The sequence below is a fragment of the Kosakonia sp. MUSA4 genome (genome assembly GCF_013085925.1).
Taxonomy (GTDB): domain Bacteria; phylum Pseudomonadota; class Gammaproteobacteria; order Enterobacterales; family Enterobacteriaceae; genus Kosakonia; species Kosakonia sacchari_B.
Genome location: NZ_CP025697.1, coordinates 5401223 through 5458893 on the forward strand (window position 1 = coordinate 5401223; position 57671 = coordinate 5458893).

Consider the following 57671-nt stretch of genomic DNA (forward strand, 5'->3'; position numbering starts at 1 on the left):
CGGCAGAAACTGGTCGAGCAGCCCGCCGCCCATATTGCCCACCACGCCGAAGCTATACATCACCGTCGCCATCGTCGCTGCCAGTACAGCGTGAACGGCAAACAACAGCGGCGAGATAAACAGGAAGGTAAATTCCAGCGGTTCGGTAATGCCCACCAGCACGGCCGTCAGCGTTGCGGGGATCAGCAGACCTGCCACTTTGACGCGGTTTTCCGGCGCGGCGGTATACCACATCGCCAGCGCGATGCCGATGGAGCCAAACACTTTCGAGTTACCGTGCAGCGCAAAGCCGCCTTCCGGGAACAGGACTTTCAGCGGTTCGGTGCTCTGGCTGAATGCCTGTAGATGTTGCGCCCAGTACATCTGAATACCGCCTTCCACCGCCGCCGGGCCGAAGATAAAAGGACCGTAGACAAAGTGGTGCAGCCCGGTCGGGATCAGGATGCGTTCCAGAAATGTGTAAATCCACACGCCCAGCGCCCCGGCAGAGCGCAGAAAAGCCTGCAGCGACTCAATGCCAAGCTGCACTTTCGGCCAGCCCAACAGCGTCAGCCAGGCGCAAGGGATCATCACCAGGAAGGCGATAATCACCACAAACGAAGTGCCCTGGAAGATGCCGAGAAACACGGGCAGCGGTTTGTCGAAAAAGCGGTTATGGATGGCGGTGACAATGCCGGAAATCGCAATCGCCCCGATAATGCTGGTGTCGAGGGTTTTGATCCCGGCAATCAGCGCTAAACCGCTGCCCGTCGTGGGTTCAATGCTGAAATCGACGCCGAAAAAGTGACCCCAGGTCATCCCCATGGCGTTAATGAAATAATTCCAGGTCAGAAAACTGATCAGCACCGCTAGGCAGGCTCGCCCTTGCGCCTGTTTTGCCAGGCCAATCGGTAAACCGACGGCGAAAATGAGCGGCATATTGCGAAACACCGCCCAGCCGCCCTCTTCGATGATATGGACACATTGCGCAAACAGATTGTCGGGTGCGGTTAATGTTGCGCCGACAAACAGGGGGTTACTTAGCATGATGGCGATACCCACCACCATACCGGCGAACGGGAAAAGCAGCACCGGTGTGAACATGGCACCGCCGAAACGTTGTATTTGACTGAGCATCGTAGAATCCTCATGTAACAACTTGTAGGGGGTAGAGGCCTTGTTGGTTTTTTGTGGGCCTGTGAGCAGCATAAGAAGCCGCCGCCGCGCCAACATGGCGCGCCGCTGCGATTCGTGATCGCTTTCATGGTTTTATTTCACGCGATCAGGTCTACTTTTTAGGCAAAACATGGACATGTTCAGAGGCAATGTTCCCGCTGACGGGGGCAGAGAGGTCTACAGGTGATCTACAAATCTATTGCCGAGCGATTACGCCTGCGGCTCAATTCATCGGATTACAATATCGGCAGCCCGTTACCGGGCGAAAAGGCGCTGGCGCTGGAGTTTGGTGTGGCGCGAATGACGATTCGCAAGGCGGTTGATCTGCTGGTGGGCTGGGGATTAGTGGTACGCCGCCACGGCAGCGGAACATTTGTCGCACGCAAAGATGTTCATCATGAAACGACCAATCTGACCGGGCTGGTAGAAGTGCTGCGCCGACAGGGCAAAGAGGTGCAGAGCCAGGTTTTGCAGTTCGAAGTGATGCCCGCGCCACCTGCGATAGCCAGCCAGTTGCGCATACAAATTAACGAACGGATCTACTTCTCGCGGAGGGTTCGCTACGTGGAGGGAAAACCGCTGATGCTGGAAGACAGCTATATGCCGGTGAAGCTGTTCCGTTCGCTGTCGCTGGGGCATCTGGAGGGGTCGAAATTCGATTATATCGAGAAGGAGTGCGGCATCACCATCAGCGGTAACTACGAAAGCCTGACGCCGGTGCTGGCCGATAAACAGGTGGCCAGCTTACTGAATGTGGCGGAACAAACGCCGCTGCTGCGTATTACTTCACTCTCCTACAGCGACAGCGGCGAATTTCTTAACTACTCAGTGATGTTCCGCAACGCCAGCGAATATCAGGTGGATTACCACCTGCGCCGTATTCATGCCGACACGCTATTAACCCATCCCCCAGAACAGTACAGCCAGAAGCTGTGGGGTGATAATACGTAAAAACATCACCAGCGGATAAACCGTCGCATACGAGAGTGCCGCCGCGCCGCTGGTGGCATGCAGGCCGTTGGCAAACGCCAGCGCTGGCGGATCGGTCATCGACCCGGCCAGCATGCCGCAGAGAGTCAGATAGTTCATCTTCGCCACCATTCGCGCCAGCAAACCGACGGTGATCAGCGGAATGGCGGTGATAAAGATGCCATAACACATCCATTTCACACCATCGCCATGGGTCAGCGTAGCGATAAAGTCACCGCCGGATTTCAGCCCCACCACCGAGAGAAACAGCACAATTCCCAGCTCGCGCAGCGCCAGGTTCGCGCTGGGCGGCATAAACCAGTACAGCTTGCCGATCGTACCAATTCGCCCAAGAATCAGCGCCATAATCAGCGGCCCGCCCGCGAGACCCAGCTTCAGCGCCGCCGGAAACCCCGGTATATACAACGGCACCGATCCCAGCAGAACGCCAAGGCCAATGCCAATAAACACCGGCAGCATTTGTACCTGCTGCAACTTGTGCTGCGCATTGCCGACCTCGTTAGTCACTGCTTCGATTGCCGCCGGACGCCCGACAAGATTAAGGATATCGCCGAATTGCAGGCTGGCGTCGCTGCTGGCTACCAGCTCCACGCCAGCGCGATTCAGGCGGGAAATCACCACGTCGTAGCGCTCCTTGAAGTGCAGATCGCGGATTTTTTTCCCCAGCACTTTTTCGTTGGTCACCACCACACGTTCGACGCGCAAATCCGTGCCGCGCGTCGACAAAGAGGTATCCACTTCTTTGCCTATCACCAACTGCGCGTTATGCAGATCCTTCGGAAGCCCTACCAGATGCAACAAATCCCCGGACTGAATCAGCGTGCCCGGCGAGGGCACCATCAGTAAATCATTCCGTTTGAGACGTGAGCAGATGATTTTGTCGCTGTTAAGAATGGGAACGTCCTGAATCGCCATATTATTGAGATTCGGGTTTTCCACGCGGATATTGATGGTGCGGATCAGTGAAGTGCCATGGCTGAGCGTTGCGTCGTGCTGTCGCGCCTCTTCATCGACATTAACGCGAAACAACACGCGCAGCAGCCACATACTGAGCAAAATGCCGCAAATACCAAACGGATACGCCATGGCATAGCTCATCCCCATCTGGTCGAGCAGCGGGCCAGGAATGCCTAAGTCACGCAGGATTTGCTGCCCCGCGCCAAGCGCTGGCGTATTAGTGACCGCGCCGGAAAAAATCCCCAGCAGCACCGGCAGCGGAATGGCAAAAAGTTTATACAGAATGGTAGTGACAAGACCGCCGAGAACCACGATTAAAACAGCGAACAGATTCAGGCGCAGGCCAGAAACGCGCAAAGAAGCGAAGAACCCCGGCCCCACCTGGATACCGATGGTATAAACAAACAGGATCAGGCCAAATTCCTGCACAAAAAGCAGTATCTGACCGCTTATAGCGATACCCAGCTTATCTATAAGGTGGCCGACAATTATCCCGCCAAACAGCACACCGCCAATACCGAAACCCACCCCGCGGATCTTCACATTGCCGATCCACAATCCGACAACGGCCACCAGCGCCAGTACGCTTACCGTTAAGGCAATATCACTCATGATCTTTTCCCTGTACATGATGACTGCAAGGAATTTGGCAGAACCCGTAATAGCTTTATAGGTTACACCCTACACAGTGTATGGAATTTCTTTGCCTCAGAATGTGGCGAAGGTTGCACCAGCAGAAAACCATTGCCCTCAACACAAGCCCCCCTTTTACCGACACCGGCGGGAAAAACCGTGCGCCTGCTAAGCATTCCGGGAATGTCAGACACAACAATAGGTTATGGCATGGTTAATGCAAAAGCTCATTTTTGTTAAAAACAGGGGGCGCGGCATGACGAATACAACACTGACTCAGGTAGTGGCTACCAGCCAGAAAAAGTGGACCCAGTTAGCGCTGGGCTTGCTGTGTATGATCTCCATCTCCAGCCCGCAATATGTCTGGGCGCTGTTTACGCGCCCCTTTATGGCAAAGCTGAACGTTCCGCTGGCGGAAATTCAGCTCACCTTTTCCCTGTTGATCATTTTGCAAACCTTCTTCTCGCCTTTTCAGGGGCGATTGATCGATAAGTTTGGCCCACGCAGGTTAATTGCCATGGGTACCGTGCTGAGCGGCGTAAGCTGGATGCTGACCTCAACCATCAGCAGCCTGAGCGAACTTTATCTCTATTACGGCGTGCTGGGCGGCCTTGGCACCGGGATTGTGTATATCGGCGTGGTGGGTCTGATGGTGCGCTGGTTCCCGGAAAAACGCGGATTTGCCACAGGGATGGTGGCGGCGGGCTATGGCATGGGCGCGATTCTGACCACCTTTCCGGTCACACAATCGCTGGCCGCGAAGGGGCTGGAAAACACGCTCTGGCAGTTCGGGCTGGTAATGGCGGTCATTGGTTTTATCGCCAGCCAGGGGCTACGTGCGCCACAGACGCTCAACACGCAGGAGATCAACAGCAACCTGGCGATGAGTGATAAGAGTTTTTCTCCTGGCGAGATGCTACGCAAGCCGCTGTTCTGGCTAATGTTTGTGATGATGACCATGATGTCCACATCCGGCCTGATGGTCACTTCACAGATGGCGATTTTCGCCGAAGATTTCGGTATTACCGCAGTGACCGTAATGGGCATGGCGGCACTGCCGCTGGCGATGACCATCGACCGCTTTATGAACGGGCTGACGCGCCCGGTGTGCGGTTATATTTCTGACCGCATCGGTCGCGAAAATATGATGTTTATCGCTTTTGGCCTGGAAGGCTGCGCGATGGCGCTGTGGTTGTTGTGTAAAGACGATCCGTTGCTGTTTGTTCTGCTCTCCGGGGTGGTTTTTTTCGGCTGGGGCGAGATTTTTTCACTTTTCCCCGCCACGCTCACCGACACCTTCGGCACGCAGCATGCGACGGCGAACTACGGCTGGCTCTATATTTCGCAGGGGATTGGTTCCATCTTTGGCGGGCCGCTGGCAGCGCTGATGTATCAGCAAACGGGAAGCTGGAATCTGGTGTTTGGCTGCGCCATCACGCTTGATATTCTCTGCGCGCTGCTGGCCTTTTTCGTGCTCAAACCCTGGCGGCAGCGTTTTTTGCAGCGCGTTCATGCATAAACAATAAAGGCTCCGCATGCGGAGCCTTTTGTTCTGCAACCGTTAGCTATTTAACGCCGGGCGATTGCTGATGGCAATGCGTTGCGGCGCCGCGCTTTCCGGCACATTGCGCAGTAGATCGATATGCAACAAACCGTTGGCAAAGGTCGCGCCGGAGACTTCCATAAAGTCGGCCAGCGTAAAGCTCAGGCTGAACGGCTGTATCACCAGCCCCTGATGCAACCATTTCGGCTCGTTGGCCGGTTTTTCCGGCGTGCCTTTAATGGTCAGACGGCTATTTTCCAGCTGAATATCCAGCTCTTCCTGGCGGAAACCGGCCAGCGCAAGGGTGATGCGGTAGTGGTTATCGTCGCCTTTCTCAATGTTGTAAGGAGGGAAAGAGTGCTGTTCAGTGGTGTTTTGCAGGGCGTTAGCCAGTTTGTCGAAGCCAATCCACTGACGAAAAATCGGGGATAAATCATAGTTACGCATGAGTGTTTCTCCTTCTAAGAAGCGAGTGAATACCTGCGAGCGCAATGGCTCACATATGCCCCCTGTCGGCGAGCATGTCGGGACCGGGCCGCCAGCGGCGACCCGAACAAATTAGTTAATTTCGATACGACGCGGTTTTTTCTCTTCCGGGATCACGCGTTCCAGATCGATATAGAGCAGGCCGTTCACCAGGTTGGCGCCATTGATGTGAATATTTTCCGCCAGCTGGAATTTGCGTTCGAAGTTGCGCTCGGCAATGCCCTGATAGAGGTAAGTACGCTCTTTTTGCTCGTCACTGTGGGAGCCTTTCACCACCAGCAGGTTGTCCTGCGCGGTGATTTCCAGTTCGCTCTCAGCGAAACCGGCCACAGCAATGGCGATGCGGTAGTGGTTTTCATCCACTAATTCAACGTTGTACGGAGGATAACCGCCATTGCTCTGGTTCTGGTTGTTTTCCAACAGATTAAACAGGCGGTCAAAACCAATAGCCGAACGATAAAGCGGGGAGAGATCGAAATTACGCATACTTAAAAGCTCCTGAAATCAGCGAGATTTTTCCATGCCTTCCAAAAGGGACAGGCCGTTACTGTAACCCAACACCCTTCCGGCGTGTTTTTTGGTTACATTCCTAAAATAGGGCTGACGGGTCTGATTTCAAGGGTGGAATACCGACTTTTTTTTGCACTTTCTGGCGCAATGCATAGACTGGGATCACAGCACAAAAGGACAAAGTGCGAATACCGCCACAGAGCGGAACCCGAATGCTATCTCTTTCCCAAAAGGGAGGCTATAACCGCCTGAGTAGCATTCAAACTACAAACAACGATGATTAATCGATGATGAAAACAACGCTTATAGTTTCTGCTTTGCTCTACGGAATGATGTTGTCAGGTTGCTCAAGCGTCATGTCGCATACGGGCGGCAAAGAAGGGGTTTATCCTGGAACGCGCGCCAGTTCGGCCATGCTTTCCGATGATGACACAGGCATTGGCACCAAGTCGCTGGTGGTGCTGGATATGCCTTTTACCGCCGTCATGGATACCTTACTGCTGCCGTGGGATCTCTTCCGCAAGGATGATTCGATCAAATCGCGGGTTGAAAAGAGCGAACAGGCAAATCTGGCGACCAACTCGGTGATCCCGCCAGCGCCCATGCCTGCTCCCTGATTTACAGTCTGGTTTCCGTCATCCACAACTGGCGGAAACCCTCCACCTCTTCCATCCAGGCGATCAGCTTCCCGTCCGGGGAAAACACCACGGCATCGGCAGAAGGCGGATTTGCGTGATCGGATGTCAAAAAGGTGATGTCGCCGCGCCCGGCATCGCATAGCGCAATGCGATTTTCCAGTACAAATCCCAGCGCACTGCCTGAGGGATGCCAGTTAAACGCCGACTGGATACCGCCGGCGGTAAAGGTTAACTGGCGCGGTTCACCGCCGTCCGGGCTTATCAGCCACAACTGCACAATACCGTGCTCATCACGCATCAAAAACGCAATCTGCGTGGCCTGCGGATTACTGCGCACCCAGTGGCGCGGCACGTTCACTAAGCCAGGATAACGGCGTTGGTGCGTGAATGTCAGACGTTTTTGCACCACGTCTTTTGGCGGCGCGGGCAGGGTTTGTTCGCTGCCCGCCAGCGGCGCATCACCTGCGGTTTTCCAGCCTTGTTCATCGCCGGGCAGCGCAACGATAAACAACTCCGGCACTTTTTCACCACCAGCCGAAAGCGTATCGCCGATAAACGCCAGCCTGTCGTTGCCGACCCATCCCTCTTCGTAAGCACGATTGATATCGTCGCTGCCCGGCACGGGCGTGGATGTTGTGCGGCTGATCAGTACGCACCAGTGGCTGCCGCCATATTCACGCGGATGCGTGCAGGGCGGCGTTACCGGGCCAAACGGCACCGCAACGCCGACATTACGTAGATCTTTTGCCGGAGAAAGCGCATGCATAACGTGGTCGTTATAGGTAAAGCTGACGTTTTCACCGTTCGGGCTGAACACATGCACGTGCGTGCCGCCGCGCAGCGCGCCCGGCGTGTAAGGCGCGGTGATATCCAGCGCATCCAGATTCCGCGTCACACCCTTTTCCGTAATCACGCCCCGGCGATGGTGAAAATCATACTGCCAGTTGTCGTCAGGGTTTTCCGGGCCGTGGATAAAGACATATTTTTCCGCCTGCGGGCTGACCGTCACCACGCCGACATGCGCGCCGTCCGTTGCGGTATACAGCGCTTCAACCTCACCGCTGTGCACATTGACACGCTCAATGGTTTTCCCGGTAAACGATGCGCCGGAAGGGCGAACGTCGAAAACCAGCCACTGGCTGTCCGGTGTCCAGCTATGAATATTGGTCAGTTGATGGTGACGCGCAGCGAAGGTGAGTTGTTTCATTAGCGGATAAACCCGGAAGCGGAGTAAGCGCTTCAGAGTAATGGATCCGTGCGGAAATGACTACGATTCAGGAAGGTATACAGGCAAGAGCAATGCGCTCCTGCCTGCGAGAATCGCTTAGTTCAGGGCAAATTTCTCGATGGCGTAAGCAACGCCGTCTTCAAGGTTGGATTTGGTGACAAAGTTGGCGATTTCTTTCACCGACGGAATGGCGTTATCCATCGCCACACCCACTCCGGCATATTCGATCATTGCGATGTCGTTTTCCTGATCGCCAATCGCCATGATCTCGTCCTGCTTGATATTCAGCGCTTCGGCAAGGGATTTCACACCGGTGCCTTTATTGACGCGTTTATCCAGAATTTCGAGGAAGTACGGCGCACTTTTCAGCACGGTATACTTCTCTTTCACTTCCTGCGGGATACGGGCAATAGCCTGATCGAGGATCACCGGGTCATCAATCATCATCACTTTAAGAAACTGCGTTGCGGGATCCATCTTTTCCGCCTCGCAGAACACCAGCGGGATCGTTGCTACGTAAGATTCGTGCACCGTGTAGTAGCTGATGTCCCGGTTTGCGGTGTAAAGCGTATTGCGATCAAGGGCGTGGAAATGGGAACCGACTTCGCGGGAGAGTTGCTCCAGGTAGCGGTAATCATCATAGCTCAACGTCGTTTGCGCCACCGTGCTGCCGTCGCTGGCGTTCTGTACCAGTGCGCCGTTGTAGGTGATGCAATAATCACCTTCCCGCTCCATATGCAGCTCTTTCATATAGCTGTGAACGCCTGCATACGGTCGGCCCGTGGTCAGCACCACGTTAATACCGCGCTCGCGCGCAGCGGCGATAGCATTTTTAACAGCGGGAGAGATGGTGTGATCCGGCAGCAGCAGCGTGCCGTCCATATCGATTGCAATAAGTTTTATAGCCATGAGATCCCCAGATGAGATTTTTCAGGACCCATGCTAACGCGATTCCGCTCAAAAAACAGCAGCGCGACGGGATGAAAAGGGGGATAGGAAGGGGAACCGGGATTCCCCTTTTGCGCCATAAAACGGAGGATACAGCCTCCAGGCCTGATAAGCGCAGCGCCAGCAGGCGCTTTTCTCCGGGTGGATTTGCGTTTACCCGGCCTACAGTTCGGCCTGCGAGCCGTTAAATATCGATATTCGCCGCTTTCAGGGCGTTCTCTTCGATAAACGCGCGACGCGGCTCAACGGCATCGCCCATCAGCGTGGTGAACAACTGGTCAGCCGCAATAGCATCTTTCACGGTGACGCGCAGCATGCGACGACTTTCCGGATCCATAGTGGTTTCCCACAGCTGATCCGGGTTCATTTCGCCCAGACCTTTATAACGCTGAATAGCGAGACCACGACGGGACTCTTTCACTAACCAGTCCAGTGCCTGCTCAAAGCTGGCGACCGGCTGACGGCGCTCGCCGCGTTCGATAAAGGCGTCATCTTCAATCAGGCCGCGCAGTTTTTCACCCAGCGTGCACAGACGACGATATTCGCCCCCGGTAATAAACTCGTGATCCAGCGGATAGTCGGTATCGACGCCGTGCGTACGCACGCGAATGATCGGCTCGAAGTGACTCAGCGCGCTGTTTTCACGTACATCAAACTTCCACTGGCTGCCGTGCTGTTCGTTCTCATTCAGCTCGGTAACCAGCGCGTTCACCCAACGGGTCACTTTCTGTTCGTCGGAAAGATCGGCTTCCGTCAGCGTCGGCTGATACACCAGCTCTTTCAGCAGCGTACGCGGGAAGCGGCGCTCCATACGACCGATCATTTTCTGTACCGTATTATACTCGGCAACCAGTTTTTCCAGCGGCTCCCCCGCCAGAGCTGGCGCGCTGGCGTTGGCGTGCAGCGTTGCGCCGTCCAGCGCGATGGCGATTTGATACTGATCCATCGCATCGTCATCTTTAATGTATTGTTCCTGCTTGCCTTTCTTCACTTTGTACAACGGCGGCTGGGCGATGTAGACGTGACCACGTTCAACAATTTCCGGCATCTGACGGTAGAAGAAGGTCAACAGCAGCGTACGGATGTGCGAGCCATCGACGTCCGCATCGGTCATGATGATGATGCTGTGATAGCGCAGTTTGTCCGGGTTGTACTCGTCGCGGCCGATACCGCAGCCCAGCGCGGTGATAAGCGTCGCCACTTCCTGCGAAGAGAGCATCTTGTCGAAGCGAGCTTTCTCAACGTTGAGGATCTTACCTTTCAGCGGCAGAATCGCCTGGTTCTTACGGTTACGGCCCTGTTTCGCAGAACCGCCCGCCGAGTCCCCTTCCACTAAGTAGAGTTCGGACAGCGCCGGGTCACGCTCCTGGCAATCCGCCAGTTTGCCCGGCAGACCGGCCAGATCCAGCGCGCCTTTACGGCGGGTCATTTCACGGGCTTTACGCGCAGCTTCACGGGCGCGCGCCGCATCAATAATCTTGCCGACCACGATTTTCGCGTCGGACGGGTTTTCCAGCAGGTATTCAGCCAGCAGTTCGTTCATCTGCTGTTCAACCGCCGTTTTCACCTCAGAGGAGACCAGTTTATCTTTGGTCTGCGAGGAGAATTTCGGGTCCGGCACTTTTACCGAAACCACAGCAATCAGGCCTTCGCGGGCGTCGTCGCCGGTGGCGCTAACTTTGGCTTTCTTGCTGTAGCCCTCTTTATCCATGTAGGCATTCAGCGTACGGGTCATCGCCGCGCGGAAACCTGCAAGGTGAGTACCGCCGTCGCGCTGCGGAATGTTGTTGGTAAAGCAGTAGATGTTTTCCTGGAAGCCGTCGTTCCACTGCAACGCTACTTCCACACCGATACCGTCTTTTTCCGTGGAGAAGTAGAATATATTCGGGTGGATCGGCGTTTTATTCTTGTTGAGATACTCAACAAACGCCTTGATGCCGCCTTCGTAGTGGAAATGGTCTTCTTTGCCGTCGCGCTTGTCGCGCAGACGAATAGAAACGCCAGAGTTGAGGAAGGACAACTCACGCAGGCGTTTCGCCAGAATTTCATATTCGAATTCGGTGACGTTGGTGAAGGTTTCATAGCTTGGCCAGAAACGCACCATCGTACCGGTCGATTCGGTTTCACCAGTGACCGCCAGCGGAGCCTGCGGCACGCCGTGCTCATAAATCTGACGGTGGACTTTGTTGTCACGCTGGATAACCAACTCCAGTTTCTGCGACAGGGCGTTAACCACGGAAACACCTACGCCGTGCAGACCGCCGGAAACTTTATAGGAGTTATCATCGAACTTACCGCCTGCGTGCAGAACGGTCATGATCACTTCCGCTGCGGAAACGCCCTCTTCCGGGTGAATACCGGTCGGGATACCACGGCCGTCATCCTGTACAGAGACAGAGTTATCGCTGTGGATGGTGACGACAATGTCTTTACAGTACCCTGCGAGCGCCTCGTCGATAGCGTTATCTACCACCTCGAATACCATATGGTGCAGACCGGTGCCGTCATCCGTATCGCCGATATACATACCCGGGCGCTTACGCACCGCATCCAGCCCTTTCAGGACTTTGATACTGGAGGAGTCATAAGAATTCGACATCAACGTTTCTCGCTCATTTTATCTTGGGTTAATCCGTTATTTTACCCTTTTCCACGGTGAACATCTTCGAATTTTTGTCCGACATGTCCATTACGTGCTCGGCGCTGATCGCGCTGACAAAAACCTGTGACTGCGTGGCTTTTAACCGGCTGGCTAACAGGCCACGCTTCTCGTCATCAAGTTCGGAGGCAAAATCATCTATCAGGTATAAACAGCGTCGTCCGCTTTCACGCGTTAAAAACTCGCCCTGCGCCAGACGCAGCGCACACATCAGGAGTTTTAACTGCCCGCGCGAAAGCGTATCTTCAACCGGCGCACCGTCCGCCCTGATGCGGAAATCCGCTTTATGCGGACCGTGAGCGGTGTAAGTCAGCATGCGGTCGCGCTCAAAATTGCGCTCCAGCACCTCACTGTAATCGGTCTCCTTTTCCCACCCGCGCTGAAATGAAAAAGTGAGGGAGAACTCCGGTAAAAACTGGCGGCAGGTATCTGCCATATCTTCCGCAATGGCGGCGCTGTATTCGGCGCGCCAGCGGCTTAGCTGCTCCGCCAGCGGGATCAGCTCTTTGTCCCACGGACGAAGCTGCGCATAGTGGCTCACCTGGCGCAATGCGGCGTTGCGCTGCTTCAGCAGGCGCTTGAGATTGCTCCAGGCGGTAAAAAACCCGCTCTCATTGTGAAAACAACCCCAGTCAAGGAACGCTCTTCGATATTTGGGGCCGCCGTTGAGCAAAGTAAACCCCTCAGGGGTGATGAGCTGCATCGGCATCAGCAGAGCCAGTTCAGCCACTTTGTGACCGTCGGTGCCGTCAATGCGCACCTTGCTGTCGCCGAGCTTATCTTTGGTCAAACCAATCGAAGTTTCGCGCTCTTCGCCCTGCAATCGTCCATGTAAAACAAAGGATTCCTGCTCATGACGAATCACGCGACCAATTTGCAAACTGCGAAACGCCCGGCCATGACCGAGCGTGTAAATGGCTTCCAGCACGCTGGTTTTACCGCTGCCGTTGGCGCCGACGAGGAAATTAAAGCCGGGAGATAACGCGAGATCTGCATTCTCGATGTTACGGAAATCTTTGATCAGTAATCGGGTTAGCGACATGATTTACTCATCACCAGGGCGTTATCGTCGCAGTTAGTCTGGTTACGGCCAGCGCACAGCAACCGGAGCGTACTGAAGTACGTGAGGATTGCGAGCACTGCCCGGAGCCAGAATAACAAGTAAGATAGCCCGATACTTTTCTACAAACGCATTGGCATGACGACGTAAGCTGCGCTTTGACTCGCCGCATCTTCAATCTGCACGCTGGAAACGGAATCCGTCAGCAGAATACGCACATTCTCACACTTCAGCGCATTCAGTACGTCCAGCACATAGCTGACGTTAAAGCCGATTTCCATTTCGCTGCCAGCGTAGGTGACGTCAAGAAACTCTTCGGCTTCTTCCTGCTCCGGGTTGTTGGCGGTGATTTTAATCTGGTTCTCACTGACATACAGACGCACACCCCGGAACTTCTCGTTGGAGAGGATCGCCGCGCGGGCAAAGGCCTGCTTGAGCGAATCGCAACCCGCTTCCAGCGTTTTGTCCGGGTTCTTCGGCAATACGCGACGATAATCCGGAAAACGGCCATCAACCAGCTTGGAAGTGAAGATGAAATCACCGACGTGCGCACGAATATTGTTGCTGCCAATTTGCACGCGCAGCGGCGTATCGCCACCATCGAGCATACGCATCAACTCAATCACGCCTTTACGCGGCACGATCACCGAATGGTTCGGCAACGATTCGCCAATAGGCATCGAACAGACCGCCAGACGGTGGCCGTCAGTGGCCACGGTACGCAGCTCTTCGCCTTCGGTTTCAAACAGCATGCCGTTTAAGTAGTAACGCACGTCCTGATGCGCCATGGAGAACTGCGTCGCTTCGATCAGGCGCTTCATTGTGGCCTGCGGCAGCGTGAACTCCACTTCGCTTTGCCAGTCGTCCAGATTCGGGAAGTCCGCAGCGGGCAGCGTGGATAACGAGAAACGGCTGCGCCCGGAACGGATCAGCATACGCTCGCCTTCCAGCTGCACGGCGATTTCCGCACCTTCCGGCAGACCGCGGCAGATGTCGAAGAATTTACGCGCCGGTACCGTGGTTGCGCCCTGTTCATGCGGCTGAACCAGCGCAACGCGCGCCACCATCTCCATTTCAAGATCGGTGCCGGTCAGCGACAGTGCGCCTTCAGTAACCTGAAGCAGCAGATTACCGAGAATGGGCAACGTCGGGCGCCCGCCCAATGGGCCGCTAACCTGTTGCAGCGGCTTTAATAAATGTTCACGTTCAACGGTAAATTTCATAGCGTCACGAAGATAATGTTCTGATTAAATTGGAAAAATCTTCTTTGATATCATGGCTTTCTTCACGCAACTGCTCAATCTTACGGCAGGCATGCAGCACGGTAGTATGGTCGCGACCACCAAAAGCATCACCGATTTCCGGCAGGCTATGGTTAGTCAACTCCTTTGCCAGCGCCATCGCCATCTGGCGCGGACGGGCTACCGAACGGGATCGACGCTTGGAGAGAAGATCCGCAACCTTGATCTTGTAGTACTCGGCCACTGTCTTTTGAATATTGTCGATGGTGACCAGTTTTTCCTGTAGCGCCAGCAGATCGCGCAACGCTTCACGGACAAAATCGATGGTGATCGCGCGGCCGGTGAAGTTGGCATTGGCAATCACGCGGTTCAGCGCCCCTTCCAGCTCACGCACGTTCGAGCGCAGACGCTTGGCAATAAAGAAGGCCACTTCGCCCGGCAGACGAATATCGTTTTCATCTGCTTTTTTCATCAGGATCGCGACGCGAGTTTCCAGTTCCGGCGGCTCGATCGCTACCGTTAAGCCCCAGCCAAAGCGGGATTTTAAACGATCCTCAACGCCATTGATCTCTTTCGGATAGCGATCCGATGTGAGGATGATCTGCTGATTGCCTTCCAGCAGCGCGTTAAAGGTGTGGAAAAACTCTTCCTGGGATCGTTCTTTATTGGCAAAGAATTGAATATCGTCAATCAGCAGGGCATCAACGGAGCGGTAGTAGCGTTTAAACTCTTCGATCGCATTGTTTTGCAGGGCTTTTACCATGTCCTGGACAAAGCGCTCGGAGTGCATATACACCACTTTGGCATTCGGCTTTCGCGCCACAATACCGTTACCCACCGCATGCAACAAGTGCGTTTTACCCAGACCTGTACCGCCATATAAAAACAGCGGGTTATAGGCGCCACCGGGGTTATCCGCAACCTGGCGAGCCGCCGCGCGAGCGAGCTGGTTGGATTTACCTTCGACGAAGTTATCAAAGGTATGTTTCACATTAACGTTGGAACGGTAGGTCGGCTCTGCCGGCGCAGGAACATTGTCCCAGCCTGGACGCGCCGCTGGCGCTGCGCGCTGAACGACAACCTGCGCCGTCTGTGCGGGCGCAGAGATTGTCGCAGGTTCTTTCAGCGACTGGCTGACCGGGCGGGAACCCACCTCAAAACGCAGCTGTGGGGCATCCGGGCCGCAGAACTCATTCAGCAGCCCATTGATATTATTAAGATATTTATCTCTTACCCAATCGAGCACAAAACGGTTTGGCGCGTACAGTGCCAGCGTGTTATCGCTCAGTTCCGCCTGCAATGGGCGTATCCACATACTAAATTCTGTGGCTGGTAACTCATCCTGCAATCGGGCAAGACAGTGCTGCCAAAGCGAAAGTGACACGGCGGACTCCACTCGAACGAAAATCGATAAATAAAAGACAGAAACATTAAAGTTTTTTGACGCACATCGATAAGACCCAACCGGGTGACGTGCGAACCGCTATCTACGGTTTGTGCCCTAAGAACGATCCTGGATCGCGATCGGGACCGCGGATCATAGCGTAAACCGCCGCAGAGATCTTCTGTTTCTCACAGATTCTTTATGATTTATCCACAGGGCAATTTGGAACCGGCTAAGTGTAATCGATCCTCGTAGGCGTGCGGGACGTTTTAGTCCGCATATTGGAAAATTTAATGAGTAATGATGATTTATTGCTTAAACGATCTAATGAAGATCCTGGAGGATCCTTGCGCTTTGCCGTTTGCCCCGTATAATTCTGCCCCCGGCGCGTCTTGCTCGTTTTCAGGCGTCGAATGCAGCTTATTTTTTGCACGATTATGTGCGAAAATACGTGCGCTATAAGGAAAGAGAATTGACTCCGGAGTGTACAATTATTACAATCCGGCCTCTTTAATTACCCATGGCTCGCGCGCCTGTCGTTCGATATCCGTTCAGGCATACGCAAAAGTCAGTGAATTTATTCAAGTTTAGGTAGAAACCGCCATGAAACGCACTTTTCAACCGTCTGTACTGAAGCGCAACCGTTCTCACGGCTTCCGTGCTCGTATGGCTACTAAAAATGGTCGCCAGGTTCTGGCTCGTCGTCGCGCTAAAGGCCGCGCACGTCTGACCGTTTCCAAGTAATAAAGCTAACCCCTGAGTGGTTAAGCTCGCTTTTCCCAGGGAGTTACGTTTGTTAACTCCCACTCATTTCACTTTCGTCTTCCAGCAGCCACAACGGGCTGGCACGCCGCAAATCACCATCCTCGGCCGCCTGAATTCGCTGGGGCATCCCCGTATCGGTCTGACCGTCGCCAAGAAAAATGTTAAACGCGCCCATGAACGCAATCGGATTAAACGTCTGACGCGTGAAAGCTTCCGTTTACGCCAGCATGAATTGCCAGCAATGGATTTCGTGGTGGTGGCGAAGAAGGGGGTTGCCGACCTCGATAACCGTGCTCTCTCGGAAGCGTTGGAAAAATTATGGCGCCGCCATTGTCGCCTGGCTCACGGGTCCTGATAGCCCTGATTAGGGTCTATCAACGCCTGATTAGTCCGCTACTTGGGCCGCACTGCCGTTTCACCCCCACCTGTTCGCAATATGGAATTGAGGCATTGCGCAGGTTTGGTATGTTAAAAGGCAGTTGGTTGACAATGAAACGCGTATTAAAATGCCACCCTTTACACCCGGGTGGCGACGATCCCGTCCCGCCAGGACCTTCTAAAACCAGAGAACACTAACGATGGATTCGCAACGCAATCTTTTTATCATCGCTTTGTTGTTCGTGTCTTTCATGATCTGGCAAACGTGGGAGAAGGATAAAAATCCTCCTCCGGCGCAGCAGCAGACCACGCAGACTACGACCACCGCAGCGGGTAGCGCAGCCGACCAGGGCGTACCAGCCAGTGGCCAGGGGAAACTGATCACGGTGAAAACCGATGTGCTTGAGCTGACCATCAACACCCGTGGTGGTGATGTTGAGCAGGCACTGCTTCCGACGTACCCGAAAGAGTTGGGCTCCAGCGAGCCGTTCCAGTTACTGGAAACTACGCCGCAGTTTATCTATCAGGCGCAAAGCGGCCTGACCGGTCGTGACGGCCCGGATAACCCGGCTAACGGCCCGCGCCCACTGTATAACGTAGAAAAAGATGCGTTTGTGCTGGCTGATGGTCAGAACGAACTGGCGATCCCGCTGACTTACACCGACGCGGCTGGCAATACCTTCACCAAAACCTTCACGCTGAAACGCGGCGAATATGCGGTGAACGTAGGCTACAACGTGCAGAACGCCGGTGATAAACCGTTGGAAGTAGCAACGTTTGGTCAGCTGAAGCAATCCATCAATCTGCCTTCTCACCGCGATACCGGCAGCAGCAACTTTGCGCTGCATACCTTCCGCGGTGCGGCATATTCCACGCCTGACGCGAAGTATGAAAAATACAAATTCGACACCATCGCCGATAACGAAAACCTGAACGTCAGCTCCAATGGCGGCTGGGTTGCGATGCTGCAACAATATTTCGCTACTGCATGGATCCCGCGTAACGAAGGCGCGAATAACTTCTATACCAGCAACCTGGGCAATGGCGTAGCCGCTATTGGTTATAAATCCCAGCCGGTACTGGTGCAGCCGGGTCAGACTACCGCACTGAACAGCACTCTGTGGGTCGGCCCGGAAATTCAGGACAAAATGGCTGCGGCGGCGCCGCACCTGGATCTGACAGTGGATTACGGCTGGTTGTGGTTTATCTCTCAGCCGCTATTCAAACTGCTGAAGTGGATCCACAGCTTCCTGGGTAACTGGGGCTTCTCCATCATCGCAATCACCTTTATCGTTCGTGGCATCATGTACCCGCTGACCAAAGCGCAGTACACCTCCATGGCGAAAATGCGCATGCTGCAACCGAAGATTCAGGCCATGCGCGAGCGTCTGGGTGACGACAAACAGCGTATGAGTCAGGAGATGATGGCGCTGTATAAAGCGGAGAAAGTGAACCCGCTGGGCGGCTGCTTCCCGCTGATTATTCAGATGCCTATCTTCCTGGCGCTGTATTACATGCTGATGGGTTCTGTTGAACTGCGCCATGCGCCGTTCGCACTGTGGATCCATGACCTGTCTGCACAGGACCCGTACTACATCCTGCCGATCCTGATGGGCGTAACGATGTTCTTCATCCAGAAGATGTCGCCGACCACCGTGACCGACCCGATGCAGCAGAAGATCATGACCTTTATGCCGGTCATCTTCACGGTATTCTTCCTGTGGTTCCCGTCAGGTCTGGTGCTGTACTATATCGTCAGCAACCTGGTGACCATCATTCAGCAGCAGCTGATTTACCGTGGTCTGGAGAAGCGCGGTCTGCATAGCCGCCAGAAGAAAAGCTCCTGATACGCTGTAGGCCGGGTAAGCGAAGCGCCACCCGGCAAAAGGAACAACACAAAGGGCGGTCAGTTGACCGCCTTTTTTATTTTGAGATTTCGGAAAACATACCATGAGCCATAACGACACTATCGTCGCACAGGCAACCCCACCGGGACGCGGTGGTGTTGGCATCCTGCGCATTTCGGGCGTAAAAGCGCGAGACGTGGCGCAGGCGGTGCTTGGCAAGCTGCCTAAACCGCGTTATGCCGACTATCTGCCGTTCCAGGATGCCGATGGCAGCGCGCTGGATCAAGGCATTGCTCTGTGGTTCCCGGGCCCGAACTCCTTTACCGGTGAAGATGTACTGGAGCTACAGGGGCACGGCGGCCCGGTTATCCTCGACCTGCTGTTAAAACGCATTCTGACCTTACCAGGGCTGCGCATTGCCCGGCCGGGCGAGTTCTCCGAGCGCGCGTTCCTTAACGATAAGCTCGATCTGGCGCAGGCTGAAGCGATTGCCGATTTAATTGACGCCAGTTCAGAGCAGGCTGCGCGCTCCGCGCTGAACTCGTTGCAGGGCGCTTTCTCCGCCCGTGTTAACCACCTTGTGGAAGCACTTACTCACCTGCGCATCTATGTAGAAGCGGCTATCGACTTCCCGGATGAAGAGATCGACTTTCTTTCAGACGGCAAAATCGAAGCTCAGTTGAACGACGTTATCGCCGATCTGGACGCGGTACGAGCCGAAGCGCGTCAGGGAAGCCTGCTGCGTGAAGGGATGAAAGTGGTCATTGCTGGTCGCCCAAATGCCGGGAAATCGAGCCTGTTGAACGCGCTGGCCGGACGTGAAGCCGCTATTGTGACGGATATTGCAGGCACCACGCGCGACGTATTGCGCGAGCATATACATATCGACGGTATGCCGCTGCACATTATCGATACCGCCGGTTTGCGCGAAGCCAGCGACGAAGTGGAACGTATCGGTATCGAACGCGCCTGGCAGGAGATTGAGCAGGCCGACCGCGTGCTGTTTATGGTTGACGGCACCACCACCGAAGCGGTTGATCCGGCGGAAATCTGGCCGGACTTTATTGCCCGTCTGCCCGCCAGATTACCGATCACCGTGGTACGCAATAAAGCGGATGTTACCGGCGAGCCGCTGGGTATCAGCGATGTGAACAATCACTCACTTGTGCGTCTCTCCGCGCGCACCGGCGAAGGCGTTGACGTGCTGCGTCAGCATCTCAAGCAGAGTATGGGGTTTGACACCAGCATGGAAGGCGGTTTCCTGGCGCGTCGCCGACACTTACAGGCGCTCGAGGCGGCCGCAGAGCATCTGCAACAGGGTAAAGCGCAACTGCTGGGTGCCTGGGCAGGTGAATTGCTGGCTGAAGAGCTGCGCCTCGCGCAGCAGAACCTGAGCGAGATCACCGGCGAGTTTACCTCCGATGATTTGCTGGGCCGCATCTTCTCCAGCTTCTGTATTGGTAAATAATCGTACGGAACGGCCATAAAAATGGCCGTTTCTGCTATAACGATGAATCCTGTAAAGTGCTGGATTGACCAAACAAAGTGTAAATATCCCCGTTAGGACTTTTCAGATGCCAATTTCCGCATTAAAACCTATGGACTATGGGCGATAATATTCACTATCGATTCGATTCATTCAGACCATTATCACGGAGAGAAAAATGGCTACGCATTTTGCACGAGGGATAATTTCCGAAGGGCACCTTGTCTCCACCCGACTACCGGTGTCCTGTCACGATACGGCTCGCCAGCTTCCTGAGCATCGCCGCACACGCTTTCTTGCTTCCCGTGCATTACTCGCTGAAATGATGTTTATGCTGTATGGCGCCAGCGAACTGCCAGAGATAATCATTGAATCCAGCGGTAAGCCGAAGTTTGCCGACGTGAGTCTGCCGCACTTTTCGCTGGCCTATGCCGGGAATATGGTGGGTGTCGCCATTACGACTGAAGGCGAATGCGGTCTGGATATGGAGTTGCAACGCGCTACGCGCAGTTTTCACGGTGTGCACGCGCAGAAGCCCCTTTTCAGCAATAATGAGCTGCTGTGGATCAATAACCAAAACGATCCCAACGAAGCGCAAACCCAACTTGTCACGCTGCGCCAGAGCGCAATGAAATTGATTCATCAAATGCACGACGATCAAGGCCTGCTGCAACTATTGCCAGGCTCAGGACGTCTGCGTCTGACGCCGCTAACGCGGGTTGAAGTGATGTGTGACGCAGAAGATGTGCTGATCTGGTCTGTCGCGGTATCACCTGCCATCGAAAGCCTGAAAATATGGGAATTCGATAGCCGTACAGGCTGGCGTTATCTCTCCGATGTGCAAACGCGCGCCAACGATCCTGCCTCCCGGTTAATGCGTTTCACCAGCTTGCCCGCCGAAAAAGCCCTGATCCTTAATTGATCCCATAATGAGGAGTCATCATGTCCGTTGAACTCAAGGTTGTGACCCTGCTCGGTAGCCTGCGTAAAGGCTCTTTTAATGCCATGGTCGCGCGCACATTGCCTAAGCTTGCGCCAGCGGGCATGGATATCACGCCGCTGCCTTCGATTGCTAATATCCCGCTGTACGATGCCGATATTCAGCAAGAAGAAGGTTTCCCGGAAAGTGTACAGGAGCTTGCCGAACACATCCGTGCGGCTGACGGCGTAGTGATTGTGACGCCGGAGTATAACTACTCGGTGCCGGGAGGCCTGAAGAATGCAATTGACTGGCTGTCTCGCTTGCCAGAGCAGCCGCTGGCGGGTAAGCCGGTGCTGATTCAGACCAGCTCAATGGGCGCGATTGGCGGCGCGCGTTGCCAGTATCATCTGCGTCAGATCCTGGTGTTCCTGGATGCGATGGTCATGAACAAACCGGAATTTATGGGCGGGGTGATTCAAAGCAAGGTGGATCAGCAGACGGGGGAAGTGGTCGATCAAAGCACGCTTGACCATCTGACTGGCCAGCTTACGGCTTTCGGCGAGTATATTCAGCGCGTTAAGCCGTAATGGAAACCCCTCCCGCAGCGCGAGAGGGGAAAAGCATTAATGCGCGTCGATAAAGACGATTTTCAGCAGGAACAGCACCGCAACCACAATCACGCACGGGCTGAGATCGCGCAGGCGGCCAGTACCGATTTTCATCACGCAGTAAGAGATAAAGCCCAGCGCGATACCTTCAGTAATCGAGAAGCTGAACGGCATCATCACCGCAGTGATAAACGCCGGTACGGCTTCTGTCAGATCATGCCACTTCACACGCGCAAGGCTGGACGTCATCAGCACGCCCACATAGATCAGCGCACCCGCAGCAGCATAGCCCGGCACCATACCCGCTAACGGCGACAGGAAAATCACCAGCAGGAACAGCAGGCCAACCACTACCGCCGTCAGACCGGTACGGCCGCCGACAGAAACACCAGAAGAAGACTCGATATACGCGGTAACAGAAGAGGTGCCGATAAAAGCGCCAGTTACCGAAGAGACGCTGTCGACAAACAGCGCCTGCTTCATGCGCGGGAACTTACCACTTTCATCCACCAGCCCGGCTTTATCGGTCACGCCGATCAGCGTACCGGAGGAGTCAAACAGGTTCACCAGCATAAACGAGAAGATCACACCCGCCAGGCCAATATTAAAGGAACCGGCCAGATCCACATTACCGACAACGCTTGTCACGCTCGGCGGCGCAGAAACAATACCGTGATACTGCACATCGCCCAGCAGCCAGCCCAGCAGTGTGGTGACAACAATCGACACCAGCACAGCGGCGTGAATGTTGCGCGACGCCAGAATAACGATGATAAAGAAACCAAGAACGCCCAGCAGAACGCTGTGGGAAGTCAGGTTACCGATACTCACCAGCGTCTCTTTGTTCGGCACGATTACGCCAGCGTTTTTCAGCCCCATCATGCCAATAAATAGCCCGATACCGCTGGTGATACCCACGCGCAGACTGACCGGAATATTGGCGATCATCCAGTAACGAACGCGGAACAATGTCAGCAGCAGCAGACCTACCGCGCCCCAGAAGATTGCGCCCATACCGATCTGCCAGGAAAGCCCCATGGCACCAACCACCACAAACGCAAAGAAGGCGTTCAGACCCATTGCCGGCGCTAGCGCAACCGGCAGGTTAGCTACCAGCCCCATCAGGATGCTGCCGAACGCAGCAATCAGGCAGGTGGTCACAAATACTGCGCTGGTATCCATCCCGGCGACGCCCAGAATCTGGGGGTTAACAAAAACGATATACACCATCGTCAAAAACGTCGTGAAACCGGCGATCACTTCGGTGCGTGCCGATGTGCCGTGCTCGCGTAATTTAAACACGCGGTCAAGCAACCCCTGGCCCGAAGCCTGGGTAGTGTGTTGTTGGCTCATTATCAATTTCCGGAATAGGAGGGAAAATTCGTCGCTATCCTATACCAAAATGAGACAATATTGACGGTTATCACATACTTTTTTTCATTGAATTTGCTTATACGGCAACGATTGCGTTTCGCTATCTGCGTTAAGTAAACGTTAAACTCGCAATACAGGAAATGGCATGTCCCACATTGATGCAATCTTTTTCGACTGTGACGGCACCCTGGTCGATAGTGAAGTTATTTGTTCCCGCGCCTATGTGCATATGTTTCAGGCTTTTGGCATCACGCTGGATCTGGAAGAGGTCTTTAAACGCTTTAAGGGCATGAAGTTATATGAAATTATTGATGTCATCGCCGGGGAGCGCGGTGTAAGCCTGGCGAAAGAGGAGCTTGAGCCCATTTATCGTGCGGAAGTGGCGCGCCTGTTCGACAGCGAACTGGAAGTGATTGCCGGTGCGAACGCATTGCTGGACGCAGTGAGTGTACCGATGTGTGTGGTGTCGAATGGCCCGGTCAGCAAAATGCAACACTCATTGGGCAAATTAGGCATGCTACATCACTTTCCTGAAAAACTGTTTAGCGGTTATGACATCCAACGCTGGAAGCCCGATCCGGCGTTAATGTACCATGCAGCCAGAGCGCTGAATGTTGATCCTGTAAACTGTATTCTGGTGGATGACTCTTCCGCTGGAGCACAATCAGGAATCGCGGCAGGGATGGAAGTGTATTACTTCTGCGCCGATCCGCATAATAAACCCATTGATCACCCTAAAGTGACGACGTTCACTGATTTAGCGCAGCTGCCGGAACTCTGGCGTGCGCGTGGGTGGCATGTTACGCGTTAATCTAAACCAGTAAACAGGATGTTTTTATGGCTCAGACAAACCGTTCTCTCCCGGTATTTAAGTACCACCCTCAGCCCCTGGACACGGGCGTCTTTTCACAAAGAAAAACCGTGACTTGCGCCTGCTGTGAACAGCTAACGGACGTGTATTACACCAACCCGTTTTACACCACAGCGGATGTCGATACCCTTTGCCCGTGGTGCATCGCGGATGGCTCTGCCGCGCAAAAATTTGGCGGTAGCTTTCACGATAAGTCCAGCATCGAAGGTGTCGACAGCCTGTTCGATGACGAGGGTGAATTTACCGGTTTCAAAAATCCGTGGTCGGAAGCAAGCCTGCAGGAACTAACACAGAGAACACCGGGATATTGTGGCTGGCAGCAGGAGTACTGGCTGGCGCACTGTAATGATTTCTGCGCGTTTATCGGCTACGTCGGCTGGCAAGATATTGCCGACAAACTCGATCAGTTCGTGGATATTCAGGCCGATTGCGATGCCTTCGGCATGGATTACGAGAAATTACCGGAACACCTGCTTGACGGCGGCGACTGCCAGGGATATCTCTTTCGCTGCTTGCACTGTGGCAAATTACGGTTATGGGCGGATTTTTCCTGAGCAGTTCCACGGAATAAGGAACAACAGATGTCGGAATTACTCGAACGTTATCAGGGCTGTCTGCTCGGTCTGGCCACCGGTGATGCCGTCGGTACGGCGGTGGAATTCAGCGCAAAAGATTCCTTTCCGCCCATCACTGACATGGTGGGAGGCGGGCCGTTTCATTTGCAAGCGGGGCAATGGACAGACGACACTTCTATGGCGTTATGCCTTGCGGAAAGTCTGATCGCTCGCCAGGGATTTGACGCAAAAGATCAGATGAACCGGTATATGAACTGGTGGCAATGGGGTTATTTAAGCGCCACCGGCCACTGTTTTGATATTGGTACGACGGTCGCAGGCGCATTGCAAAAATATGCGAATGACGGCGATCCGTTTGCCGGTTCCAGCCATCCCAAAACGGCAGGAAACGGTTCGTTAATGCGCCTTGCGCCGGTGGTGCTGTGGTATTTCCCCGATGAGTTACTGGCGCTGGAGTATGCCGAAGCCTCATCGCGAACCACGCATGCAGCACCGGAAGCGCTCGCCTGCTGTCGCCTGTTTGCGCAAATACTGATGAACTCCCTGAGCGGTAAAAGTAAGCGGGAAACGCTGACAGCTATCCCGCAGCTACCGGAACAGGAGAATCTGCGTCGCATAGCTGAAGGGCGCTACCTGAAGAAAACGCGTGCGGAGATCTTCGGTACTGGTTACTGCGTGCAGAGTCTGGAAGCGGCGTTATGGTGCTTTGCGCAGGGTAAAAACTTTAAAGAGACTATCCTGCTGGCCACCAATCTCGGTGACGACGCGGACACCACCGCCGCTATCGCCGGGCAACTGGCTGGCGCATATTACGGTGTTAACGGAATCCCGCAGCAGTGGCAGGAAAAACTGTGGCAGTACGGGGATATTGATACGCTGGCGAGAAAGTTACTGGCGAAATAACCCTGCAACAAAAACCCCCTCACAGCGAGGGGGTTATCGTCATATCACTCTTTAACATCTTTTCCGGCGAGCAGTTTATCCAGCTCATCGCCGCCAACATGACGGAAATCTTGTCCCTTCACGAAGTAGAAGATGTATTCGCAGATATTCTGGCAGCGGTCACCGATACGTTCGATAGAGCGGGCGCAGAACAGGGCGGTCAGAACGCTCGGAATGGTGCGGGAATCTTCCATCATGTAAGTCATTAGCTGACGTACGATGCCTTCGTATTCCTGATCCACTTTTTTATCTTCGCGATAGATTCGCACCGCTTCGTCCAGATCCATGCGCGCGAAAGCATCCAGCACATCATGCAGCATCTGCACGGTATGACGGCCCAATGATTCCAGGCTCACCAGCAGCGGCTGGTGCTGCTGAGAGAACTTCTCCAGCGCGGTACGGCAAATTTTGTCTGCCACATCACCAATACGTTCCAGCTCGGCAATGGTTTTGATGATCGCCATCACCAGACGCAAATCGCTCGCCGTTGGCTGGCGTTTTGCAATGATGCGCACGCAGGCTTCATCGATGGCGACTTCCATCATATTGACCTGTTTGTCGCCTTCAACAACGCGCCTGGCCAGCTCGCTGTCCTGATTGTGCATGGCGGTGATCGCATCAGAAAGCTGCTGCTCCACCATCCCACCCATGGTCATTACCTGAGTGCGGATACTTTCCAGCTCAGCGTTGAACTGCCCGGAAATATGTTTGTTAAGGTTGAGATTGTCCATGGTGCACTCCAAATGCCCGACAGATTTCACGTGGTAATAAGGTCGCTTATACCCTCAGGGTGCAGCAAATCAACCATAGCGCCCGGTAATATAATCTTCCGTTTGCTTCTTCTTCGGCTTCGTGAACAGATCATCTGTGTTGCTGAACTCAATCAACTCACCGAGATACATAAACGCCGTGTGATCGGAACAACGTGCAGCCTGCTGCATGTTGTGCGTCACGATAACCACGGTGTAATCCTGTTTCAGCTCCGTGATCAGCTCTTCGATACGACCGGTAGAGATCGGGTCAAGGGCTGAGCAGGGTTCATCGAGCAGCAGAACTTCCGGGCGAATCGCGATACCACGGGCGATGCACAGACGCTGCTGCTGGCCACCGGAGAGAGAGTACCCGCTCTGGTGCAGTTTATCCTTGGTTTCGTTCCATAATGCGGCCTTGGTCAAAGCCCACTGTACACGCTCGTCCATATCCGGACGCGACAGCTTCTCAAACAGGCGCACGCCAAAGGCGATGTTGTCGTAAATCGACATCGGAAACGGCGTCGGTTTCTGGAATACCATCCCCACTTTCGCGCGCAGCAGCGCGATATCCTGCGTATTGGTAAGAATGTTGTCGCCATCCAGCAGGATTTCGCCTTCGGCGCGCTGCTCAGGGTAAAGCTCAAACATTTTGTTAAACGTACGCAGCAGCGTGGATTTACCGCAGCCTGACGGCCCGATAAACGCCGTCACCTGATTTTTGGCAATATCCAGGCTGATGTTTTTCAGTGCATGGAATTTGCCGTAATAGAAGTTCAAATCACGAACCTGAATTTTGCCCGGCGTCATATCAACCATACTCATTATCTCTTTCCTCAACTCGACGCCGCTTTCGCCGCGTCGCAAAAATTAACCGTGTTTACCCTTGGCAAAAATGACGCGCGCCAGAATATTCAACAGCAGTACGCAGAGCGTGATAATCAGCACCCCAGCCCAGGCCAGTTGCTGCCATTCGGCAAACGGGCTCATGGCGAATTTGAAAATGGTCACCGGCAGGTTAGCGATAGGCTGCATCATATCGGTGCTCCAGAACTGGTTAGAGAGCGCGGTAAACAGCAGCGGCGCCGTTTCCCCTGCGATACGCGCCACGGCCAGCAGCACCCCGGTCATAATCCCGGAAACAGATGCTTTCAGCGTAATAGAAGAAATCATCTTCCACTTCGGTGTACCCAGCGCATAAGCCGCTTCACGCAGGCTGTCCGGCACCAGTTTCAGCATGTTTTCCGTGGTACGAATAACAATTGGCACCTGCAACAGCGCCAGCGCAATCACACCCGCCCAACCGGAGAAGTGCTGCATCTGCGCGACAACAATGGTATAGACGAACAGACCAACCACAATCGACGGTGCGGAAAGCAAAATGTCGTTGATAAAACGGATCACTTCGGCCAGCAGCGATTTCCGGCCATACTCCGCCAGGTAAATCCCCGCCATGATGCCGAGCGGCGTACCGACCACGGTCGACCACAGGATCAACAGGCCACTACCTGCCAGGGCATTCGCCAGACCACCACCTGCCGTGTTGGGCGGCGGCGTCATTTCAGTAAACATCGCCAGCGACATACCGTCAAAGCCGCGTGTTACGGTAGACAGCAGGATCCAGACCAGCCAGAAAAGACCGAACGCCATGGTCGCCATCGACAATGTCAGAGCGATGCGGTTTTTCAGACGGCGCTTAGCCTGCATTTTACGGCGCGATTCAGCCAGCTTTGCGATGCTTTGCATTTCGAGCGTAGCCATCAGCGTGCCCCCTCGTTTTTCGCCAGGCGCATGATCATAAACTTAGAGATAGCCAGGACGATAAAGGTGATCACAAACAGAATCAGACCCAACTCCATCAATGCTGCAACATGCAGACCGGATTCCGCTTCTGCAAATTCGTTCGCCAGCGCAGAGGTGATACTGTTACCCGGCATAAACAGCGAAGCGCTGTCGAGTTGGTAGGTGTTACCGATGATAAAGGTCACCGCCATGGTTTCACCCAGCGCGCGCCCCAGCCCCAACATCACGCCGCCAATCACCCCGTTTTTGGTAAATGGCAGCACAATGCGCCAGATAACTTCCCAGGTGGTGCAGCCAATGCCGTAGGCCGACTCTTTCATCATCACCGGCGTTTGTTCGAATACATCGCGCATTACCGCCGCAATGTAAGGAATAATCATAATGGCGAGAATAACCCCGGCCGCCAGGATCCCAATCCCAAATGCCGGACCAGAGAACAGTGCGCCAACAAACGGGATGTTAGAAAGCACGTTGCCCACCGGTTCCTGAAAGTAAGTTGCGAACAGCGGAGCAAAAATAAACAGCCCCCACATGCCGTACACGATACTTGGAATGGCAGCCAGTAATTCAATGGCGATACCCAGTGGACGCTTCAGCCAGTTCGGCGACAGCTCCGTCAGAAACAGCGCAATACCGAAACTCACCGGAACGGCGATCAGCAGAGCGATGACAGAGGTAACGATCGTTCCGTAAATGGGCACCAGCGCACCGTAAATATCATTGGGCGCATCCCACTCTTTGGTCCACAGGAATGAAAAACCAAACTTCTGAATGCTTGGCCATGAGGAGAAAATCAGCGACACGATGATGCCACTCAACAGCAATAGCACAATCAGCGCAGCCAGTCTTACCAGCGCGCTGAAAATCATGTCACCTTTTTTACCCGGAGGATTAAATGCCGGCTTGGTTGCAGCCATAAATTACTCTTCAGTTTAACGTCTTACGAATTTGCCCGGTGATGCTTACGCGGCCAGGCCTACAGAGGATCTGTAAGGCGGATGGTGTAAGCGCCATCCGCCATGTTCTAAAAAAACCAGCTGTTAGTACAGTGCTTTACCGCTGCTGTCTTTCACATTGGTTTTCCATGCAGCACGAACTTGTTCAACTACGCTATCCGGCAGGGTTGCGTAATCAAGGTCGTTAGCCTGTTTGCCGCCTTTTTTGTAGGCCCAGTCAAAGAATTTCAGGACTTCAGCACCTTGCTCCGGCTTAGCCTGCTCTTTGTGGAGCAGGATAAAGGTGGTTGAGGTGATCGGCCATACGTCAGCACCTTTCTGGTTGGTCAGGTCCTGCGCGAAGGATTTGCTCCAGTCGATATTTTTAGCCGCATTGGAGAAGCTCTGTTCAGTCGGGCTTACAGCTTTACCATCCGCAGACAGTAGCTTGGTGTAGGTCAGGTTGTTCTGCTTAGCGTAAGCATATTCAACATAACCGATTGAACCCGGCAGACGCTGAACAAATGCCGCGATACCGTCGTTACCTTTACCGCCCAGACCGGTCGGCCAGTTAACGGTAGAGCCAGAACCGACTTTCGATTTCCACTCTTCGTTTGCTTTCGCCAGATAGTTGGTGAAGACAAATGAGGTACCGGAACCGTCAGCACGACGAACGACGGCGATGTTCTGCGAAGGCAGTTTCAGGCCTGGGTTGAGTTTAGCGATCGCTGCGTCATCCCATTTTTTGATATTACCCAGGTAGATGTCACCCAGGGTTTTACCGTCCAGCACCAGCTCACCGGATTTGATGCCCGGGACGTTGATAGCCAGCACGATACCGCCGATTACGGTCGGAAACTGGAACAGGCCTTCCTGCGCCAGTTTATCGTCAGACAGAGGGGCATCAGATGCACCGAAATCCACAGTTTTAGCAGTAATTTGTTTTACGCCACCAGAAGAACCAATACCCTGGTAGTTGATCTTGTTACCTGTTTCTTTCTGGTAAGTATCAGCCCACTTGGCATACACCGGCGCCGGAAAAGTTGCGCCCGCACCAGTCAGGCTGGCTGCTGCATTAACAGCAAAAGCACTCAGAGAAAAGGTCGCGGCGACAACAGTTGCGACAGTGGTACGCATAACGTTCATAATGTCTCCTGCAAGGATCGTAAATCGTTGTTTAGTGGCTACGACGAGCAAAATAGGACACTTTGATGACAGTTATATGCAATCATTGTTACTGTTTGATGACAGCGGGAAAATATTGTTATCGCATGAGATAAAACAGATAGAAATCAAATTATTAGTAAAAAACATCACAGTAAGATTTCAGTCATATTTTATTTTTGTGACAATGAAAAAGTAGTTGAAAAGAACGAGAATTCACAAAATAAAGTCAAAAAAAAGAGGTTGCCCGCAGGCAACCTCTTTCGCATTTTATGGCAGTAAATGTTTACTCTACGGTTACTGATTTCGCCAGGTTACGCGGCTGGTCAACGTCGGTGCCTTTAATCAGTGCAACGTGATAGGCCAGCAATTGCAGCGGCACGGTATAGAAAATCGGCGCAATCACCTCTTCGACGTGCGGCATATCAATAATGTGCATATTGTCGTTGCTGGTGAAACCCGCAGCCTGATCGGCGAACACATACAGTACGCCGCCACGGGCGCGCACTTCTTCGATGTTGGATTTCAGTTTTTCCAGCAGTTCGTTGTTAGGCGCAACAACAATCACCGGCATATCCGCATCAATCAGCGCCAGCGGGCCATGCTTCAGCTCGCCTGCCGCATAGGCTTCGGCGTGAATGTAGGAGATCTCTTTCAGTTTCAGCGCGCCTTCCAGCGCGATCGGATACTGATCGCCACGCCCCAGGAACAGCGCATGGTGCTTGTCGGAGAAATCCTCAGCCAGCGCTTCGATGCGTTTATCCTGCGACAACATCTGTTCAATACGGCTCGGCAACGCCTGCAAACCGTGAACGATGTCGTGCTCAATGGACGCATCCAGCCCTTTCAGGCGGCTCAGTTTCGCTACCAGCATCAGCAGAACGGTAAGCTGAGTGGTGAACGCTTTCGTGGAAGCAACACCGATTTCAGTACCAGCTTTGGTCATCATCGCCAGATCGGATTCACGCACCAGCGAAGAGCCCGGCACGTTACAAATCGCCAGCGACCCCAGATAGCCCAGCTCTTTGGACAAACGCAGCGCCGCCAGCGTATCCGCTGTTTCACCGGATTGCGACAGGGTGATCATCAGGCTGTTACGACGCACAGCGGATTTGCGGTAGCGGAATTCAGAGGCGATTTCCACATCGCACGGCACACCGGCCAGCGCCTCAAACCAGTAACGGGAAACCATACCGGAGTTGTAAGAGGTGCCACAGGCAACGATCTGAATATGCTCAACTTGCGATAACAGCGCATTGGCATTCGAACCCAGTTCGCTCAGATCCACTTCACCGTGGTTGATACGGCCGGTCAGCGTATTTTTAATCGCGTTCGGCTGTTCGTAGATCTCTTTTTGCATGTAGTGACGGTAGATACCTTTGTCGCCCGCATCATATTGCAGGCTGGATTCGATATCAGGCCGTTTTACCTGCGCGCCGGATTTATCAAACACTGTCACGCTGCGGCGAGTCACTTCTGCAATATCGCCCTCTTCAAGGAAGATAAAGCGACGCGTTACCGGCAGTAACGCCAGCTGATCGGAGGCAATAAAGTTTTCACCCATGCCAAGACCAATAACCAGCGGGCTGCCAGAGCGTGCCGCCAGCAGAGTGCCGCTGTCACGGGTATCCATAATCACTGTGCCATAAGCGCCGCGTAATTGCGGGATAGCGCGCATAACCGCTTCACGCAGCGTGCCGCCCTGCTCAAGCTCCCAGTGAACGAGATGTGCGATAACTTCGGTATCCGTTTCAGAAACAAACACATAGCCACGCTCTTTTAACATTTCTCGCAGCGGCTCGTAGTTTTCAATAATACCGTTATGTACAACCGCAATATGTTCAGAAACATGCGGATGCGCGTTACCTTCTGACGGTTCACCGTGTGTTGCCCAACGGGTGTGAGCAATACCGGTTCCACCATGCAGCGGGTGCTCTTCTGCGGCCTGGGCCAGCATCTGGACTTTACCAAGACGACGCAGACGGGTCATATGACCTTCTGCATCTACAACGGCCAGACCTGCGGAGTCATAGCCACGGTATTCCAGACGACGTAATCCCTCGAGAAGGATTTCTGCAACATCACGCTGCGCGACTGCGCCAACAATTCCACACATATTTTTCGATTCCGATTTAGGCGTTATGCCTTTTGTTGTCGGTCAACCTGTATTGCCCCGAGCCTTGTAGAGAGTGGGGGTATTTTTATAGGTACTGCCTGCCGGGCGGAGGAATTATCTTTCCCCTCACCCTAAAATCGTTATGAATACATTGCCTGATGGCGCTGCGCTTATCCGGACTACTTCTTCTTAACCGGACGTATCCAGCCCTGTTTATTGACCTGCGGCACCCGGCTGATAACCAGTTCATTTTCCGCGACATCGCGCGTAACTGTCGTACCGGCGGCAATGCTTGCACCCTTGGCAACGGTCACCGGCGCCACCAGTTGCGTATCGGAGCCGACAAACACATCATCGCCAATAATGGTTTTGTGTTTGTTTGCGCCATCGTAATTACAGGTGATCACACCCGCGCCAACATTCACGTTGTCGCCGATTTCCGCATCACCCAGGTAAGTCAGGTGGCCTGCTTTCGAGCCTTTGCCCAAACGCGCTTTTTTCATTTCCACGAAGTTGCCCACGTGCGCACCGGCTAGCAGTTCAGCGCCAGGACGCAAACGCGCAAATGGCCCGATGGTGCAATCAGCTTCGAGACGCGCATCTTCCACCACGCTGTAGGGGCTGATTTCGCAGTCGTCGCCGATGTCGCTGTTTTTCAGCACGCAACCTGCGCCAATCTTCACGCGATCGCCCAGTTTTACGTTACCTTCAATGATGACGTTAGCATCGATCTCAACATCCCGCCCGTGCTCCAGCGTACCGCGCAGGTCGAAGCGCGCAGGATCGCGCAGCATAACACCCGCCAGCAGCAGCTTTTCGGCCTGTTCAGCCTGATACGCACGCTCCAGCCGGGATAGCTGAAGGCGGTTATTCACGCCTTCCACTTCGCTCAGGCGCTGCGGATGCACTGCGGTGATCTCACGGCCTTCATGCCAGGCAAGGCTGATGATATCCGTGATGTAATATTCACCCTGCGCATTATTGTTAGTCAGCTTGCTCAACCAGCGTTTCAGATCGCCACCGTTGGCTATCAGAATGCCGGTGTTGATCTCCGTGATCTTACGCTGTTCTTCAGTGGCATCTTTCTGTTCAACAATGCCTGTCACCGCGCCGTTTTCACGCGTGATACGCCCGTAACCCGTCGGGTCGTCGAGCACCACCGTTAACAGACCGATGCCGCCCTGCGGTTTCGCATCGCGCAGACGCTGCAACGTCTCCAGCGAGATCAGCGGCACATCGCCGTAAAGCATCAAAATATCTTCATCGTCGGCAAAGAACGGCGCAGCCTGTTGCATCGCATGGCCGGTGCCCAACTGTTCTGCCTGCAACACCCAGTTAAGCTTGCTATCAGCGAGACGTTGTTTGAGCAAATCGCCACCGTGGCCATAAACCAGATGAACCTTATCGGCGCCGAGAAGATTAGCCGTATCAATGACATGCTGAACCATCGCTTTCCCTGCAAGGGTATGCAGCACTTTGGGAATATCGGAGTACATGCGTGTGCCTTTGCCTGCGGCAAGGATCACCACACTCATTTTTGTGTTCAACATACGCGTCCTGACTGTCATTGGAGAAAGAAGTTAACCTCTTTCATATTGAAAATTCTACATATTTTGTAGCATGAAATGGAATGCTGGTGAAACGCCCAACATCCACAGTTACTGCGCTTTTGCGGGCTATTTTACCGACAAAGCCACCTGGTTTGCCGCTAAAAAATCTCTCCATTTCTGTTTGCCGCTAATTCATACAATAGGTTAGCTGTTTTTTTTCATCCTGAATAAAGATCGAGCAAAAACAAAACACTGTTTCGATCATTGAAGATTGTGACGCACAAAAAAGAAACAGTGTTTCATCTTGATGATAATGGCGAGCAATAATTACTCAGGAGAATAAAATGAATTATAAAATACCTCTGGCTTTAACGGTTTGCGGCTCCCTTATCGCTTTTCCGACATCAGCAGCAGTCTGGAAAGCCATCGCTTTTGGCCAATCGACCGACATGAACTTTTCATCAAATGTTCTGCCGGAAAAGATTGGCGTGAATGATGTCACCATCGACGGCAAAAAACTCTCCCTAACGGATAGTGCCGATCTCTCCAGACCCGTTACCCTCGAAAGTCGCGGCGGTAAAATCGCTAACTCTCATGACGGCCTGACGTTCTTTTATACCACTCTGCCCGGCAGCGAAAACTTCATTTTACAGGCCACCGTGACCGTTGAGCAGTTCGGCCCGGAAAACGGCGCGAAACCCGCAGCGCAGGAAGGCGCAGGATTGCTGGTGCGTGACGTGATTGGCAATCCGCGTCAGCAGCCGCTTAAAGAGGGTTATGAGGAGTTTCCTGCGGCGTCGAATATGGTGATGAATGCCATCATGACTCAGGATAAAAAAGACAATTTTCGCGTGAAGATGCAGGCGATCACCCGTGAAGGGATCACGCAGCCCTGGGGCAATGCTGACGCGGCAATCGTGAAACAGAGCTATCAGGAAGAGGTTGATCTGCGCCAGACGCCAACCTTCCGCCTGAAGCTGGAGCGCACCAATGACGGTTTTATCACGGCCTGGGCGCCACAAGGCAGCGACCAATGGGTTAGCCGCAGCGTACCGCGCGCAGATCTGATCTCGGTACAGGATAAAGATCGCTACTACGTCGGTTTCTTTGCCTCGCGTAATGCCAAAATCACCATCAGCGACGCTTCGTTGACCACGTCAACGGCGCATACCGCTGTGACAAAACCCTGGCAGGCCAAACCGCTACCGGTCGTGGTGCAAATTGCCTCTCCTGCGCAAAGCACCAGCGACACATACACATTACAGGCACGAGCCAATTATGATGGCCTGTTCAGCACCCGGCAGGACGAAGTGGTGATCGGTAATGAAAAACCGGTTAAAGCGGGGGAGATGTATGTCGTGCCCGCCACCCTGAGTGGCAATGCCACATTTGCAGTGACATTTACGCCCACCAGCACCAGCGACAATACGCCAGTCAGCCAGCAGATTAAGGTAGAGAAAATTGCCGGCCCGACAACAACAACGCTGTATGTCGCGCCGCAGGGTAAAAGCGAAGGTAAAGGCACGGCTGCATCCCCGCTGGATCTGACCAGCGCGATTCGTTTACTGCCGCCAGGCGGCAAAATTGTGTTGCAGACCGGTGATTATGCGCAGACAGAGATCCCTCTTTCCGCCAGCGGGCTGCGCGATAAACAGAAAATCCTGCAAGCAGATGGAAAAGCCGTGATCCACGGCTTGCTGGTTGACGCCAGCTACTGGCACATCAAAGGCATAGAGGTGACCGAGAAAAGTTTGCGTATTCAGGGCAGCCATAACGTTATCGAAAAAGTGGTCGCCTGGCGTAATGACGATACCGGTATTCAGATTTCATCGCCGGAAAAAGTGGGCCGCGCCCTGTGGGCGAGCAACAACCTCGTTGTCGATTCGGAATCCTGGGGTAATGAAGATCCGGGGAAAATTAACGCGGATGGTTTTGCCGTGAAGATGCGCGTTGGCGAAGGCAATCGCCTGAAACGCTGCTATTCGCACGACAATATCGATGATGGTTTTGACCTGTTTAACAAAATCGAGGATGGTGCAAATGGCGTTGTGGTGATCGAGGATTCTATTGCCAGAAACAATACCAGCAACGGTTTCAAACTGGGGGGAGAAGGGCAACCGGTCGCGCATCAGGTTCGTAATAGCAAGGCGATAGGTAATCATCTGGATGGTTTTACCGATAACTTCAATCCGGGGAAGCTGCGGGTTGAAAACAATATTGCTGTCGATAACCAACGCTTTAATTTCATCTTCCGTCCGGCCCCGTATGGTGATGCATCAACGCAGGGCGTGTTTAGCGGCAATATCTCTGTGCGCAGCAAACCGGGGAAATATGACGATGCTGTGGTGGGGAAGGTGGATGCGACGAACTACTTTATCGCCGACGGTAAAAGCGTAAATCTGGAGAAAAAAGAGCTGGATAGTAAACCGTATCTGGCGCAACTCAGCCAGTGATGCCAGATGGCGCTTCGCTTATCACACAACGGTAAGCGCGGCGCCACTCAGCATATCAGCACATTAATGGTTGAACGTACCGAAAGAGATGTTCATGTTGCTGAAAAGAGCGATGATTTTATTGATCAGTTTCATGATGGCGTCCTGATAAGTGAGAGTGTTTTCTGTGATTCACATCACAAAAATAAGTCTACGCCTCATTTTTTAACCGATCAACATTTTTGTGATACACATCACAAAATAATAAAACGCATTTTCAGTTCTACTTTTTCTGAAACGCAGCCATAAAAAAAAGCCAGCCTGGAAACCAGACTGGCTTTTAACGTTCAAGCCGGTGTTACATCGCTTTTTTCGTCAACTCGATAACACGCAGTTTCGCGATAGCTTTCGCCAGTTCCGCAGACGCCTGAGCGTAATCCACGTCACCGTGAGAAGATTTAATGTGCTCTTCTGCCTTGCGTTTCGATTCCAGGGCTCGCGCTTCGTCGAGATCCTGACCACGAATAGCAGTATCAGCCAGAACGGTCACTGTGCCAGGCTGCACTTCAAGAATGCCGCCGGACAGATAGATAAACTCTTCATGACCGTGCTGTTTCACGATGCGGATCATACCAGGCTTAATGGCGGTGAGCAGCGGTGCGTGACCCGGGTAAATCCCCAGTTCACCTTCGCTACCCGTTACCTGGATTTTTTCGACCAGACCAGAGAACATTTGTAACTCTGCGCTGACGACGTCCAGGTGGTAAGTCATTGCCATATCACCCTCCGATTAAGGCGTTAAAGTTTTTTGGCTTTTTCCACGACTTCGTCGATGGAACCGACCATGTAGAACGCCTGCTCCGGCAGGTGATCGTATTCGCCTTCCATGATGCCTTTAAAGCCACGGATGGTGTCTTTCAGGGAAACGTATTTACCCGGAGAACCGGTGAATACTTCCGCTACGAAGAACGGCTGGGACAGGAAGCGCTGGATCTTACGCGCGCGAGCTACCACCAGTTTGTCGTCTTCAGACAGTTCATCCATACCCAGGATGGCGATGATGTCTTTCAGTTCCTGATAACGTTGCAGCAGAGACTGAACGCCACGCGCAACATCATAGTGTTCCTGGCCAACAACCAGCGGATCCAACTGACGGCTGGTGGAATCCAGCGGGTCAACGGCCGGGTAGATACCCAGAGACGCGATCTGACGGCTCAGTACCACGGTTGCGTCAAGGTGCGCAAAGGTAGTTGCCGGAGACGGGTCAGTCAAGTCATCCGCAGGTACGTATACCGCCTGAACAGAGGTGATGGAGCCGGTTTTGGTGGAGGTAATACGCTCCTGCAGCACGCCCATCTCTTCTGCCAGCGTCGGCTGGTAACCTACCGCTGAAGGCATACGGCCCAGCAGTGCGGATACTTCAGTACCGGCGAGGGTATAACGGTAAATGTTGTCAACGAACAGCAGAACGTCACGACCTTCGTCACGGAATTTCTCTGCCATGGTCAGACCGGTCAGCGCAACGCGCAGACGGTTTCCCGGCGGCTCGTTCATCTGGCCATACACCAGGGATACTTTGTCGATAACGTTGGAGTCGGTCATTTCGTGGTAGAAGTCGTTACCCTCACGAGTACGTTCACCCACGCCCGCAAACACAGAGTAACCGGAGTGTTCGATCGCGATGTTACGGATCAGCTCCATCATGTTTACGGTTTTACCTACGCCCGCACCACCGAACAGACCAACTTTACCGCCCTTAGCAAACGGACACATCAGGTCGATAACTTTGATGCCGGTTTCCAGCAGTTCCTGAGAGTTTGACAACTCTTCATAGGTCGGAGCTGCGCGGTGGATAGCCCAACGCTCTTCTTCACCGATGTCGCCTTTCATGTCTACTGGTTCACCCAGTACGTTCATGATACGACCCAGTGTTGCTTTACCTACCGGGACTTCGATCGGGTGCTCGAGGTCTTTAACTTCCAGACCGCGACGCAGACCGTCGGAGGAACCCATTGCGATGGTACGTACGATACCGCCGCCGAGCTGCTGCTGAACTTCCAGCACCAGACGATCATTACCATTTTGCACCTCAAGAGCATCGTACACACGCGGTACGGCATCCTGAGGGAATTCGACGTCAACCACGGCGCCGATTACCTGGACAATTTTTCCAGTAGCCATCTTGAATCCTCTACGAATTAACCTGGTTATACCGCGGATGCACCACCGACGATCTCGGTGAGTTCCTGAGTAATGCTGGCCTGACGAGCCTTGTTGTATACCAACTGCAGCTCTTTAATCAGGCTGCCACCATTATCGGTTGCGGCTTTCATCGCCACCATACGTGCGGCCTGCTCGCTGGCCAGGTTTTCCACAACACCCTGATAAACCTGAGACTCGACGTAACGACGCAGCAGGGTATCCAGCAGCGCTTTCGGGTCTGGTTCATACAGATAATCCCAGGCTTTATGCTTCAAACCTTCATCCTCTGAAGCCGGCAGCGGCAGCAGTTGGGTGATGGTTGGCACCTGAGACATGGTGTTGATAAATTTGTTGCTGACAATATAAAGCTTGTCCAGACGGCCTTCGTCATAGGCCTGCAACATCACTTTTACCGGTCCAATCAGTTCGGACAGGGAAGGGTTATCCCCCATACCTGTCACCTGCGCGACAACGTTCGCACCGACGGAATTAAAGAATGCTACGCCCTTGGAGCCGATCATTGCGAGTTCGCTCTGAACGCCTTTATCGGACCATGCTTTCATATCCGCCAGCAGTTTTTTGAACAGGTTAATGTTCAAGCCGCCACACAGACCACGGTCGGTCGACACCACCAGGTAGCCCACGCGTTTAACGTCGCGTTCTTCCAGGTAAGGGTGCTTATATTCCAGATTACCGTGAGCAAGGTGACCAATCACTTTGCGCATGGTATCTGCATAAGGACGGCTGGCCGCCATTCTGTCCTGCGATTTACGCATTTTGGAAGCGGCGACCATCTCCATCGCTTTAGTGATCTTTTGCGTGTTCTGGACGCTTGCGATCTTACTACGTATCTCTTTTGCGCCGGCCATGAGCTTCTCCTCAATGCCTTGCGGCCTGCCCTAAGGCAAGCCGCCAGACGTTACCAGGACTGGGTTGCTTTAAAGGAGTCGAGGATGCCTTTCAGCTTGCCTTCGATCTCGTCGTTATAGCCACCGGTCTGGTTGATCTCTTGCATCAGCGGAGCGTGGTCACGGTCAACGTAAGCCAGCAGAGCGGCTTCAAAGCTACCGATTTTCGCCAGTTCAACATCCGCCAGGTAACCGCGTTCAGCCGCGAACAGAACCAGAGCCTGCTGCGCGACAGACATCGGCGCATACTGTTTCTGTTTCAGCAACTCGGTCACTTTCTGACCGTGGTCGAGCTGTTTACGGGTTGCATCGTCAAGGTCGGAAGCAAACTGAGAGAACGCTGCCAGTTCACGATACTGTGCCAGAGCGGTACGAATACCACCGGACAGTTTTTTCATGATCTTGGTCTGCGCTGCACCACCTACACGAGATACGGAAATACCCGGGTTTACCGCAGGACGAATACCGGCGTTAAACAGGTTGGATTCCAGGAAGATCTGACCATCGGTAATAGAAATTACGTTAGTCGGAACGAACGCGGAAACGTCACCAGCTTGCGTTTCGATAATCGGCAGCGCAGTCAGAGAACCGGTTTTACCTTTCACTTCACCTTTAGTGAAGCTTTCAACGTATTCCACGTTAACGCGCGCAGCACGTTCCAGCAGACGGGAGTGGAGGTAGAATACGTCGCCCGGGAATGCTTCACGTCCAGGCGGACGACGGAGCAGCAGGGAGATCTGACGGTATGCGACTGCCTGTTTAGACAGGTCATCATAAATGATCAGTGCATCTTCGCCGCGATCGCGGAAATATTCGCCCATTGCGCAACCGGCATACGGAGCCAGGTATTGCAGTGCAGCGGATTCAGACGCGGTTGCCACAACAACGATGGTGTTAGACAGCGCGCCGTGCTCTTCCAGCTTACGCACCACGTTAGAGATGGTGGACGCTTTCTGGCCGATAGCAACGTAGATACATTTAATGCCGGAATCACGCTGGTTGATGATGGCATCGATTGCCAGCGCAGTTTTACCGGTCTGACGGTCGCCGATGATCAATTCACGCTGACCACGACCGATTGGGATCATGGCGTCAACGGATTTGTAACCGGTCTGTACCGGCTGATCAACGGACTGACGATCGATAACGCCCGGAGCGATAGCTTCGACAGCAGCAAAGCCGTCATTATCAACCGGACCTTTACCGTCGATTGGCGCACCCAGGGTGTTCACCACGCGACCCAGCAGGCCACGGCCAACCGGAACTTCAAGAATACGGCCAGTACACTTAACCTTCATACCTTCGGCGAGGTCAGCATACGGCCCCATCACAACTGCACCCACGGAGTCGCGCTCCAGGTTCAGTGCGATAGCGTAACGGTTACCCGGCAGGGAGATCATTTCACCCTGCATACAATCGGCCAGGCCGTGGATACGGATAACACCGTCGCTTACAGAAACAATAGTACCTTCGTTGTGAGCTTCACTCACAACACTGAACTGAGCAATGCGCTGCTTGATCAGTTCGCTGATTTCGGTGGAATTCAGTTGCATGCTCCAGTCCCCTTAAGACTGCAAGACGTCTGCAAGGCGCTCAAGACGGCCGCGAACGCTGCCATCAATGACCATATCACCCGCACGGATGATTACGCCTGCCATTACAGACTTATCGATATTGCAATTCAGCTTCACTTTGCGTGACAGACGTTTTTCCATCGCGGCGCTGATTTTCGAAAGCTGTTCTTCACTCAGTGCAGTTGCTGAAGTCACATCAACTTCTGCAATAGCCTCGCTGGCTGCACGCAATTGAATAAACTGCTCAAGAACATCAGGAAGCACCTTGATACGACCATTTTCAGCCATCACCCGAATCAGGTTCTGACCTTTGTCGTCAAGTTGCTCCCCACAGACTGCGATAAACGACTTAGCGAGCGTTTCCGGCGCTAAAGCACCAGAGAGAAGCTCAGCCATGTGTTCATTTTTCGTCACCTCGGCAGCGAACGCCAGCATATCCTGCCAGCGGTCAACGCTCTGGTTTTCGACGGCAAAGTCAAAAGCTGCTTTGGCGTAGGGGCGAGCTACCGTTACAAATTCAGACATCAGCCCCTCCTCCTTACAGTTCAGCGACCAGTTTATTCACGATGTCGCTGTTAGCAGCTTCATCCACGGAACGTTCGATGATCTTCTCGGCGCCGGCTACTGCCAGCAGAGCCACCTGTTTACGCAGCTCTTCGCGCGCACGTTTACGCTCGGCATCAATTTCAGCCTGCGCTTGCGCGACGATTTTGTTACGTTCCTGCTCGGCTTCTGCTTTCGCTTCATCCAGGATCTGAGCACGGCGTTTGTTCGCCTGTTCAATGATAACCTGAGCTTCAGCTTTCGCTTTTTTCAGCTGGTCGGTCGCATTGGCCTGTGCAAGATCCAAATCCTTTTTAGCTCGTTCTGCGGAAGCAAGACCGTCAGCAATTTCTTTCTGACGTTTTTCGATGGCAGCCATTAACGGCGGCCATACATACTTCATGCAGAACAGAACGAACAGGACAAACGCGATGGCCTGGCCGAGGATTGTTGCGTTTAGATTCACAGCACAATGCCTCTTATCTGGTTAACGTTCTAAACAATTGCTTGTAAAGCAACCCTTACTACGCGACAGCAAACATCACGTACAGACCCAGACCTACAGCGATCATCGGGATAGCATCCACCAGACCCATTACGATAAAGAACTGAGTACGCAGCAGAGGAATCAGATCCGGTTGACGCGCTGCGCCTTCCAGGAATTTACCCCCGAGGATGCCGATACCGATCGCAGCACCGATTGCCGCCAGACCCATCATCACAGCGGCAGCCAAGTACAGCAGATCCATATTCAGGTTTTCCATGACAGTCTCCAGTTTGTTTCAGTTAAAACGTAGTAGTGTTGTTAAAAATCAATGCTCTTCTGATGCCATCGACAGATAGACAATCGTCAGAACCATGAAGATAAAGGCTTGCAGCGTAATAATCAGGATGTGGAAAATGGCCCATGGCACATTCAGAATCCACTGTGACCACCACGGCAGAAGACCTGCGATCAGAATGAAAATCAACTCACCCGCGTACATGTTGCCGAACAGTCGCAGACCGAGAGAAACCGGTTTGGACAGCAGGCTCACGCCCTCAAGGATAAGGTTTACCGGAATAAATACCGGATGGTTGAACGGCTGGAGAGTCAGCTCTTTAGCGAAACCGCCAATACCCTTCATTTTGATGCTGTAGAACAGAATCAGGATAAATACGCCCAACGCCATAGACAGGGTGATGTTGACGTCCGCAGACGGCACCACGCGCAGCGCAGGAAGACCCAGTACATGTTCAGCGATGTATGGCAACAGGTCGATAGGCAGCAAATCCATCAGGTTCATCAGGAATACCCAGACGAAAATCGTCAGGGCCAGTGGCGCGATAAGCTTGCTTTTGCCGTGGTACATGTCTTTAACGCTACCATGAACAAAACCAATCACCAGCTCAATCGCCGTCTGGAATTTCCCTGGGACTCCGCTGGTGGCTTTTTTCGCTACGCTACGGAACATCACCAGGAACAACAGACCCAGTACCACCGAGAAAAACATGGAGTCGATATTCAGCGTCCAGAAGGTGGCCGGGGGGTTATGCGGATCCACCATCGAGAAGGTACGAAGATCAATCTGAAGGTTATTCAGATGGTGACCTATGTACTCCTGTGGTGTAGAGATTTCTCCTGCAGACATGATGCCTCTTACCCTTTGTTGTTAATTACAGCGGGTGCCAGTATCTGAACAACCAGCACCGAAACCCACGTGACTATCAGCGGCAAAAAAGCCACCTTAAAAACCCCCAGCGCCACCACCAGTAACAAGAATGTTACCAACACCTTGAGCGCTTCACCGAAGGCGAAGGTCCAGGCCACGCGGCCTTTAGCAGGTGTATGCGCCTGATGACGCCAGGCAAAAATCATAAAAAACATATTCGGCAGTAAGACTGCCATACCTCCGCACACGGCGGAAATGCCCCAGAAGGGGTCTTTGAGGCTAAACAGCAATCCACTTGCCATTACCGCCAGAAACTGAATAAGCAGAAGCTTGCGAGCAACGTTTCGACTATAAAGCGACACAGACATGACGTTTCTTAACTCCTGCTCCCTTTGAGGTATGCCGCGTGTCGTATAAAACGTTCTTTATGGTCCGGAGTCAAGCATCAAAAAGCGGTCAAATTATACGGTGCGGCCTCGTGATTTCAAACAATAAGTAGCAAAAAGGTGAATAAATGTTTAAATATTTTTCCCGAGCGCTATTTTTAAACTTTTGAAGAAACTGTGAACTGTCGGGCAAAAGTGCGAATAACACCAAAAACCCAACGACAAAGCGTGCACTCGGTCACAAATTAAACATTTATGCATATGCAGGGTTAATCACGCAAAGAAATTACCACTTTTCAACTTTATGATATTCAAGACGATTTATCACAACTCTTTTTAAAACACCCGCCTATACATCGAAAACCTTCCATTGACATTTATAATAATTATTTTACATCCGTATTTCATTCTACCTGCCGACTTTTAGCGGGCTGATATTTTCACTGTTGATTATTATTTTCATGAATCAAATTCTGGACGTTAAATGTCAGAAAAATCCTGGTAACAAAACGGTGAAATGTAACTGAACGTATCGCCCTTTTTTCCTTCGTTTTTTAACATCTAAGCAACAGCACAAAAGATACATTTTTTGATAAGAATTAAACTTTATTTGGCTTAACGATCACCAGATGACGTTCGCCTTCCAGGTGTGGAACATTCAGTTTAACAATAGCTTCAACGGCCAGCTCCGCAGGTAACAGCGCGATCTCATCTTCCGGCACCAGCCCTTTAAGCGCGTAGAAACGCCCCTCTTCGCCCGGCAAATGGTGACACCAGTTCACCATATCATTCAGCGAGGCAAAGGCACGGCTAATCACACCGTCAAATGGCGGCTCGGCCGGGAAATCTTCAACGCGGCTCTGAACCGGCTCAACGTTGCTCAATTTCAGCTCATGCTGCACCTGACGTAAGAAACGAACGCGTTTCCCCAGGCTGTCGAGCAGCGTGAAATGGGATTCAGGACGGACGATCGAAAGTGGGATCCCCGGCAGACCCGGCCCTGTGCCAACATCGATAAAACGCGTCCCTTGCAGGTACGGCGCAACGACAATGCTGTCGAGAATATGGCGGATGAGCATCTCGTTCGGATCGCGCACAGAAGTCAGGTTATAGGCCTTGTTCCATTTGTGCAGCAGTTCGACATAGGCCACCAGCTGTTTCTGCTGTTCAACCGACAACGAAATGCCTGCTTCATCCAGCAGACGAGAGAGTTTATTGAGCACAGTGAATACCTGTTGAGATGCTAAGCGGCGGGCAGCGCGATGCTTCCCGTCCTAAGAGTTCAATTGGCCCGGCAAGCGCTGCCGGGCAATGTTGTTAAGCGCTGCGGCGCAGCATACCTTGTTTTTTCAGCCACACCAGCAAAATGGAAATTGCCGCTGGCGTGATGCCGGAGATACGCGATGCCTGACCGATCGAGGAAGGTTTGTGATCGTTAAGTTTGGCGATCACTTCGTTAGACAGGCCATTCACCTGACGATAATCCAGCGATGCCGGCAACAGCGTGTTTTCATTGCGCTGTTGTTTTTCGATCTCATCCTGCTGGCGTGCAATGTAACCTTCGTATTTCACCTGGATTTCAACCTGTTCAGCCGCCTGCTGGTCATCAAGACCCGGCGCGAACGGCGTCAACTGCACCAGTTGTTCGTAAGTCATTTCCGGGCGACGCAGCAGATCTTCGCCGCTGGCTTCACGCGACAGCGGTGCAGTCAGGTGCGCATTTACCGCCGGAGCATGTTCTGATGCCGGTGAAACCCACTGCGATTTCAGACGCTGGCGTTCACGTTCAATCGTTTCCAGCTTCTCGTTAAAGCGCGCCCAGCGTTCATCGTCCACCAAGCCCAGCTCGCGACCCGCCTCGGTCAGTCGCAGGTCGGCGTTATCTTCACGCAGCATCAGGCGATACTCCGCGCGGGAGGTGAACATGCGGTACGGCTCTTTGGTGCCGAGCGTGCAGAGATCGTCCACCAGCACACCGAGATAAGCCTGGTCGCGGCGCGGCGCCCAGCCCTCTTTTTCAGCAGAGAAGCGCCCGGCGTTCAGACCGGCCAACAGACCTTGCGCAGCAGCCTCTTCGTAACCGGTGGTACCGTTAATCTGGCCAGCAAAGAACAGGCCATGGATGTATTTGCTTTCCAGCGTCGGTTTCAAATCGCGCGGGTCAAAGAAATCGTACTCAATGGCATAGCCTGGGCGCACGATCTTCGCGTTTTCCATCCCCTGCATGGAACGGACGATTTGCATCTGCACATCGAACGGCAAGCTGGTGGAGATACCGTTCGGATAAATTTCGTTGGAGGTCAGCCCTTCCGGTTCCAGGAAGATCTGATGCTGGTTACGATCGGCAAAGCGCATCACTTTGTCTTCGATCGACGGGCAGTAACGCGGGCCGATCCCTTCGATCACGCCAGCGTACATCGGGCTACGATCGAGGTTATTACGGATCACGTCATGGGTTTTTTCATTGGTATGTGTGACATAACACGGTACCTGGCGCGGATGCTGCCCGACGTTGCCCATAAACGAGAATACCGGCATCGGGTTATCCCCGTGCTGCTGCGCCAGAACGCTGAAGTCGATGGTACGGGCATCAATACGCGGCGGCGTACCGGTTTTCAGACGGCTGACGCGCAACGGCAGCTCGCGCAGGCGGCGCGAGAGCGGAATAGACGGCGGATCGCCAGCGCGGCCACCGCTGTAGTTATCAAGGCCGATGTGGATTTTACCGTCGAGGAAGGTCCCGACCGTCAGCACCACGGCTTTGGCGCGGAATTTCAGCCCCATCTGGGTGACTGCGCCAACGACGCGATCGTTTTCCACGATCAGATCTTCCACTGCCTGCTGGAAGATCATCAGGTTCGGCTGGTTTTCCAGAGCGGTGCGTACCGCCTGACGGTAAAGCACGCGGTCTGCCTGCGCACGGGTGGCGCGCACTGCCGGGCCTTTGCTCGCGTTTAGTATCCTAAACTGAATGCCTGCCTGATCGATCGCTTTCGCCATCAGCCCGCCGAGCGCATCCACTTCTTTTACCAGGTGTCCTTTCCCAATACCGCCGATCGCCGGGTTGCAGCTCATCTGCCCCAGCGTGTCGATATTGTGTGTCAAAAGCAGAGTCTGTTGACCCATACGTGCTGCGGCCATCGCGGCCTCAGTACCTGCATGACCCCCGCCAATGATAATGACGTCAAAAGGATCCGGATAAAACATGGTGGTATGCCTCGCCTAAGCGGTTAGAAATTGGATTGAAGCCCGGGCCGTGGATTCTACTCAACTTTAGTCCAGTGAGAAAGATCCGGATCCTGGGTATTAAAAAGAAGATCTTTTATATAGAGAGATCTGTTCTATTGTGATCTCTTATTAGGATCGCGATGTCTTGTGGATAACCCGGATCATCGCTGTAAGATCAATTTATTAGAGAGGATCATTAGCTGTGAATGATCGGTGATCCTGGACCGTATAAGCTGGGATCAGAATGCCTGTTTATACACAGGCTGAAAACTACACAAGCGTTATTCATGGGATAACTACCGGTTAATAAGGCCTTTTAAGCATAGTTATCCACAACTGATCGCACGATCTTTAATCGTTCTTGAGTAAATTTTTCCAGGATCCCAGCCATTCTTCCGCTGGATCCTCCGGAATATCGTGTTCGAGAATGTTGATCTTCAGTGTTTCACCGATCTGTTTCGCGCCATTTGCCTTCAACGCGCCTTCAATCTTCTCGATTGCCTGGCAGAAGGTGTCATATTCACGACTGCCAATGCCGATCGCGCCAAAGCGCACCTGCGCGAGATCCGGCTTCTGCTCCTGTAGATCGTCTAAAAACGGTTGCAGGTTCTCAGGCAGATCGCCGGCTCCATGGGTGGAACTGATCACCAGCCAGATGCCCTGCGGAGAAAGATCCTCTAATAGCGGGCCGTGCAGCGTCTCGGTGCTATAACCGGCATCTTCCAGCTTTTCAGCCAGGTGTTCCGCCACATATTCCGCACCGCCGAGGGTGCTGCCGCTAATAAGAGTAATATCCGCCATGAAAACCCCGCTCCGTTTATTCGCCATCCGGCGACAAAGTGAGGCGTATTGTACGCTGTGAAAGGTCTGGGATCTACCTGTGGACAATATGGGTATTAAGGAAGGACGAAAATGCCCCGTTAAGGGCGGATCGTGCGCATGATAGGGTTTTGCAGGGAGATCAATGTTTCCGTGGACTGAATTTCATCAATTGTTTGGATCTTGTTGATAAGTACCTGTTGCAGGGCATCAATGGATCGGCACATCACTTTTATAAAGATGCTGTAGTGGCCGGTGGTGTAATAGGCTTCGGTCACTTCTTCCAGACTTTCCAGCTTGGCCAGCGCTGAAGGGTAATCTTTCGCACTCTTCAAAATGATGCCAATAAAGCAGCAGACATCGTAACCGAGTTGTTTCGGGCTGACATCGATACGCGCGCCGGTGATGATCCCGGCTTGCTTCATCTTTTCTACACGTACATGAATAGTGCCGGGGCTGACGCCAAATTGTTTGGCCAGTTCCGCATAAGCGGTGCGCGCATTGGCCATTAACGCGTCGAGGATGCCGCGGTCCAGATTATCGATCTGATAATTTTCCATAGGGTTTTCTTATGAAGAATAAAGATTATTTCTATTTTACCTGCTTATTTTATCGATTTAAAACCGTACAGGCCTTTTTAATTGTGGATTATTGAGTTGAGACGGCATTTTGTTGCTTAATTATCAGCAACAAAAGACAGGAGTAACATAATGAAAACCGCTTACATCGCCAAACAACGCCAAATTGCCTTCGTGAAATCTTTTTTCTCCCGCCAGCTGGAGGAGAAACTGGGCCTTATTGAAGTTCAGGCGCCGATCCTCAGTCGCGTCGGTGATGGCACGCAGGATAACCTGTCAGGGTGTGAAAAAGCGGTGCAGGTTAATGTGAAAACGCTGCCGGATGCCCGTTTTGAGGTGGTGCATTCGCTGGCGAAATGGAAACGGCTGACGCTGGGACAGCATGATTTCAGCGCCGGAGAAGGCTTGTACACCCATATGAAAGCCCTGCGTCCGGATGAAGACCGTCTTTCGGCTATTCACTCCGTTTATGTTGATCAGTGGGACTGGGAACGCGTGCTGGGCGATGGCGAACGTCATGTTTCAACGCTGAAATCCACTGTCGACGCGATTTGGGCCGGGATCAAAGCGACGGAAGCCGCCGTTAGCGAAACCTTTGGGCTTGTACCGTTTCTGCCGGAACAGATCCATTTTGTGCACAGCGAAACGCTGCTCAGCCGCTTCCCGGAGCTGGATGCCAAAGGGCGGGAAAAAGCGATTGCGAAAGAGCTGGGGGCGGTGTTCCTGATGGGGATTGGCGGCAAACTCAGCGACGGCAAGCGCCACGATGTGCGCGCACCGGATTATGATGACTGGAGCACGCCTGCTGAAGCCGGTTTTAGTGGCCTGAACGGCGATATTCTGGTGTGGAACCCGGTGCTGGAAGATGCGCTGGAACTCTCTTCGATGGGGATCCGCGTAGATGCGGAGGCGTTGAAACGTCAGTTGCGGATCACCGGCGACGAAGATCGGTTGCAACTGGAATGGCACCAGGCGCTGCTGCGCGGTGAGATGCCGCAAACCATCGGCGGCGGTATTGGTCAGTCGCGCCTGACGATGCTGCTGTTGCAGCTGTCGCATATCGGCCAGGTGCAGTGCGGTGTGTGGCCCGCAGCGGTTCGCGAGCAGGTTTCCGGCCTGCTCTAACGCCGCCAGCGTCGCAGCAGGCGGCTGCGCATCCCGGTATCAAAGCGCCATATATGATCGAAAATACGCATGATGCCGGGTTTACCATGTACCGACATTGCCACCGCGTGGAAGCGGTGCTGGTGAACGTTCTGCAACGCTTTCACTTTGCTGATGATATCGTCCGGCAGGCGCTGGGCGATAAAATCCGAGATCACCACGGCGTCGGCGTCAAACCATTCGCCGCCCTGCATCCGTTCAATGATCGCCCGAAAACAGCTTGCCAGATCGGTTCCGCCACGGAAGCGCTGGCTCAGAAAGCGGATTGCCTGCTCCAGCCCCTGCGCGCTGGTCAGTTCATAACGCACGACTTCGCTGGAAAACAGCATAATAAAGCAGCGCCGTTTGTCCGCCAGCGCCACACGCATCAGCGCCAGACAGAATGCTTTCGCGCACTGCTCATTAAACCCGCCCATTGAACCGGAAGTATCAACGCAGACGATAAACGGCCCGCGCGGTTGTTCATCAAAATCCTGATGGATCACCGGGCGTTCGGTCACCTTTTCCCGCCAGGCATCGCCGTGCAGACGGTAAGTGAGCAGTTGCTTTTCCACCAGCCGCCGGTAAAACTCATATTCCAGCTCCGTAATGCCGAGCGTTGCCAGCTCCGGCGGCAACAGGCGCAAAATATCATCGCTCTGATGCAATCCATCGACCTGTTCCGGTACGGTTGCCGGTTCACGCACCAGTGTGCGGAACGTTTCCATCGGCGCATCTTTGCGCGGCACTGATTTCGCCTCCCGCGAGCGGCCAAGCTGCTCCGCCAGTTGCTGAAGCTCCGGCTGCTCTTTCAGGAAATCACCGTATTTGATGATCAGCTGGTAGTCGCCGCGTTTAAGCTGACCGGCGCTCATATCCCACAAGCGTCCGGCGGCGTTCTCATTTTCGACCAGCACCGGTTCCAGTTGCCCGCTCAGCGTCATGCGCTCCTGCACCTCACTCAGCAACTGCTCGCGTTCCTCTTCCAGCAGTTGCTGATTAAAGGTCGTGGTTTGCACGACGAGGCTCAGACGCCAGCGCTGTAAAAAGAGGGTATGCAAAGCGGGTGTGAACTGTGGGTTATCCGTTACCATTTGTCGGGCCTGGGCGGCAAAAGGCGAATGCAGCTTTTCCAGTAATGCCAGGATCTGCGGTAACTGCACGATAAATTGCGATGTTGAGAGTAGCTGGCTTTGCTGGTAACTCAGCACTTCTTCCGCCAGTTCCGGCGGGACAGCGGTCTCTTTCAGATGCTTTTTTAGCGCTTCGCGCCAGCGGGGAACATCTTCCGTGATCGCATGTTTTAAGCGCGGGAATTTTTCAAAAAACAGCGCCAGCTGCGGAGAAGCCAGCAGCAGAACGATGAGCTCTTCCACCAGCGTCTCTTCGCTGATAGTGAGCATCACATTCAGTGTTTCCAGCGTTAGCATTGACGCGCCTGTTGGATCTGCGCGCGAACGTCCTGCAGGCTGGCTTCAATGCGACCTAACCAGTCGCCAGAGACGAACAGGCATTTTTGCTGCTCGCTAAAACGGCTGTGCTGCTGGTGCCAGGTGTTATCCAGCGCTTCCAGTTGTTGGGCGATCTCTTCCGGGACATTTTCGGTAGTGGCGCCAGGCAGCGCAAGACGCGATCCCTGCAAACTGACATCGCGGATCACCAGATGAAGCGAGGTATCAACCTCAAGGTTTAACGGTTGCGCAAAACCGATACCGTTAAGTTTGCCGCGGATTTCACCGCCTTTCGCCAGCCACTGCTCAAGCGCGTTGCGCTCAATGGTGACGTGAATCACCTGTAAATCGTGCAGTTTCAACGGCTGCTGTAGCAGTAACGTCAACAGCGATTCGTTCAGGCCTTCGGGCAAATCATAGTGCGGACGGCGGCTGAACATACCGCCCTGGCGGCTGACTTTCAGCGCGGTTTTGTCGCTTTGTTGCTGCTGAAGCTGCATATGGCGCTGATTGATACTGGTGAGCTGTGTCAGCATCGATTGTTGCTGCCACGCGTGCCCGGTCATCAAAATATCCAGTTGCTGCTGCAGCAAACGCAGGCTTTCGGCATCGTGCCACAGGCAATCTTTCAGCAGGATCAAATCAATGGGCGCAACCGTATCACGCCCGCTGAAAAAGGCGCTGGACTGTAATAAGCGGATAGCTTTTTTCCAGCGGCGATCGGAAACATACGGCGCATTCGGTAAGGCATCGAGCTGCTGGCGCAGCGTATAGATCAGCTCAAATACCGGATCGGGCAGTTTGACCAGCCCAATCTCCTGTTGCCAGCGCTGATATTCCTCGTCGGTGATTTGCAACTCGGCGGGCACCGGATTTTCGTTCTCGTCCTGCTGGCTGATCAGCATGGAGCGGAAATTCCCCTTCTCCTGCACTTTGTCGAGCCACAGGCGGATCAACATGCGATCATACAGCGCTTCGAGGCTGCTGTCGGCTTCCGGCAGCTCGTTCGAGGCGGCCACCAGCAAACGCATCGGGATCTTCTCTTCGCTCGCGCCGTTACGGAAGCGACGTTCGTTAATGGCGGTGAGCAGGGTGTTGAGGATCGCCGGGCCGGCTTTCCAGATCTCATCCAGAAACACGATTTCTGCTTCCGGAAGATAACCGTCAGTCAGGCGCTCATAGCGCCCTTCATCTTTTAACGCCTGAATGGAGAGCGGACCAAAAACCTCTTCCGGCGTGGAGAAGCGCGTCATCAGGTATTCAAAGGCGCGGGCATGTTTAAAGGCGAATTTCAGGCGACGAGCGATCAGGCTTTTCGCAATGCCTGGCGGGCCAAGAAGAAATACGCTCTCGCCGCTCAGCGCAGCCAGCAGGCATAACCGGATAGCGTGGCTACGCTCAAAGAGTCCTTTTTCCAGCGCGCTGCTTAAGCGGGAAATTCTTTCTGCTAATAAATGTGAGTGAGCCATAATAGATTTGCGTCCTTTCGCCGTGATATCCGGCTTGCAAAAGCGAGTATAGACGTTTCCGAAAGGGCTTGTAATAGACTGAAGAACGGCTTTATTTTCATTGCGCCAGATTAATGTGGCCGCATTTAGGGGTACGATTTTGCAAATAATCGTGCATACTGTGCGCTTTTTGTGGGCCAAGGGACTAAGCACACATTTGTCATTCAAACAAAAGATTAGTCTATGAGCACTGATAATAAACAATCGTTACCCGCTGTCACTCTTGCGGCAATTGGGGTTGTCTACGGTGATATTGGCACCAGCCCACTTTATACACTTCGTGAATGTTTGTCTGGTCAGTTTGGCTTTGGTGTTGAGCGCGATGCCGTCTTCGGCTTTTTGTCACTGATCTTCTGGCTGCTGGTTTTTGTGGTCTCCATTAAGTATCTGATGTTCGTCATGCGTGCGGATAACGCTGGTGAAGGCGGTATTCTGACGCTGATGTCGCTGGCCGGTCGCAACACGTCGGCCAGAATGACTTCGGTGCTGGTGATCATGGGATTGATTGGCGGCAGCTTCTTCTATGGTGAGGTGGTTATTACCCCCGCGATCTCGGTGATGTCGGCGATAGAGGGGCTGGAGATTGTCGCGCCTTCGCTCGATAGCTGGATTGTGCCGCTGTCGATTATCGTTTTAACCCTGCTGTTTATGATTCAGAAGCACGGTACCGGGCTGGTGGGGAAACTGTTTGCACCGATCATGCTGGCGTGGTTTCTGATACTGGCCGTACTCGGCGCGCGCGGTATTATCGAAAATCCCGAAGTGTTGCAGGCGCTGAATCCGCTTTGGGCGGTGAATTTCTTCCTTGAATACAAGACTGTCTCTTTTGTTGCGCTTGGCGCCGTGGTGCTATCAATCACCGGTGTCGAGGCGCTGTATGCGGATATGGGGCACTTCGGTAAGCTGCCTATTCGCATGGCGTGGTTTATTGTGGTGCTGCCGTCGCTGGCGCTGAATTATTTTGGCCAGGGCGCATTATTGCTGAAAACGCCGGAAGCGATTAAGAACCCCTTCTTCCTGCTGGCGCCTGAGTGGGCGCTGATCCCAATGTTGATTATTGCCACGCTGGCGACGGTCATTGCGTCGCAGGCGGTTATTTCAGGCGTCTTCTCCCTGACTCGCCAGGCGGTGCGTCTGGGCTATCTGGCGCCGATGCGTATTATCCATACCTCGGAGATGGAATCCGGGCAAATCTATATTCCGTTCATTAACTGGCTACTCTATTTTGCAGTAGTGCTGGTGATTGTCAGCTTTGAACACTCCAGCAATCTGGCGGCGGCTTACGGTATTGCCGTTACCGGGACGATGGTGCTGACCTCCATTCTTTCCACGACCGTGGCACGCAAAAACTGGCACTGGAATAAAGTGCTGGTGGGGCTGATTCTGATCTTCTTACTGAGTATCGATGTACCGCTGTTCTCGGCGAACCTCGATAAAATCGTTTCCGGTGGCTGGCTGCCGTTAACGCTCGGCATGGTGATGTTCCTGGTGATGACCACCTGGAAAAGTGAACGGTTCCGCCTGCTGCGCCGCATGCACGAACATGGCAACTCTCTGGAGGCGATGATTGCGTCGCTGGAGAAATCGCCGCCGGTTCGTGTGCCCGGTACGGCGGTGTACATGTCCCGCGCGCTGAATGTCATTCCATTTGCCATGATGCATAACCTGAAGCACAACAAGGTGCTGCATGAACGCGTGATCCTGTTGACGCTGCGTACTGAAGATGCGCCTTACGTCCACAATGTGCGTCGGGTACAAATTGAACAGTTATCGCCAACTTTCTGGCGCGTGGTGGCCAGTTACGGCTGGCGCGAAACGCCGAACGTTGAAGAGGTGTTCCATCGCTGCGGTCTGGAAGGGCTCAATTGCCGGATGATGGAAACTTCCTTCTTTATGTCGCATGAGTCGTTGATCCTCGGTAAACGACCATGGTATTTGCGGCTGCGCGGCAAACTCTACCTGGTATTGCAGCGCAACGCGCTGCGCGCGCCGGACCAGTTTGAGATCCCGCCAAACCGGGTTATCGAGTTGGGAACGCAGGTTGAAATTTAACGTCTTAAAACCCCTCTTTATGAGGGGTTTTTTGTTATTTATGTCTGTGAATTTCATTTAAGCTAATCAAGCTGTTTTTTTCATCACATTCGGACGCGAAACGTTTCGATATCGATCACACTTCTGTAACTGAGACATAGTTATAAGATTATTCTTTGTACTACACTGCGTTCAGCGAAACGTTTCGCTAGTGGAGCATAAAAAATGAAAAAAGGTCGTGTATTGAACGCTGACATTTCGTCAGTTATCTCTCGTCTTGGTCATACCGATACGCTGGTGGTATGTGATGCCGGGTTGCCGGTGCCGCGTAATACGCAACGCATTGATATGGCGCTAACGCAGGGCGTACCGTCCTTTATGCAGGTGCTGGATGTGGTGACAGCCGAAATGCAGGTTGAATCCGCTATCCTGGCGCAGGAAATCAAACAACATAATCCGCAGCTCCACGAAACGTTGCTTAAGTCTCTTGAGCAACTGCAACAACACCAGGGAAACACCATAGAAGTGCGGTACGTTACGCACGAGCAGTTTAAAAAACACACCGCGGACAGTCATGCGGTGATTCGCAGCGGGGAGTGTTCCCCGTTTGCGAATATCATTCTCTGTGCTGGCGTCACTTTCTGAGGCCATCATGGACGCGTTACTGCAACTCAAGGGGATCGATAAAGCATTCCCCGGCGTTAAAGCGCTTTCCGGCGCGGCGCTGAATGTCTATCCTGGCCGTGTGATGGCGCTGGTGGGCGAAAATGGTGCCGGTAAATCCACGATGATGAAAGTGCTTACGGGCATCTATACCCGTGACGCCGGTTCGCTGCTGTGGCTGGGAAAAGAGACCACCTTTAACGGCCCAAAATCATCGCAGGAAGCTGGTATCGGCATTATCCACCAGGAATTGAACCTGATCCCGCAGCTCACCATTGCTGAGAATATTTTTCTCGGGCGTGAGTTCGTTAATCGCTTCGGCAAAATCGACTGGAAAAAGATGTTTGCTGATGCCGACAAGCTGCTGGCCAAACTGAATCTGCGCTTTAAGAGCGATCGGCTGGTAGGGGAACTCTCCATCGGCGATCAACAGATGGTCGAAATCGCCAAAGTGATGAGCTACGAATCGCAGGTCATCATTATGGATGAACCCACCGACGCCCTGACGGACACCGAAACCGAATCGCTGTTCCGCGTGATCCGCGAGCTGAAATCGCAGGGGCGCGGCATTGTCTATATCTCCCACCGTATGAAAGAGATCTTCGAGATTTGCGATGACGTGACGGTTTTCCGTGACGGGCAATTTATCGCCGAGCGTGAAGTGGCGACGCTCACCGAAGATACGCTGATCGAAATGATGGTAGGCCGCAAGCTGGAAGACCAATACCCGCGGCTGGATCAGGCGCCGGGCGAAGTGCGTCTTACCGTCGATAATCTGTGTGGTCCTGGCGTGGAAAACGTCAGTTTCACCCTGCGCAAAGGCGAGATCCTTGGCGTCGCCGGGTTGATGGGCGCTGGCCGCACCGAACTGATGAAAGTGCTGTATGGCGCACTGCCGCGCACCAGCGGTTATGTGACACTCGACGGTCATGAAGTGCTCACCCGCTCTCCGCAGGACGGGCTGGCGAACGGCATCGTCTATATTTCAGAAGACCGTAAGCGTGACGGCTTAGTGCTCGGCATGTCAGTGAAAGAGAATATGTCGCTGACGGCGCTGCGTTACTTCAGCCGCGCGGGCGGTTCGCTGAAACATAAAGATGAACAGCAGGCGGTGAATGATTTTATCCGTCTGTTCAATGTGAAAACACCATCAATGGAGCAGGCAATTGGTTTGCTCTCCGGCGGTAATCAGCAAAAAGTGGCGATTGCCCGTGGTTTGATGACGCGGCCAAAAGTGCTGATCCTCGACGAACCGACGCGCGGCGTCGATGTTGGGGCGAAAAAAGAGATTTATCAGCTTATTAACCAGTTCAAGGCTGACGGGCTGAGCATCATCCTGGTCTCCTCTGAAATGCCGGAAGTGCTGGGAATGAGCGATCGCATTATGGTGATGCATGAAGGGCATCTCGGCGGTGAATTCACGCGCGAGCAGGCCACTCAGGAAGTGTTGATGGCTGCCGCTGTGGGCAAGCTTAATCGTGTGAATCAGGAGTAAAAAAGATGACTACCCAGGCTGTTTCTGGTCGCCGTTATTTCAGCAAAGCATGGCTAATGGAACAAAAATCGTTAATTGCTTTGCTGGTGCTGATTGCGATTGTTTCGACAATGAGTCCGAACTTTTTTACCGTCAATAACCTGCTGAACATCCTGCAACAAACCTCGGTGAACGCCATTATGGCGGTGGGGATGACGCTGGTTATCCTGACCTCGGGAATTGATCTGTCCGTCGGTTCCCTGCTGGCACTCACCGGCGCGGTTGCGGCCTCGATGATTGGCGTGGAAGTGAATGCGCTGGTGGCCGTTGCTGGTGCGCTGGCGCTGGGGGCGGCGATCGGCGCCGTTACCGGGGTGATTGTCGCGAAAGGCCGCGTGCAGGCGTTTATCGCTACGCTGGTAATGATGTTGCTGCTGCGCGGCGTAACGCTGGTTTACACCAATGGCAGCCCAATCAATACCGGATTTACCGCTAACGCAGATATTTTTGGCTGGTTTGGTATTGGCCGCCCGCTCGGGATCCCGACGCCAGTGTGGCTGATGGCTGTGGTCTTTATCGCCGCCTGGTATTTATTGCATCAAACCCGCCTGGGCCGCTATATCTATGCGCTGGGCGGTAACGAAGCGGCGACGCGCTTGTCCGGCATCTCCGTCGATAAAGTGAAAATTATCGTCTACTCGCTGTGCGGCCTGCTGGCTTCACTGGCGGGCATTATTGAAGTGGCGCGTCTCTCTTCTGCACAGCCTACTGCGGGGGCCGGTTATGAACTGGATGCTATTGCTGCGGTGGTATTGGGCGGAACCAGTCTGGCTGGCGGTAAAGGTCGCATTGTTGGGACGTTGATCGGCGCATTGATTCTGGGCTTCCTCAATAATGGATTGAATTTGTTGAGCGTTTCCTCCTATTACCAGATGATCGTTAAAGCAGTGGTGATTCTGCTCGCGGTGCTGGTAGACAACAAAAAGCAGTAATTACCTACACAACAGGACTCGTGAATATGAACATGAAAAAACTGGCCACTCTGGTTTCTGCTGTTGCACTGAGCGCCACCATTAGCGCAAACGCGATGGCGAAAGACTCTATTGCTCTGGTGATTTCCACGCTGAACAACCCGTTCTTCGTCTCCCTGAAGGATGGCGCACAGAAAGAGGCGGATAAACTGGGGTATGACCTGGTTGTCCTGGATTCGCAGAACAACCCGGCCAAAGAGCTGGCCAACGTGCAGGATCTGACCGTTCGCGGTACCAAACTGCTGCTGATTAACCCGACAGACTCCGATGCTGTCGGCAACGCGATCAAAATGGCTAACCAGGCAAAAATCCCGGTAATTACCCTCGACCGCGTAGCAAGCAGTGGTGAAGTGGTCAGCCACATTGCCTCTGATAACGTGCTCGGCGGCAAAATTGCTGGCGACTACATCGCTAAAAAAGCGGGTGAAGGCGCGAAAGTTATCGAACTGGCGGGTATCGCCGGGACTTCTGCTGCACGTGAACGTGGCGAAGGTTTCCAGCAGGCCGTTGCCGCACATAAATTTAACGTGC

Annotated in this window: 54 protein-coding genes (2 of these 54 running past the window's edge); 21 read left to right on the top strand and 33 right to left on the bottom strand. The window is 53.4% G+C overall.

The annotated features are described in order from the left end of the window. Positions 1-1116, bottom strand: the 5' portion of a protein-coding gene (locus tag C0557_RS25665) for an alpha-glucoside-specific PTS transporter subunit IIBC (RefSeq protein ID WP_208662359.1). The gene continues 501 nt to the left of window position 1, outside the view; the window shows 1116 of its 1617 coding nt (coding positions 1-1116); it begins with the start codon at positions 1114-1116; its stop codon lies off the left edge, out of view. A gap of 222 nt (positions 1117-1338) precedes the next feature. Between C0557_RS25665 and C0557_RS25670 the strand changes: the two genes are divergently transcribed. Then, entirely contained in the window at positions 1339-2106 is a 768-nt protein-coding gene (locus C0557_RS25670) for a GntR family transcriptional regulator (protein ID WP_208662361.1), read from the top strand. On the opposite strand, the gene C0557_RS25675 is transcribed toward C0557_RS25670, so the two are convergent. Beyond that, a complete protein-coding gene (locus tag C0557_RS25675) occupies positions 2053-3714 on the bottom strand; it encodes a putative transporter (RefSeq protein WP_208662363.1) in 1662 nt (553 codons plus the stop codon). The genes C0557_RS25670 and C0557_RS25675 overlap by 54 nt on opposite strands. Before the next feature lie 277 nt (positions 3715-3991). Between C0557_RS25675 and oxlT the strand changes: the two genes are divergently transcribed. Continuing rightward, complete coding sequence (gene oxlT / locus C0557_RS25680) at positions 3992-5254, top strand: oxalate/formate MFS antiporter (RefSeq protein WP_208662365.1); 1263 nt, start codon at positions 3992-3994, stop codon at positions 5252-5254. Positions 5255-5296: 42 nt separating this feature from the next. Here oxlT and ibpB read toward each other — a convergent pair whose 3' ends face one another. Continuing rightward, positions 5297-5725, bottom strand: a complete 429-nt coding sequence (gene ibpB, locus C0557_RS25685) for a small heat shock chaperone IbpB (protein WP_208662367.1) — start codon at positions 5723-5725, stop codon at positions 5297-5299. A 111-nt stretch (positions 5726-5836) separates the two neighbouring features. Then, entirely contained in the window at positions 5837-6250 is a 414-nt protein-coding gene (ibpA, locus tag C0557_RS25690; RefSeq protein ID WP_043956007.1) for a small heat shock chaperone IbpA, read from the bottom strand. Between the two features lie 311 nt (positions 6251-6561). Between ibpA and C0557_RS25695 the strand changes: the two genes are divergently transcribed. Next, complete coding sequence (locus C0557_RS25695) at positions 6562-6891, top strand: YceK/YidQ family lipoprotein (RefSeq protein ID WP_208662369.1); 330 nt, start codon at positions 6562-6564, stop codon at positions 6889-6891. A gap of 1 nt (position 6892) precedes the next feature. On the opposite strand, the gene C0557_RS25700 is transcribed toward C0557_RS25695, so the two are convergent. The 6 genes from C0557_RS25700 to dnaA all read right to left on the bottom strand — a co-directional run bounded on the left by C0557_RS25700 (position 6893) and on the right by dnaA (position 15432). Next, entirely contained in the window at positions 6893-8119 is a 1227-nt protein-coding gene (locus C0557_RS25700) for a DUF3748 domain-containing protein (protein WP_208662378.1), read from the bottom strand. Positions 8120-8236: 117 nt separating this feature from the next. Next, positions 8237-9049, bottom strand: a complete 813-nt coding sequence (yidA, locus tag C0557_RS25705) for a sugar-phosphatase (protein ID WP_208662380.1) — start codon at positions 9047-9049, stop codon at positions 8237-8239. 223 nt (positions 9050-9272) lie between these two features. Beyond that, positions 9273-11687 (bottom strand): DNA topoisomerase (ATP-hydrolyzing) subunit B, encoded by a 2415-nt coding sequence (gene gyrB / locus C0557_RS25710; protein ID WP_208662382.1) that lies wholly within the window; start codon positions 11685-11687, stop codon positions 9273-9275. Positions 11688-11715: 28 nt separating this feature from the next. Then, positions 11716-12789 carry a DNA replication/repair protein RecF gene (gene recF, locus C0557_RS25715; RefSeq protein WP_007369399.1) on the bottom strand — a complete coding sequence of 358 codons (1074 nt, stop codon included), beginning with the start codon at positions 12787-12789 and terminating at the stop codon, positions 11716-11718. A 140-nt stretch (positions 12790-12929) separates the two neighbouring features. After that, positions 12930-14030 carry a DNA polymerase III subunit beta gene (gene dnaN / locus C0557_RS25720; RefSeq protein ID WP_007369398.1) on the bottom strand — a complete coding sequence of 367 codons (1101 nt, stop codon included), beginning with the start codon at positions 14028-14030 and terminating at the stop codon, positions 12930-12932. A gap of 4 nt (positions 14031-14034) precedes the next feature. Next, positions 14035-15432 (bottom strand): chromosomal replication initiator protein DnaA, encoded by a 1398-nt coding sequence (gene dnaA, locus C0557_RS25725; protein WP_208662383.1) that lies wholly within the window; start codon positions 15430-15432, stop codon positions 14035-14037. A 603-nt stretch (positions 15433-16035) separates the two neighbouring features. Here dnaA and rpmH point away from each other — a divergent pair. The 7 genes from rpmH to C0557_RS25760 all read left to right on the top strand — a co-directional run bounded on the left by rpmH (position 16036) and on the right by C0557_RS25760 (position 21417). Further along, positions 16036-16176 (top strand): 50S ribosomal protein L34, encoded by a 141-nt coding sequence (gene rpmH / locus C0557_RS25730; RefSeq protein ID WP_000831330.1) that lies wholly within the window; start codon positions 16036-16038, stop codon positions 16174-16176. A 16-nt stretch (positions 16177-16192) separates the two neighbouring features. Next, the gene (rnpA, locus tag C0557_RS25735) at positions 16193-16552 is read left to right on the top strand and encodes a ribonuclease P protein component (RefSeq protein ID WP_035886831.1); all 360 of its coding nucleotides are present in this window, start codon (positions 16193-16195) and stop codon (positions 16550-16552) included. Further along, entirely contained in the window at positions 16516-16773 is a 258-nt protein-coding gene (gene yidD, locus C0557_RS25740) for a membrane protein insertion efficiency factor YidD (RefSeq protein ID WP_071531959.1), read from the top strand. The genes rnpA and yidD overlap by 37 nt, the downstream gene beginning before the upstream one ends. Positions 16774-16775: 2 nt before the next feature. Further along, on the top strand, positions 16776-18422 hold the full coding sequence (gene yidC, locus C0557_RS25745; RefSeq protein ID WP_208662384.1) for a membrane protein insertase YidC: 1647 nt from the start codon (positions 16776-16778) through the stop codon (positions 18420-18422). A gap of 103 nt (positions 18423-18525) precedes the next feature. Continuing rightward, entirely contained in the window at positions 18526-19890 is a 1365-nt protein-coding gene (gene mnmE, locus C0557_RS25750; protein ID WP_208662385.1) for a tRNA uridine-5-carboxymethylaminomethyl(34) synthesis GTPase MnmE, read from the top strand. 196 nt (positions 19891-20086) lie between these two features. After that, positions 20087-20830, top strand: coding sequence for a 4'-phosphopantetheinyl transferase superfamily protein (locus C0557_RS25755; protein WP_208662386.1), 744 nt, complete (start codon positions 20087-20089; stop codon positions 20828-20830). 20 nt (positions 20831-20850) lie between these two features. Then, the gene (locus C0557_RS25760) at positions 20851-21417 is read left to right on the top strand and encodes an NADPH-dependent FMN reductase (RefSeq protein WP_007369392.1); all 567 of its coding nucleotides are present in this window, start codon (positions 20851-20853) and stop codon (positions 21415-21417) included. A gap of 36 nt (positions 21418-21453) precedes the next feature. Here the strand turns inward: C0557_RS25760 and C0557_RS25765 are convergent, their stop codons facing one another. Beyond that, positions 21454-22791 carry an NCS2 family permease gene (locus tag C0557_RS25765; protein ID WP_074776350.1) on the bottom strand — a complete coding sequence of 446 codons (1338 nt, stop codon included), beginning with the start codon at positions 22789-22791 and terminating at the stop codon, positions 21454-21456. A gap of 166 nt (positions 22792-22957) precedes the next feature. On the opposite strand from C0557_RS25765, the gene yieH reads away from it, so the two are divergent. From yieH to C0557_RS25780, 3 genes are read left to right on the top strand one after another with little or no spacing between them, the layout of a single operon-like run. After that, positions 22958-23623, top strand: a complete 666-nt coding sequence (yieH, locus tag C0557_RS25770) for a 6-phosphogluconate phosphatase (RefSeq protein WP_208662387.1) — start codon at positions 22958-22960, stop codon at positions 23621-23623. Between the two features lie 26 nt (positions 23624-23649). Beyond that, a complete protein-coding gene (gene cbrC / locus C0557_RS25775; RefSeq protein ID WP_208662388.1) occupies positions 23650-24237 on the top strand; it encodes a PF03691 family colicin E2 tolerance protein CbrC in 588 nt (195 codons plus the stop codon). Between the two features lie 27 nt (positions 24238-24264). Then, entirely contained in the window at positions 24265-25161 is an 897-nt protein-coding gene (locus C0557_RS25780) for an ADP-ribosylglycohydrolase family protein (RefSeq protein ID WP_208662389.1), read from the top strand. Between the two features lie 44 nt (positions 25162-25205). Here C0557_RS25780 and phoU read toward each other — a convergent pair whose 3' ends face one another. The 7 genes from phoU to glmU all read right to left on the bottom strand — a co-directional run bounded on the left by phoU (position 25206) and on the right by glmU (position 33517). Next, positions 25206-25931 (bottom strand): phosphate signaling complex protein PhoU, encoded by a 726-nt coding sequence (gene phoU / locus C0557_RS25785; protein WP_007369387.1) that lies wholly within the window; start codon positions 25929-25931, stop codon positions 25206-25208. A gap of 69 nt (positions 25932-26000) precedes the next feature. Continuing rightward, complete coding sequence (pstB, locus tag C0557_RS25790; protein WP_074776355.1) at positions 26001-26774, bottom strand: phosphate ABC transporter ATP-binding protein PstB; 774 nt, start codon at positions 26772-26774, stop codon at positions 26001-26003. Positions 26775-26819: 45 nt separating this feature from the next. After that, positions 26820-27710, bottom strand: coding sequence for a phosphate ABC transporter permease PstA (gene pstA, locus C0557_RS25795; RefSeq protein ID WP_074776356.1), 891 nt, complete (start codon positions 27708-27710; stop codon positions 26820-26822). Then, positions 27710-28669, bottom strand: a complete 960-nt coding sequence (gene pstC / locus C0557_RS25800) for a phosphate ABC transporter permease PstC (RefSeq protein ID WP_007369384.1) — start codon at positions 28667-28669, stop codon at positions 27710-27712. The genes pstA and pstC overlap by 1 nt, the downstream gene beginning before the upstream one ends. 123 nt (positions 28670-28792) lie before the next feature. Next, positions 28793-29833 (bottom strand): phosphate ABC transporter substrate-binding protein PstS, encoded by a 1041-nt coding sequence (pstS, locus tag C0557_RS25805; protein ID WP_074776357.1) that lies wholly within the window; start codon positions 29831-29833, stop codon positions 28793-28795. A gap of 304 nt (positions 29834-30137) precedes the next feature. Continuing rightward, entirely contained in the window at positions 30138-31967 is a 1830-nt protein-coding gene (gene glmS / locus C0557_RS25810; RefSeq protein ID WP_208662390.1) for a glutamine--fructose-6-phosphate transaminase (isomerizing), read from the bottom strand. A gap of 179 nt (positions 31968-32146) precedes the next feature. Continuing rightward, complete coding sequence (gene glmU / locus C0557_RS25815) at positions 32147-33517, bottom strand: bifunctional UDP-N-acetylglucosamine diphosphorylase/glucosamine-1-phosphate N-acetyltransferase GlmU (RefSeq protein WP_208662391.1); 1371 nt, start codon at positions 33515-33517, stop codon at positions 32147-32149. A gap of 344 nt (positions 33518-33861) precedes the next feature. On the opposite strand from glmU, the gene C0557_RS25820 reads away from it, so the two are divergent. After that, entirely contained in the window at positions 33862-35970 is a 2109-nt protein-coding gene (locus C0557_RS25820; RefSeq protein ID WP_208662392.1) for a right-handed parallel beta-helix repeat-containing protein, read from the top strand. Positions 35971-35976: 6 nt separating this feature from the next. Continuing rightward, positions 35977-36258, top strand: a complete 282-nt coding sequence (locus C0557_RS25825) for a hypothetical protein (RefSeq protein ID WP_208657069.1) — start codon at positions 35977-35979, stop codon at positions 36256-36258. A 49-nt stretch (positions 36259-36307) separates the two neighbouring features. Here the strand turns inward: C0557_RS25825 and C0557_RS25830 are convergent, their stop codons facing one another. The 13 genes from C0557_RS25830 to asnC form a co-directional block, all read right to left on the bottom strand. Continuing rightward, a complete protein-coding gene (locus C0557_RS25830) occupies positions 36308-36727 on the bottom strand; it encodes a F0F1 ATP synthase subunit epsilon (protein ID WP_043955988.1) in 420 nt (139 codons plus the stop codon). 20 nt (positions 36728-36747) lie between these two features. Beyond that, on the bottom strand, positions 36748-38130 hold the full coding sequence (atpD, locus tag C0557_RS25835; RefSeq protein WP_074776361.1) for a F0F1 ATP synthase subunit beta: 1383 nt from the start codon (positions 38128-38130) through the stop codon (positions 36748-36750). Between the two features lie 26 nt (positions 38131-38156). Next, positions 38157-39020 carry a F0F1 ATP synthase subunit gamma gene (atpG, locus tag C0557_RS25840; protein WP_007369372.1) on the bottom strand — a complete coding sequence of 288 codons (864 nt, stop codon included), beginning with the start codon at positions 39018-39020 and terminating at the stop codon, positions 38157-38159. Between the two features lie 50 nt (positions 39021-39070). Beyond that, positions 39071-40612, bottom strand: coding sequence for a F0F1 ATP synthase subunit alpha (gene atpA / locus C0557_RS25845; protein WP_007369371.1), 1542 nt, complete (start codon positions 40610-40612; stop codon positions 39071-39073). Positions 40613-40624: 12 nt separating this feature from the next. Further along, on the bottom strand, positions 40625-41158 hold the full coding sequence (gene atpH, locus C0557_RS25850; RefSeq protein WP_007369370.1) for a F0F1 ATP synthase subunit delta: 534 nt from the start codon (positions 41156-41158) through the stop codon (positions 40625-40627). Between the two features lie 13 nt (positions 41159-41171). Next, the gene (atpF, locus tag C0557_RS25855) at positions 41172-41642 is read right to left on the bottom strand and encodes a F0F1 ATP synthase subunit B (protein WP_007369369.1); all 471 of its coding nucleotides are present in this window, start codon (positions 41640-41642) and stop codon (positions 41172-41174) included. A 58-nt stretch (positions 41643-41700) separates the two neighbouring features. Beyond that, positions 41701-41940, bottom strand: coding sequence for a F0F1 ATP synthase subunit C (atpE, locus tag C0557_RS25860; RefSeq protein WP_007369368.1), 240 nt, complete (start codon positions 41938-41940; stop codon positions 41701-41703). A gap of 48 nt (positions 41941-41988) precedes the next feature. Further along, entirely contained in the window at positions 41989-42807 is an 819-nt protein-coding gene (atpB, locus tag C0557_RS25865) for a F0F1 ATP synthase subunit A (protein WP_007369367.1), read from the bottom strand. Positions 42808-42815: 8 nt separating this feature from the next. Beyond that, positions 42816-43196 (bottom strand): F0F1 ATP synthase subunit I, encoded by a 381-nt coding sequence (atpI, locus tag C0557_RS25870; RefSeq protein ID WP_035941962.1) that lies wholly within the window; start codon positions 43194-43196, stop codon positions 42816-42818. A 617-nt stretch (positions 43197-43813) separates the two neighbouring features. Next, complete coding sequence (rsmG, locus tag C0557_RS25875) at positions 43814-44437, bottom strand: 16S rRNA (guanine(527)-N(7))-methyltransferase RsmG (protein ID WP_144134644.1); 624 nt, start codon at positions 44435-44437, stop codon at positions 43814-43816. A 94-nt stretch (positions 44438-44531) separates the two neighbouring features. Beyond that, positions 44532-46421, bottom strand: a complete 1890-nt coding sequence (mnmG, locus tag C0557_RS25880) for a tRNA uridine-5-carboxymethylaminomethyl(34) synthesis enzyme MnmG (protein WP_208662393.1) — start codon at positions 46419-46421, stop codon at positions 44532-44534. A 372-nt stretch (positions 46422-46793) separates the two neighbouring features. After that, positions 46794-47243 (bottom strand): FMN-binding protein MioC, encoded by a 450-nt coding sequence (gene mioC / locus C0557_RS25885; protein WP_074776365.1) that lies wholly within the window; start codon positions 47241-47243, stop codon positions 46794-46796. 119 nt (positions 47244-47362) lie between these two features. Further along, positions 47363-47821, bottom strand: coding sequence for a transcriptional regulator AsnC (gene asnC / locus C0557_RS25890; protein WP_007369362.1), 459 nt, complete (start codon positions 47819-47821; stop codon positions 47363-47365). A 150-nt stretch (positions 47822-47971) separates the two neighbouring features. Here asnC and asnA point away from each other — a divergent pair, with 150 nt between their 5' ends. After that, the gene (asnA, locus tag C0557_RS25895; protein WP_208662394.1) at positions 47972-48964 is read left to right on the top strand and encodes an aspartate--ammonia ligase; all 993 of its coding nucleotides are present in this window, start codon (positions 47972-47974) and stop codon (positions 48962-48964) included. Here asnA and viaA read toward each other — a convergent pair. Together viaA and ravA are read right to left on the bottom strand one after the other, a co-directional pair. Continuing rightward, positions 48961-50412: an ATPase RavA stimulator ViaA gene (gene viaA / locus C0557_RS25900; protein ID WP_208662395.1), complete on the bottom strand. Its 1452-nt coding sequence runs from the start codon at positions 50410-50412 to the stop codon at positions 48961-48963. The genes asnA and viaA overlap by 4 nt on opposite strands. Further along, entirely contained in the window at positions 50406-51902 is a 1497-nt protein-coding gene (ravA, locus tag C0557_RS25905) for an ATPase RavA (RefSeq protein ID WP_208662396.1), read from the bottom strand. The genes viaA and ravA overlap by 7 nt, the downstream gene beginning before the upstream one ends. Positions 51903-52124: 222 nt before the next feature. Here ravA and kup point away from each other — a divergent pair, with 222 nt between their 5' ends. The 5 genes from kup to rbsB all read left to right on the top strand — a co-directional run. Next, on the top strand, positions 52125-53993 hold the full coding sequence (gene kup / locus C0557_RS25910; protein ID WP_208662403.1) for a low affinity potassium transporter Kup: 1869 nt from the start codon (positions 52125-52127) through the stop codon (positions 53991-53993). A gap of 204 nt (positions 53994-54197) precedes the next feature. Then, positions 54198-54617, top strand: coding sequence for a D-ribose pyranase (gene rbsD, locus C0557_RS25915; protein ID WP_074776370.1), 420 nt, complete (start codon positions 54198-54200; stop codon positions 54615-54617). A gap of 7 nt (positions 54618-54624) precedes the next feature. After that, positions 54625-56130, top strand: coding sequence for a ribose ABC transporter ATP-binding protein RbsA (rbsA, locus tag C0557_RS25920; protein WP_208662405.1), 1506 nt, complete (start codon positions 54625-54627; stop codon positions 56128-56130). A 5-nt stretch (positions 56131-56135) separates the two neighbouring features. Further along, the gene (gene rbsC, locus C0557_RS25925) at positions 56136-57101 is read left to right on the top strand and encodes a ribose ABC transporter permease (RefSeq protein ID WP_043955976.1); all 966 of its coding nucleotides are present in this window, start codon (positions 56136-56138) and stop codon (positions 57099-57101) included. Positions 57102-57127: 26 nt separating this feature from the next. Beyond that, on the top strand, positions 57128-57671 hold the 5' portion of the coding sequence (gene rbsB / locus C0557_RS25930; RefSeq protein WP_043955975.1) for a ribose ABC transporter substrate-binding protein RbsB. It continues 347 nt past the right edge of the window; 544 of the gene's 891 nt are visible here — the first part of the coding sequence; it begins with the start codon at positions 57128-57130; its stop codon lies beyond the right edge, outside the window.

Coding starts and splice junctions, on each gene's coding strand:
- C0557_RS25675 (WP_208662363.1), bottom strand. CDS start 3,714: ATGAGTGATATTGCCTTAACGGTAAGCGTACTGGCGCTGGTGGCCGTT.
- oxlT (WP_208662365.1), top strand. CDS start 3,992: ATGACGAATACAACACTGACTCAGGTAGTGGCTACCAGCCAGAAAAAG.
- ibpB (WP_208662367.1), bottom strand. CDS start 5,725: ATGCGTAACTATGATTTATCCCCGATTTTTCGTCAGTGGATTGGCTTC.
- ibpA (WP_043956007.1), bottom strand. CDS start 6,250: ATGCGTAATTTCGATCTCTCCCCGCTTTATCGTTCGGCTATTGGTTTT.
- C0557_RS25695 (WP_208662369.1), top strand. CDS start 6,562: ATGATGAAAACAACGCTTATAGTTTCTGCTTTGCTCTACGGAATGATG.
- C0557_RS25700 (WP_208662378.1), bottom strand. CDS start 8,119: ATGAAACAACTCACCTTCGCTGCGCGTCACCATCAACTGACCAATATT.
- yidA (WP_208662380.1), bottom strand. CDS start 9,049: ATGGCTATAAAACTTATTGCAATCGATATGGACGGCACGCTGCTGCTG.
- gyrB (WP_208662382.1), bottom strand. CDS start 11,687: ATGTCGAATTCTTATGACTCCTCCAGTATCAAAGTCCTGAAAGGGCTG.
- recF (WP_007369399.1), bottom strand. CDS start 12,789: ATGTCGCTAACCCGATTACTGATCAAAGATTTCCGTAACATCGAGAAT.
- dnaN (WP_007369398.1), bottom strand. CDS start 14,030: ATGAAATTTACCGTTGAACGTGAACATTTATTAAAGCCGCTGCAACAG.
- rpmH (WP_000831330.1), top strand. CDS start 16,036: ATGAAACGCACTTTTCAACCGTCTGTACTGAAGCGCAACCGTTCTCAC.
- yidD (WP_071531959.1), top strand. CDS start 16,516: ATGGCGCCGCCATTGTCGCCTGGCTCACGGGTCCTGATAGCCCTGATT.
- yidC (WP_208662384.1), top strand. CDS start 16,776: ATGGATTCGCAACGCAATCTTTTTATCATCGCTTTGTTGTTCGTGTCT.
- mnmE (WP_208662385.1), top strand. CDS start 18,526: ATGAGCCATAACGACACTATCGTCGCACAGGCAACCCCACCGGGACGC.
- C0557_RS25755 (WP_208662386.1), top strand. CDS start 20,087: ATGGCTACGCATTTTGCACGAGGGATAATTTCCGAAGGGCACCTTGTC.
- C0557_RS25760 (WP_007369392.1), top strand. CDS start 20,851: ATGTCCGTTGAACTCAAGGTTGTGACCCTGCTCGGTAGCCTGCGTAAA.
- C0557_RS25765 (WP_074776350.1), bottom strand. CDS start 22,791: ATGAGCCAACAACACACTACCCAGGCTTCGGGCCAGGGGTTGCTTGAC.
- yieH (WP_208662387.1), top strand. CDS start 22,958: ATGTCCCACATTGATGCAATCTTTTTCGACTGTGACGGCACCCTGGTC.
- cbrC (WP_208662388.1), top strand. CDS start 23,650: ATGGCTCAGACAAACCGTTCTCTCCCGGTATTTAAGTACCACCCTCAG.
- C0557_RS25780 (WP_208662389.1), top strand. CDS start 24,265: ATGTCGGAATTACTCGAACGTTATCAGGGCTGTCTGCTCGGTCTGGCC.
- phoU (WP_007369387.1), bottom strand. CDS start 25,931: ATGGACAATCTCAACCTTAACAAACATATTTCCGGGCAGTTCAACGCT.
- pstB (WP_074776355.1), bottom strand. CDS start 26,774: ATGAGTATGGTTGATATGACGCCGGGCAAAATTCAGGTTCGTGATTTG.
- pstA (WP_074776356.1), bottom strand. CDS start 27,710: ATGGCTACGCTCGAAATGCAAAGCATCGCAAAGCTGGCTGAATCGCGC.
- pstC (WP_007369384.1), bottom strand. CDS start 28,669: ATGGCTGCAACCAAGCCGGCATTTAATCCTCCGGGTAAAAAAGGTGAC.
- pstS (WP_074776357.1), bottom strand. CDS start 29,833: ATGAACGTTATGCGTACCACTGTCGCAACTGTTGTCGCCGCGACCTTT.
- glmS (WP_208662390.1), bottom strand. CDS start 31,967: ATGTGTGGAATTGTTGGCGCAGTCGCGCAGCGTGATGTTGCAGAAATC.
- glmU (WP_208662391.1), bottom strand. CDS start 33,517: ATGTTGAACACAAAAATGAGTGTGGTGATCCTTGCCGCAGGCAAAGGC.
- C0557_RS25820 (WP_208662392.1), top strand. CDS start 33,862: ATGAATTATAAAATACCTCTGGCTTTAACGGTTTGCGGCTCCCTTATC.
- C0557_RS25825 (WP_208657069.1), top strand. CDS start 35,977: ATGGCGCTTCGCTTATCACACAACGGTAAGCGCGGCGCCACTCAGCAT.
- C0557_RS25830 (WP_043955988.1), bottom strand. CDS start 36,727: ATGGCAATGACTTACCACCTGGACGTCGTCAGCGCAGAGTTACAAATG.
- atpD (WP_074776361.1), bottom strand. CDS start 38,130: ATGGCTACTGGAAAAATTGTCCAGGTAATCGGCGCCGTGGTTGACGTC.
- atpG (WP_007369372.1), bottom strand. CDS start 39,020: ATGGCCGGCGCAAAAGAGATACGTAGTAAGATCGCAAGCGTCCAGAAC.
- atpA (WP_007369371.1), bottom strand. CDS start 40,612: ATGCAACTGAATTCCACCGAAATCAGCGAACTGATCAAGCAGCGCATT.
- atpH (WP_007369370.1), bottom strand. CDS start 41,158: ATGTCTGAATTTGTAACGGTAGCTCGCCCCTACGCCAAAGCAGCTTTT.
- atpE (WP_007369368.1), bottom strand. CDS start 41,940: ATGGAAAACCTGAATATGGATCTGCTGTACTTGGCTGCCGCTGTGATG.
- atpB (WP_007369367.1), bottom strand. CDS start 42,807: ATGTCTGCAGGAGAAATCTCTACACCACAGGAGTACATAGGTCACCAT.
- atpI (WP_035941962.1), bottom strand. CDS start 43,196: ATGTCTGTGTCGCTTTATAGTCGAAACGTTGCTCGCAAGCTTCTGCTT.
- mnmG (WP_208662393.1), bottom strand. CDS start 46,421: ATGTTTTATCCGGATCCTTTTGACGTCATTATCATTGGCGGGGGTCAT.
- mioC (WP_074776365.1), bottom strand. CDS start 47,243: ATGGCGGATATTACTCTTATTAGCGGCAGCACCCTCGGCGGTGCGGAA.
- asnC (WP_007369362.1), bottom strand. CDS start 47,821: ATGGAAAATTATCAGATCGATAATCTGGACCGCGGCATCCTCGACGCG.
- asnA (WP_208662394.1), top strand. CDS start 47,972: ATGAAAACCGCTTACATCGCCAAACAACGCCAAATTGCCTTCGTGAAA.
- viaA (WP_208662395.1), bottom strand. CDS start 50,412: ATGCTAACGCTGGAAACACTGAATGTGATGCTCACTATCAGCGAAGAG.
- ravA (WP_208662396.1), bottom strand. CDS start 51,902: ATGGCTCACTCACATTTATTAGCAGAAAGAATTTCCCGCTTAAGCAGC.
- kup (WP_208662403.1), top strand. CDS start 52,125: ATGAGCACTGATAATAAACAATCGTTACCCGCTGTCACTCTTGCGGCA.
- rbsD (WP_074776370.1), top strand. CDS start 54,198: ATGAAAAAAGGTCGTGTATTGAACGCTGACATTTCGTCAGTTATCTCT.
- rbsA (WP_208662405.1), top strand. CDS start 54,625: ATGGACGCGTTACTGCAACTCAAGGGGATCGATAAAGCATTCCCCGGC.
- rbsC (WP_043955976.1), top strand. CDS start 56,136: ATGACTACCCAGGCTGTTTCTGGTCGCCGTTATTTCAGCAAAGCATGG.